The organism is Intestinimonas sp. UBA1698, from assembly GCF_002320075.1.
Taxonomy (GTDB): domain Bacteria; phylum Bacillota; class Clostridia; order Oscillospirales; family Oscillospiraceae; genus Intestinimonas; species Intestinimonas massiliensis.
In genome coordinates, this window is record NZ_DCJO01000031.1 from 1 (window position 1) to 55,541 (window position 55,541).

A 55,541-nucleotide genomic window follows, 5' to 3' on the forward strand; every position below is an offset into this window, starting at 1 on the left:
CCTACCCGCTGTTCCCCATGGGATGGACATCCCACGGGGGCCCCGTATTTTATCTGCGTCCGGCGAAAATCAATTCCGCCGGGCTGCGCCGCTTGCGCGGCGGCGTGCTTTGCACGCTGGTCATCGGGTCCGCCTCAGCTCAGAAACAGATCCACATCCTCGATTGTCAAGCCAGGCTGAAGCGCCAGGTTGATCCCGTACCCGATGACCTTGACCAGGTCGGCCACCCGCTGATCGATGTCTCTGGGCGTGACCATCAGCCCTTCGCCGGCCCCGGCCAGGGCCTCCGGGTCCAGCCCCTCTTGCCCGGCCTCCGCCAGAATATCGGCGGCCAGCGTCCCGGCGTCCACTACCGTTGGTACTCCCACGGCAATGACGGGGACGCCTAAGGTCTCCCGGTTGAGGGCGGCCCGGTGGTTGCCCACGCCGGAGCCTGGGACAATGCCGGTGTTGGCCAACTGTACGGTGGTGCACACCCGGTCCATGGATCGGGAGGCCAGGGCGTCCACCGCGATGATGCAGCCCGGTCGGATCTTTTCCGCTACCGCCTTTACCAGTTCGCCGCTCTCCACGCCGGTGGTGCCCAGCACTCCGGCGGCCAAGGCCGCTACCGGCCGGAAGGAACCGAAGTGCTCCGGTGCCTGCTCCACCAGATGGCGGGTGACCATGGTGTGGTCGGCCACCCCGGGCCCGATGGCGTCGGGGGTAATGGCCCGGTTGCCCAGCCCCACCACCAGGCATGTGGCCTCCTCGGGCAGCTTGAGCAGCCCATTCAGCTCGGCGGCAATGGCCCGGGCGGCCCGGCCGAAGGCGTCCTCCTCCCGGCGGGCCAGGGCGTCCAGTTGTACCGTCACATAGGAGCCCACCGGCTTGCCCAAAGAGCTGGCGCCCTGCTCGTCCAGGATATCCACCGTAGTGACCTGATACCCCTCCCGCAGGCTGTCCCGGGCCCGGACGCCCTCCAGCTTGGTCTCCTTCTCCGCCGACTCGGTCCACAGCTCCTTGGCCTCCAGCGCCAGATCCGTCCGTCTTTTCAGCATTGTTTTTTGCCTCCACACATCAATATCTTGTGCCGTATTCATACTCCATCCGCTATTTTTAGCGGCAACGGCTGTGATATACAAAAAAATGTGAAAAAACCGAAAAAATCAGTTGCATTTTTCCCGCCCGGCTGTTAAAATAAGTATCTGCACGGGCAGAATATACCCCAATAGATCGCATCGGAGGAGGTGTTTGGTTTGCCGAATATTAAGTCTGCCAAGAAGCGCGTGCTGGTCAACGAGACCAAGGCTGCGCGGAACAAGGCTGCCAAGTCTGCGCTGAAGACCCAGATCAAGAAGTTTGAAGCCGTGGTGGCCGAAGGCAACCGCAGCGAGGCCGATAGCGCTTACAAGGCCACTGTCAAAGCCATTGACAAGGCTGCTGCCAAGGGTCTGCTGCACAAGAACAACGCGGCCAACAAGAAGAGCGCCATGACCATCAAGCTCAACAAGCTGGCCTGATTGGAAGAGCCGCTGGAAAACCGTCTGCTTCGGCAGGCGGTTTTTTTGCCGCTCAAAGTACTTTGAATTTCAAAATATCCTTGACAAAAAGGACCTTGCCGTATTATGCTTGGAACGCTTTGATTTTCAAACCAAATGAAAAGGATGACCCAGCATGGAAAACCGCGGCAAGGAACTGAATCTCTTTCTCGTCCGTGTGTTCAACGAAATCCTCCGGACGGAGGAGCGGGACCTGGCGGGCCGGTTTCCGGACCTGTCCCTGCGGGAGCTGCACCTGATTGAGGAGGTCTGCCGGGCGGAGGAGGAGGGCCGGGACAACCGGGCCACCGCCATTGCCGCCGCCCAGCGTGTGACGGCGGGGACGCTGACCACTGCGGTGACGCTGCTGGAGAAGAAGGGCTATCTGGAGCGCCGCCGGGACGAGAAGGACCGACGGGCGGTTCGCATCCTGCCCACAGCCGCGGCCCGGGCGGCCAACGCCGTCCATGCCCGTTTCCACCGGGAGATGGTGGACGGGCTTTTGGCGGTCCTTACGGAGGAGGAGACCGGGGTTCTGGTCCGGGCGCTGGGCCATCTGGCCGGCTTTTTTCAGGAAAAGGACCGGCAAAACAGACCAATAAGGGGGTAACCAGACATGGTTCGCATTTTGACCGACAGCACCAGTGAGCTCTCCGCCGCCCGTCAGGCGGAGCTGGGGGTGGAGGTGGCTCCGCTCACCGTCCACTTTGGGGAGGAGACCTTCCGGGATGGGGTGGACATCACCAACCATGCGTTTTATGACCGCCTGCGGCGTGCGGAGGCCTTGCCGGTCACCGCTCAGGTCAATCCGGAGGAGTTTGTCAACCGCTTCCGGACCCATGTGGAGGCCGGGGACGAGGTGGTGGGGATCTTTTTGTCCTCGCTGCTTTCTGGCACCTTTCAGTCGGCCTCAATTGCCCGTGACATTGTGGACGAGACCCATATTTTTGTGGTGGACTCGGGTGCGGTGACCTTTGGGCTGGGTCTTCTGGTGGAGTATGCTGTAATGCTCCGGGACCAGGGCAGATCGGCCGCCCAGATCGCGGAAGAGGTCCAGGCCATTTCCGGGCGGGTGCGGCTGCTGGCGGTGGTGGACACCCTGAAATACCTGAAGATGGGGGGCCGTATCTCGGGAGCCTCCGCGGTGCTGGGTGGGATGCTGGGTATCACTCCCATCCTCAAGGTGCAGCACGGGGTGGTGGAGGCCGCCGCCAAGGTGCGGGGTCGAAAGGCGGCCTTCCAGTGGATGGATCGGCGGATGGAGCAGGAACGGCCGGACCTGACGCTTCCCGTGGCCTTCGGCCACTCGGACGCCCCGGCGGTTCTGGCCGAGTGCCGGGCGCACTTTGTGGAAAAGCTGGGCCTGACGTCCTGGCTGGAGAGCGACATCGGCAGCGTGGTGGGCACCCACGCCGGGCCCGGCGCGGCGGGCATCGCCTATTTTGTAAAAGAGTAAGAGGAGCGCGTGCGATTCTTCGCACGCGCTCCTCTTTTACTGCTTATGGTTCCGGCTCTCGGCCACCGCCAACTCGTCGCAGCGGTTGTTATAGGGGTTGGCGGCATGTCCCTTGACCCAGTGGAGGTTGACCTTGTGGTAGTCGCACAGGTCCAGCAGCCGGGCCCACAGGTCGGGATTGAGGGCGGGCTTTTTGTCCCCCTTGACCCAGCCTCTGGCCCGCCAGCCCTTGGCCCAGCCCTTTTCCAGGGCGTCGATGACGTACTTCGAGTCGGAGTAGAGCTCCACGGCGCAGGGCTCCTTCAGGGCCTCCAGGGCGGTAATGACGCCGGTGAGCTCCATGCGGTTGTTGGTGGTGTGCGCCTCCCCGCCGGACAGCTCCTTTTGAAAGCCGCCGTACATGAGGATGGCGCCCCAGCCGCCCGGCCCCGGGTTGCCGGAGCAGGCGCCGTCGGTGTAGATGGTGACTGTTTTCATAAGCCTCCTGTCACAGGTCCTTTAGGATCTCCCTGCGCTTCTCCTCATACTCCTCCTGGGTGATAAGGCGCTGGTCGTAGAGGGCCCGCAGCTCGGTGAGCCGGTCCTGGGCGGATACGCCGCCCACGGGAGCGGGCGTCTCACACGTTCCTTCGTCATCCTCCTCGATGTGGATCTCGGGGCCCACATAGCCCTTGCCGAAGGCCTGGTAGAGGTTCATTCCAGTGATGGCCACGGCGAAGAGGGTCCACAGGATGCCGAAGGGTCCGAAGGTGGGAATGACCACAAACACGCCGATTAGGACGAAAATGACCCCTACCACGCCGCCGAACACGCCGCTGGACTTGCTGGGCCGATAGGTGACCCGCTGTTTCCGCTTTCGATCCATATCAGCCCTCCTTCGTCTCCGGGGCGGACGCGCCGGTCTCTTCCTCCTCGTGGTCGGTGCGGGCGATGGAGATCACCTTGACCCCTTCGTCCAGATTCATCAGCTTGACGCCCTGGGCGGAGCGGCTGTAGACGTTGATGTCCTTCACCGCCATGCGGATGATGACGCCGGCGTCGTTGATGACCAGGATATCGTCCTCGTCGCTGACCACCTTGACCCCCACCACAGGTCCGGTCTTTTCGGTGACCTGATAGCCCTTCAGACCGTAGCCGCCCCGCTTCTGGGGTCCGTCGGCGCGGAAATACTCGTCCATGGGGGTGCGCTTGCCGTAGCCGCGCTCGGTGACCATCAGCACCTGGTGATCGTACTTGGCCCGGGCGGCCCCCACCACGTAGTCGCCGTCCCGCAGCCGGATGCCCATGACGCCGCAGGCGTCCCGGCCCATGCACCGCACGTCGCTCTCCAGGAAAGAGATGGTCATGCCGTCGTGGGTGGCGATGAGAAGGGCCTGCTCGCCGTCGGTCTCCCGGACGCAGATGAGCTCGTCCCCCTCCTCCAGGGTGATGCAGCGGATGCCCGCCTTGCGGGCGGTGTTGATGGAGGAGAGCTGGATGCGCTTGACGGTGCCGTTGCGGGTCACCATGGTGAGGTAGCGGTCCTCGGGGAACTGGCGCAGGTGGATCATGGCGGTGACCTTCTCGTCGGACTCCACCGGCAGGACGTTGACGATGTTGGTGCCCTTGGCGGTGCGGCCGGCCTCGGGAATCTGATAGCCCTTTTTCCGGTGGACCCGGCCCTTGTTGGTGAAGAAGAGGATATAGTCGTGGGTGGAGGCGGTGAACACGGTCTCCACCACGTCCTCCTCTTTCAAGGTCTGGGCGGTGATGCCCTTACCGCCCCGGCGCTGGGCCCGGTAGGTGGAGGCGGGCAGCCGCTTGATGTAGCCCGCGGCGGTGAGGGTAAAGACGCACTCCTCCTCCTCGATGAGGTCCTCGATGTCGATCTCGTCCTCCACGTCCTGGATCTCGGTGACGCGCTCGTCGCCGTACTTGTCCCGGATGGCGGTCAGCTCATCCTTGAGGACCTGGCGGATCATGGTCTCGGAGCCCAGCAGCTCCTGATAGTAGGCGATGCGCTCCTCCAGCTCCTTGTACTCGTTTTCCAGCTTCTCCCGGTCCAGACCCTGGAGTGCCTTCAGCCGCATGTCCAGGATGGCCTGGGCCTGGATGTCGTCCAGGCCGAAGCGGTTCATCAAATTTTCCTTGGCGTTGTCGTAGCTGCTGCGGATGATCTTGATGACCTCGTCGATGTTGTCCTGGGCGATGAGCAGGCCCTCCAGCAGGTGGGCCCGCTCCTGGGCCTTCTTGAGGTCGTACTTGGTCCGCCGGACGATGATCTCCTCCTGGAAGGCGATGTATTCGTCCAGAATGTGGCGCAGGGAGAGAATCTTGGGCTGGGACTGGTTGTTGACCAGGGCCAGCATGTTGATGGCGAAGGAGGTCTGGAGCTGAGTCTGGGCAAACAGGCGGTTGAGCACGACCTGGGGATTGGCGTCCCGCTTGAGCTCGATGACGATGCGCATGCCGTTGCGGTCGGTCTCGTCCCGGATGTCGGAGATGCCCTCCAGCCGCTTATCCTCCACCTGATCGGCCATGTTTTTGATAAGCATGCGCTTGTTGACCTGATAGGGGATCTCGGTGACGATGATGCGGATGCGGTCCTTACCGAACTCCTCAAACTCGGTGCGGGCCCGGATGATGACGCGGCCCCGACCGGTTGCATAGGCGGCCCGGATGCCGGAGCGGCCCATGATGATGCCCCGGGTGGGGAAGTCGGGGCCGTGGACGTGCTCCATCAGGTCGGCCAGGGTGGCCTCCGGGTTGTCCAGCACGCAGATGGTGGCGTTGATGACCTCGGTGAGGTTGTGGGGCGGGATGTTGGTGGCCATGCCCACGGCGATGCCGGAGGAGCCGTTGACCAGCAGGTTGGGGAAGCGGGAGGGGAGCACCCGGGGCTCCCTGCGGGACTCATCGAAGTTGGGGTCCCAGTCCACGGTCTCCTTGTCGATGTCCCGGAGCATCTCCTGGGAGATCTTGTCCAGGCGGGCCTCGGTGTAACGGTAGGCGGCGGGGGGATCGCCATCCACGGAGCCGAAGTTGCCGTGGCCGTCCACCAGGGGGTAGCGCATGGAGAAGTCCTGGGCCAGACGGACCAGGGCGTCGTAGACGGACTGGTCGCCGTGGGGGTGGTAGCGGCCCAGCACGTCGCCCACGCAGGTGGCGGACTTTTTGAAGGGCCGGTCGTGGGTCAGGTTGTCCTCGTACATGGCGTATAGGATGCGCCGGTGGACGGGCTTGAGGCCGTCGCGGACGTCGGGCAGGGCCCGGCCCACGATGACGCTCATGGCGTATTCGATATAGGATTTCTCCATCTCGGGCACCAGGGGAGAGGTGACGATGACCTGGTCCGGGTAACGGATTTCCTCGGGATCGTACTGTGGTTTCTTACTCATTCAAAAACAGCCTTTCTTCTTCCAAAAAGCATTTCGCTTGTCACGGTCTGTCAGCCCGCCGTCTGGATCATCCGGATGTTCTCCGCCGTCAGCGGGCAATAGGGAAGGGCCAGCTCTTCGCCCTCTCCCAAATAGGGGTCCAGCCAGGCGTGGTACTCGGCGGCGTCCACCGGCTCGACCTTGTCCCATTCCGCCGCCAGATCCCCGTAGATATAGTAGACAAAGCCCGTTCCGCTCCGGTCCACCTGGTCGGGATAGCCCTCGATCCCCAGGGCCCTGTCCCAGGCATCCACCGCGCCCACCTGCTGGTAGCCGTCGGTCTCGGGCAGATACTGGTAGAGGAAATAGGGCCAGAAATCTCCGCCCTTGCCCTGGTTGTGGGACCAGCCCGCCATAACGGCGCCGTTTTCATAAAAGGTGAGCAGGGGAAATTCCTCCAACTGCGTCCGCAGCTCTCCCGACGCCTCGTCCCAATCGAACACGAAGCCTCGCTCCCCGGCCACTATAGTGGTGGTGTAGAGGAGGATCAGTTCTTCTCTTCCATCTCCGTCCACATCCCAGACGGCAAACTGGTTTTGCGCCATTCTCTCTCTATCCTCAATACTGCCAATATAGCCGTTGGAATAGTCGGTCCCGTCGGGCAGAATATTGTGATCCAGCAGTTCCATCAGAGCGGCGCCATAGGCTGCCCGTGCGGGGGCGTTCTCCTCGGTCAGCAGGGAGGTCTGCGGCGGTTCCGGCGTGGGCGACGGCTCCAGCGCGCCGGAAGGGCTGGACGCGGGAGTCTGTACGGCGGCGGTAGGGGACTGCTCCGGCGTCTCTGCGGCCGGGTTGCTCCCGCAGGCGGCCAGCGTGAGGCAGAAAAGGATACAGAGGACTACATATCTTGCTTTTTTCATGCTGTGACGGATACTCCTTTCTCAATAATCCAAGTTTACGGCATACTTGGCGTTTTTCTCGATAAATTCCTTCCGGGGCTCCACCTTTTCCCCCATGAGGATGGTGAAGGTCTCGTCGGCCTTGACGGCGTCGTCCAGCTCGATGCGCTTGAGGGTGCGCTTTTCCGGGTCCATGGTGGTCTCCCACAGCTCGTGGGGGTCCATCTCGCCCAGGCCCTTATAGCGGTTGATGTCCACCTTGGCGTTGGGGTTGTCGCCCCGCAGCTCGGCGGAGATCCGATCCCGCTCCTCGTCGGAGAAGGCCACCCGGGTGGCCTTGCCCCGGGTCAGCTTGTAGAGGGGGGGCACGGCGGCGTAGACGTAGCCCTGCTCGATGAGGGGCCGCATGAAGCGGAAGAAGAAGGTGAGCAGCAGGGTACGGATGTGGGCGCCGTCCACATCGGCATCGGCCATGATGATGACCTTGTGGTAGCGCAGCTTGCTCGGGTCGAACTCGTCCCCGATGCCGGCGCCCAGGGCGGTGATGACGGGCTGGAGCTTGTCGTTGCCGTAGACTTTGTCGGCCCGGGCCTTCTCCACGTTGAGCATCTTGCCCCACAGGGGGAGGATGGCCTGGAAGCGGGAGTCCCGGCCCTGGGTGGCGGAGCCGCCGGCGGAATCGCCCTCGACGATGTAGAGTTCGGTGAGCTCCGGGTTGACCTCATTGCAGTCCCGCAGCTTGTCTGGCATGGCGGCGCCGCCCAGGGCGGTCTTACGCCGGATGGACTCCCGGGCCTTGCGGGCGGCCTCCCGGGCCCGAGAGGCGGTGAGGGCCTTGTCCAGGATGGCCTTGCCCACGGCGGGGTTCTCCTCCAAAAACTCCTCCAGCTTCTCCGAAACGATGCTGCTGACCAGGGTGCGGATTTCGGAGTTGCCCAGCTTGGCCTTGGTCTGGCCTTCAAACTGGGCGTCGGTGAGCTTGACGGAGAGGACGCACGTCAGGCCCTCCCGGTAGTCCTCGCCCTTGATCTCGTCCCCGTCCTTGAGGAGGTTCATCTTTTTTCCATAGGCGTTGAGGGTGGAGGTGAGGGCCTGCTTGAAGCCGGTCTCGTGCATGCCCCCCTCGGGGGTGTGGACGTTGTTGGCGAAGGATAGGATGGTCTCGCTGTAGCTGTCGGTGTATTGGAAGGCCAACTCGGCCATGGAGTCCCCCCGCTGTCCGGACATATAGATGACGCCGGTGTGGATGGGGGTCTTGGCCCGGTTGAGCCAAGTGACGAATTCCCGGATGCCGCCGGCGTAGCACATGTCGTCGTGCTGCTCCCGGCCGGGTCGCTGGTCGATGGTGTGGATGCGCAGCCCGGCGTTGAGGAAGGCCTCCTCCCGCATGCGGGTGTGGAGGATGTCGTAGTCGTAGACGGTGGTGTCGGTGAACATCTCGGGGTCGGGCTTAAAGGTGACCATGGTGCCCCGCTTTTCGGTATCGCCGGTCACGGTCATCTCCTGGGTGACCTTGCCCCGGGCGAATTTCATCTCATAGATCTTGCCGTCCTTGTGGACCTGGACCTCCAGCCACTCGCTGAGGGCGTTGACCACGCTGGCGCCCACGCCGTGGAGGCCGCCGGACACCTTGTAGCCGCCGCCGCCGAACTTACCGCCGGCGTGGAGGATGGTATAGACGACCTCCAGGGCGGGCCGCCCGGTCTGGGGCTGGATGTCCACGGGGATACCGCGGCCGTTGTCGGTGACGGTGATGATGTCGCCCTCCCGGATGATGACGTTGATCTCGTCGCAGTAGCCGGCCAGGGCCTCGTCGATGGCGTTGTCCACGATCTCATAGACCAGATGGTGCAGGCCGGAGGAGGAAGTGGAGCCGATATACATACCGGGCCGCTTGCGGACGGCCTCCAGGCCCTCGAGGACCTGGATCTCCGAGCCGCCGTATTCGTGCTCGACCTGTTCCATCTGGCCGATCTCGTTGGTTTCCAGTTCTTCAGACATTCTAAAACCTCCTGGGTTTGATTGCGGAGCGCATCCACCCGTTCCCTTTTTGGAGGAAGAGAGCGGATGGATGTGCTCCGCATGGGCATTCATTCAAAGGTGTTGTTCTCCACCCGCTTGAGCAGAGTGGCGGAGGAGAGCTGGGACAGATAGACGGTAGGGGGACCCTTGCCGGTCCTGCATACGGTAAAGGACTTGGGCAGGTCCCCGGACACATCCACCACGCGGCCCTCCTTTTCCGCCCGCTCCAGGAATTTTCTGGTATAAATGGAGGAGGTGGTGTTATCCAGGTCGAATATGCCGACCACATCCCGAAAGGGGACCACCACCGACTGGCCTAAGTGCAGATACATAAAACGCTCCTAACGCTCTTTTACTCGGATTGTTTGTTCCTGACCACCCGGGGCAGCCACATGCGCCGCCATGCCAGCCACCCGGCCAGCAGGCCGAGAAAGCCCAGCAGGGCGGGCAGACCGGGCACGAAAAGGAGGGTGGGCAGGGGGGATTCCGCCGAGGCCCAGACCCGGTAGCGGCCCAGGGCCACCGCCCCGGTCAGCGCGGCGGCCAGGACGGGGGGCAGCAGCTTCCACAGTCTGCCGTGTCCCATGGACAGGCGGCATACCAGATATTCCAGCACAAAACCGGCCCCCAGGGGGGCCAGTACAAAGGCGATGAGAATGACCAAATGCAGTTCCTTTCCTGTTGGCGGCTAAATCAGCGCGCCGGCCCGGATGTGAAAGGTCTTTCCCTCCCGCAATCCCTCCAGCTTGTCGTCCTCGCAGCAGGTGATGAAGACCTGGCCGCCCTGGATGCGGTTGAGGACGAACTCCTGCCGGCGGGCGTCGAGCTCGGAGAGCACGTCGTCCAGCAGCAGCACCGGCCACTCCCCGGTGTCGTGGAAAAAGATCTCCCGGGCGGCCAGCTTGAGGGAGAGGGCGGCGGTGCGGGTCTGCCCCTGAGAGGCGAAGCTCTTGGCGCTCCGTCCGTCCAGCTCCACGTTCAGGTCGTCCTTGTGGGGCCCGGTGAGGCAGGAGCGGGCCTCCAGCTCGGCCTGCCGGTGGGCCTCCTGGTGCTCCAGGAGCCGGGGCAGGATGTCCCGGGGGCTGGCCTCCGGGTCGGTCACCGTCTTGACGGTCTCATACGTCAGCCCCAGCCGCTCCCGCCCGCCGGAGAAATCGGCGTGGATGGCGGGAGCCGTCTCCCGCAGCCGCTTGACGAAATGGGCCCGGTAGTGGATGAGGATGGCGCCAGTCTGGGCCATGCGCAGGGAGAACTCGTCCAGGGTATCCAGCAGGGAGGGCTTCTCCGGCCAGTCCCGGAGGATGCGGGTCTTGTGCTCGTGGAGCCGGTTGTACTCGGCCAGGGCGGCGGCGTAACGGGGCCGGAGCTGGCAGATGCACTCGTTGAGGAAGCGCCGCCTTGCGGCGGCCCCCTCCCGGATGAGGGAGAGGTCCTCGGGGCAGAACAGCACAGTATTCAGAATGCCGGACAGCTCCCCGGCGTTTTTCAGCCGCACCCCGTTGGAGAACAGGTGTTTCCGGCCCGTCCGGGACAGCCGGGCCTCCAAAGTGAAGTCCCTTTCCCGGGAAAAGAGCTCCCCCTTGATGAAGGCCGAGTCCACGCCGAACTGGATGAGCTCCCGGTCGTACCGGGCCCGGTGGGAGGAGGCGGTGGATAGATAGGCCAGCGCCTCCAGCAGATTGGTCTTGCCCTGGGCGTTCTCTCCGTAGATGACGTTGGTGACGGGGGAGAAGTCTGCCTCCAGATGGGGGTAGTTGCGGTAGAAGTCCAGCTCCAGCCGTCGGACGATCATTGCACGCTGATCTGCACGCCGGACAGGGTGACCACGTCGCCGGGGCGAATTTTTTTCCCCCGCATGGTGCACACCTCCCCGTTGACCGATACCGCGCCGGCCTGGACGGCCTCCTTGGCCTCTCCGCCGGTGCCGGCCACCCCGGCGAATTTGAGCAGGGCGTCCAGCTTGATGAACGCGGTGGTGATTTTCACGTCTTGTTTCTGCATACTCGCTCCTTACTGTTATAGCCGGTATTGCCGCGGTTCCATTCGCTATTCGGATGCCTTCAGCCGCACCGGCAGCACCATATAGAGAAAATTCTCCTCCCCCTCGGCGGGCAGGATGACGCAGGGGGCCACGCCGGAGGTGAGCTCCAGCCGCACCTTTTCGGCGGGTGCGGCCTTGAGGGCGTCCATCAGATAGCGGTTGTTGAAGCCGATCTCCAGTCCGCCGCCGTCCCCCTCGATGGGGCACTGATCGGCGGCGTCACCGATGCCGGTCTTGGTGGTGATACTCAGCACGTTGTCGCCGAAGACGCAGCGCAGGGGGGATTTGAGCTTGTCACTGATGATGAGGGAGACCCGGTCGATGGAGGCGAGCAGCTTGCGGGTCTCGCCTACCACCTGGATGGCGTTGTTGCGGGGGATGGCGTTGCGGTAGGCCAAAAACTCGCCCTCCAGCCGGCGGGACACCAGCATGGTGTCTCCGATGCGGAACAGCACGTGCCGCTCGCCTTGGGTGACGGTGGCGGGGTCGTCCACGTCGGAGCAGATCTTCTCCACCTCGTTGAGGGCAGCGCCGGGCACCACAAAGGAGTAGGAGGGCAATCCGCCGCTCTCCTCAATGGACTCATGGCGCAGGGCCAGCCGGTAGCCGTCTACTGACACCACAGTGACGCCGGTAGAGTCCACCTCAAAGAGGGAGCCGGTGTGGATGGGTCGGGACTCGTTGTCGCTGACGGCGAAGAGGGTCTGGCGGATCATGGAGCCCAGGGCGCTTTGTTTGATGGTGAAGCCGTTTTTATCCTCCACACTGGGCAGCTCGGGGAAGTCCTCCGGGTCGGTGGCCAGGATATTGAAGTGGCTCATGCCGCAGGAGATGTGGACCATATAGCCGTCGGCAGAAAAGACCACCACGTCGTCGGGCAGTTTTCGGATGATCTCGCCGAACAGCCGGGCGGAGAGGACCAGACTGCCGCCCTGTTCGATCTGGGCGGGGACGGTGGTGCGGATTCCGGTCTCCAGGTTGTAGCCGGTCAGGCGCAGGTCGTTTCCGGCCTCCAGGAGGATGCCCTCCAGAGCGGGAATGGAGCTTTTGGGGGAGACAGCCCGGGCGGCGGTGCCGATGGCGGACTGCAGAAGAGCTTTTTCGCAGGAAAACTTCATGGACAGGTTCCTTCCTTTCTCTCTGCCGTCTCCGCTTTTGGAGGAGAGGACAGGATATTTGTAGAAACAGTATGCCGTAGGGCAAATTTTTGTGGATAACCGTCTCCACCCGTTGGGGCCCTAACCCTTTTCCGCCCACAGGGGGTGTGGAAGTTTTTTTACGCTCTTCCACAGCGGGGAAAGATCGGCCAGGCTTATCCACAGACCCCTTTCCACATTTCCACAAAATCGGTGGAAAGGAGTCGAAACGGGCTATAATATTATGTCAACCAAAAAAACGACGGAACTCATTCATACCGGGCGTTGATGTTGGCCCGGATGTCCTTGATGACCTCGGCGATGTCGGGGTTGGATTTTTTCAGCTTTTCGATGCGGTCGGTGGAGTGGAGGACGGTGGTGTGGTCCCGGTTGTCGAACTCGCGGCCGATCTCCTTCAGGGACATGTTGGTCATCTCCCGGATGAGGAACATGGCGATCTGACGGGCCAGGGCGGTGTCTTTGGTCCGGCCCTGTCCCCGGAGCACGTCGTTTTCGATGCTGTAATATTTGCAGACCTCGTCGATGATGACGTCGGAGGTGGGCAGAATGTCCGTGGGGTCCTTGAACATGTCCCGGACGGCCCGGGTGACGGTGGCGGCGTCGATGTCGCTGCCCTCCAGGTCCCGCAGGGCCATGATTTTATTCACGGTGCCCTCGATCTGCCGCACGTTTGCGGTGATGTTCTCCGCGATATACTGGAGCACCGGCTCGGGCAGCTCCACCCCCATGCGGATGGCCTTGTTTTTGATAATGGCCATCCGGGTCTCATAGTCGGGCGGCTGGATGTCGGCGATGAGTCCCCACTCGAACCGGGTCTTGAGCCGGTCCTCCAGCTTGAGCATCTCCTTTGGGGGTCGGTCGGCGGTAAAGACGATCTGCTTTTTGGTCTCATAGAGGGTGTTGAAGGTATGGAACATCTCCTCCATGGTGGAATCCTTTCCGGCGATGAACTGTACGTCGTCCATGAGGAACACGTCGGCGGCCCGGAACTTTTCCCGGAATTCCTGGTTGCGTCCCTCCCGGATGGCCTGGATGAGCTCGTTGGTGAAGGCGTCGCCCTTGATGTAAACGATGCGGTAATCGGGGTGGTTGTTGTGGATGGTGTGGGCGATGGCGTAGAGCAGGTGGGTCTTGCCCAACCCGGATTCCCCGTAGATGAACAGGGGGTTGTAGTTCTGGGCTGGGTGGTCGGCCACGGCCCGGGCGGCGGCGTGGGCAAACTTGTTGGAAGAGCCCACCACAAAGCGCTCAAAGGTATATTCCTCGGTGCCGGGCAGGAAATTGTCGTCTTTTTTCTGACGGGCCCTGCGCTGCTCCATTTCGCCGGGGCCCAGCACCAGCACGTCGAATTCGGCGGAGAACAGCTCGTGCAGGGCCTTTTTCACCGCGCCCAGATAGCGGGCGGCGATGATGTCCTTTTTGAAGTCGGAGGGGGTATAGAGCACAAAGCGGTCCTCCTCCAGAGCGACCGCTTCGGTGTCGTCAAACCAGGTGTGGATGGTGGTGGCGGTCATATCCGCCTCCATCAGGGAGAGCACACGTGCCCAGATGTCTGCGGGGGAATTCATCGCAGGACCTCCCATTCTAGCGTATTTCGTATCAACTTAGTATATCAAAAAAAGGACGAGAACGCAATAAAAACGGGCGGATACATTATAAAATAAATAGGATTTTTGTGTCCGTCCCGCGAAAGACCACAAGATATGGTGTAGGGGCGGGAAGGCGGAAAACTTCCCGGCGAAAAGGGACAAAAATGTGGTTGACAGTGGATAAAAACATGAAGTATAATAACAATCGCGTCCTGTAAGATGGGGGCGTATCCTTTGACGACCGCGGCCGGAAACCGGCCGTTGTGGTGGACGGGCACGACCCGTCGATACCTTGCATGGGAGGTGTACAGCATGAAGCGTACCTATCAGCCCAAGAAGCTCCAGCGCAGCAAGGAGCACGGCTTCCGCAAGCGGATGGCGACTGCCAACGGCAGAAAGGTTCTGGCCCGCCGCCGCGCCAAGGGCCGCGCCCGTCTGACCTACTGATCGTGCGGCTGGAATCGAAATAAGGCTCATGAAGGGGCGGGGGAGCATTCCCACCGCCCCTGCAGTGCATACGCAGCATTTGCTTTATGGGCGCGACGGGGGAGAAGCCGGGTTGAAATTCACAAGTAGCCTGAAAGAAAACTATGCCTTCCGGCGGCTTTACGCCAAGGGGAAGAGCGCGGCCTCGCCCTGCCTGGCGGTCTACTGCCGGAAAAACCGGACCGGCGGAAACCGTCTGGGCCTCACCGTGGGCAAAAAGGTGGGAAAGGCCGTGGTGCGCAATAAGGTGCGCCGCCGTATCCGGGAGATCTACCGCACCAACGAGGGCCGGATCAGATCCGGCTATGACATCGTGTTGGTGGCGCGGGTCCGTGCGGTCTTTACCCCCTATGCCAAGCTGGAGGACTCCTTTCTCAAGCTGATGGACAAGCTGGGCTTGCTCCGCGGGGAGGAGGAGGCCTCGTGAAGCGCGTGCTTCTGAGCCTGATCCGATTTTACCGCAGGTATGTGTCACCTGGGCGGCCGCCCTGCTGCCGTTTTATTCCCACCTGCTCGGCCTACGCTTTGGAGGCGGTGGAAAAATACGGCGCGTGCAAGGGCGGCTGGCTGGCTCTCCGGCGTATCCTGAAGTGTCAGCCCTTTCACCGGCAGAAGTCCATCGAATACGACCCTGTACCCTAAGCGCTACTACAAAAAATGGAGGCCAGTCAATGGATATCTGGTACTACGTACTCACGCCCTTTACCTGGCTGCTGACGCTGTTTTACAACGTCTTCGGCAACTACGGCGCGGCCCTGATCGTCTTCGCCCTGATCGTCAAGCTGATCCTCTTCCCCTTCTCTCTGAAGGGCAAGCGGGGCATGATCCAGATGAACATGCTCAACGGCAAGATCCAGGCCATCCAGAAGAAGTATGCCAACGACCGGGAGCGGCAGAATCTGGAGGTGCAGAAGCTCTACGAACGGGAAAACGTCAACCCTATGAGCGGCTGCCTGTGGACGATGGTCCCGCTGTTCATTCTGTTCCCCCTGTATGCCATCATCCGTCAGCCCATGAAATATGCCATGGGCCTGAACCCCACCCAGATCGGGACCCTGATGGAGGTGCTGGGCTCCTACATGACCTCGGCGGGCAACGCCGCCTACCAGCAGCTTCAGGGGGCCGACGTGCTGGCCAAGAATTTCCAGGAGATCGTCTCCAATCCCGCCGTGGCGGAGTTTGCCGATCAGCTACAGGCCCTGAACTTCCAGTTCCTGGGTCTGAACCTGGCCGACATCCCCACCTTGAAGTTCTGGGCCAACGGCATCAACTGGAACAGCATCGGCCTGTTCCTCATCCCGATCATCTCGGCTGTCACCGGCTTTGTGTTCTCTCTGATCTCCATGAAGACCAACTCGGTGAACAACCAGTCGGCGCAGCAGAATTCCACCAGCAAGAGCATGCTGATTATGTCCCCGTTGATGTCCCTGTGGATCGGCTTTATGATGCCGGGCTGCCTGGGTGTGTACTGGGTGGCCAACAACCTGCTGTCCATGCTCCAGGAGTTTGTGGCGGGCAAGATGCTGAAGAAGGACTACGAGGCCGCCGCCGCCGCCCGCGAGGAGCAGGAGCGGCTGGAGAAGGAGGAGGAAAAGCGCCGCCGCCGGGAGGCGGCCGAGCGCAAGGCCCAGGCTCTGGCCGACGCCAAAGCCAACAAGGGTAAGAAGAAGCTCCCCGTGGAGAAAAAGAAGTCCGACGCGTCCGTGATCTCGGTCAGCGGCGTGGGCGTGCGCGCTTATGCCCGGGGCCGGGCCTACGATCCCTACCGCTACCGTCCCGAGGGTCCCACGGCCTACCGCGACCCCGGCGAGCCGGTGGACGAGGCCGCCGTGGAGGAGGCGCTGGAGAAGAAGCGCCGCTTTTTCGGCAAAAAGAAGCAGGAGGAGCCCGAGGCGTCCAAAAAGCTGGCTGAGGAGGCCCTGGAGTGCCAGGCCGACGAGGCCGTCGTAGAGGAGCTCCTGGAGGAGCGGGCCGCCGAACAGCCGGAGCAGACCCCTGCCGTGCCGGAGGAGTCCACCCTGGATGTGGACGACCCCTGGAAGGCGCTGGACCAGGAAGTCAAGGACATAACCGCCGATCCGGAGCAGGACGGCGAGACCAAACAGTAAGTCTGTCCCAGTAAGGAGAAGATACCAAATGATGAAATGGATCGAAACCACCGGGAAGAATGAAGAGGAGGCCATCCAGAAGGCCCTGCGGGAGCTGGGCCTGGACCGGGATGAGGTCTCTGTGGAAATTTTGGAGCGGGCCAAGTCGGGCTTTTTGGGCATCGGCAGCACTCCCGCCAAAATCAAGGTGACGTACGAAGCGGCGGACGAGGCGCCCGCCCCCGCGCCTGCGGCGCAGCCCGCCAAGAAGGAGGCCGCGCCGAAAAAGGCGCCTGCGGCGGCCCAGCCCGCCCCCGCCGCCCCGAAAGCGGAGGTTCCCGCGGCCGCGCCTGTGGCCGCTCCCCCCGCCGGGGATGACGAGAGGGCCGCTCAGATCCGTGAATTCCTCACCGGCCTGCTGGAGCGCATGGAGGTAAAGGCCGAGCCCAGGATTCTGGTCACCGAAGAGGGCAACTACAAGGTAGAACTGTTGGGCGAGGGCCTGGGCGCCCTCATCGGCCGCCGGGGAGAGACTCTGGACGCCATTCAGCAGCTCACCAGCTATGCGGTGAACAAGGGGCAGAGCCGGCGGGTGCGCATCCATGTGGATGCGGAGAACTATCGGGCTAAGCGGGAGGAATCCCTGCAGCGGCTGGCCCGGAAGGTGGCGGGCAAGGTGGTCAAATACCGCCGGAACGTCACGCTGGAGCCCATGAACGCCTACGAGCGCCATGTCATCCACACCGCTCTGCAGGATTACCCCGACGTGACCACCTACTCCACCGGCGCCGAGCCCAATCGCCGTACGGTGGTGGCCTACTCCCGGGGAGAGCACAGAAATTAAATCCAGAGGAAGAGCGGCGGGACGATTGCGTCCCGCCGCTTTTTTACACAGGAGGTCTTTCGGATGTCCCATACCCCGCTCTATGACGCGCTGCGCGCCTTTGCCGATACCGGTCCCCTCCGCTTCCATATGCCCGGCCACCATGGAAAGCCCCTGCCCGCGCCGGAATTGTCCCGCCTGTCGGAGCTGGACTTCACCGAGCTGCCCCCAACGGGAGACCTGTTCTCCCCCGGCGGCCCCATTGAGGCGGCGGAGAAGCTCTGGGCGGCGGCCTTCGGGATGTCGGCCTGTCTGTTTCTCACCGGCGGCTCCACCCAGGGCCTGCACACCGCCCTGACGCTGGCCTGCTCCGTGGGGGGCGGCGTGCTGGTGGACCGGGGCTGTCACCGCTCGGTCTATCACTCCATGGCCCTGCTGGACCTGCAGCCGGTGTACCTGCCCCGCCCTTGGCTGACCGAGGGAGTGACCGGACCAATTTCTCCACAGCTTGTGGACAATGAGCTGAAAAATCACCCGGATATAAAAACAGTTTGTATTACATCACCGACCTATTACGGGGTGTTGTCGGATATTTCCGCCATTGCCCAGGTCGTCCATGCCCACGGTGGAACGCTGGTGGTGGATGGGGCTCACGGAGCCCATCTGCCCTTCCTGGGGCTGGAGGCCTATGGGGGGGCCGACCTGGTGGTCTGCTCGGCCCATAAGACCCTCCCGGCCCCGGGCCAGACGGCTCTGCTGTTCTCCTCCGGGACCTATAGCCTGGATGACCTGCGCCGGGTGGGCTCCATCTATGGCTCCTCCAGTCCTTCCTATCCCATGATGGCGGCTCTGGACCTGTGCCGGGCTGCGCTGGAGGATGGGGGCGCGGCGGCGTATGGGGCTGTGGCGGAGGAGGTAGCGGCTCTGCGGGCGGAGCTCCCGGCCCTCCGGCCCCGGCCTGACCTGGCGCTGGACCCCTGCCGTCTGGTGCTGAGCGTCCGCGACGGATTTGGTGTGAAGGGTGCGCTGGAGGGGCAGGGTGTCTATCCAGAGATGGCCGACGTCGGCCATGTGGTGTTCATCGCCACCTGTGCCGATGGGGCGGCGGAGTTTGCCCGGCTGCGCGCGGCGCTGGAGGGGTTGTCTCTGCCCCCCGTCCCCACCCGCTCCTGTCCCGGCCTGCCCGGTATTCCGCCGCTGGTGGTCCGCCCCCGGCAGGCCCTGTTCGCGCCCCGGCGGTACCTCCCTCTGCGGCAGACGGAGGGGGAGGTCTGCGGGGTGCAGGTGGCCCCCTATCCCCCCGGCGTGCCGGTCATCGCCCCCGGGGAGCGTATCGAAAAAAAACACCTTTCCTATTTGACGGAAATAGGATATAATACCGATAATACGATAGGCGTAATCACTTCGCCGTGCGCCTTGTAATGGGAGGGACAACCATGAAACTGGTCCTTGCGATCATTAACTATGACGATGCCAACGCCGTCACCCATGCGCTGACGAAGAAGGGCTTCTCCTCCACCAAGCTGGCCACCACCGGCGGTTTTTTGATGGCGGGCAACGTGACCATCCTCATCGGTGTGGACGAGGAGAAGGTGCAGACCGTGATTGATATCATCAAAGAGCACTCCCACAGCCGCAAGCAGATGATTCCCACCACCACCGAGATGAGCTACGGCTATTACCCCAGTATGCCGGTGGAGGTCACGGTGGGCGGGGCCACCATCTTTGTGGTGGACATTGAGCGCTTTGAACGGGCCTGAGCCGGCAGCCTCCCGCCTGTCCCACGCCTATATCCTCAGTGGGCCGGCGGGAGCCGCGCGGCGGGCGGCGGCGGACCGGCTGGCCATGTCCTATGTGTGTACGGGGGAGAATCCCCCCTGCGGCGTCTGCTCGGGCTGCCGGAAGGCGGCGGCGGGCATCCACCCGGACATCGTGCGGGTGGGGGAGGACGGGAAGGACGTGAACGTGGCCGCCGTCCGGGCCCTGCGGTCAGACGCCTATATTTTGCCCAACGAGGCGCCGCGGAAGGTCTATCAGATCGAGAATGCGGGCAGCATGAACGCCAGCGCCCAAAACGCCATGCTCAAGCTGCTGGAGGACGGCCCGCCTTACGCGGCCTTCCTGCTGCTGGCGGAGAGCGACGGGGACCTGCTGCCCACAGTGCGCTCCCGATGCGAGACGCTGCGGCTGGACCGGCTGGCGGGGGAGGCGCCTGACCCGGCCCTGGTGGAGCAATCCCGTACGCTGGCGGGACTGCTGCTCACCGGCGGCGAGCTGGAGCGGATGGAATACTGCGTGGGCCTGGAGAAGCTGGACCGGGAGGGCCTGGCCGCCCTGCTGGATCAGACGGTGGAGCGCCTAAGAGAGGGGCTGCTGGCCAGCCCGGACCGCAAGCGGGCGCTGGCGCTGACGGAGCATGTAAAGGCCCTGCGCTCCGCCCTGGACTTCAACGTGGGCCCGGGCCATATCGCGGGCTGGCTGTGCGCGGGCAGTATGCCCGGGAATCCAAACAAAACGAGGTAACCCCATGACAGAGATTATCGGCGTCCGCTTTAAGAGCGGCGGCAAGCAGTATTATTTTGACCCCCGGGGCGTCCGGGTGGAGCCCGGCCAGGGGGTCATCATCGAGACGGCCCGGGGCGTGGAGTACGGCGAGTGCGTCAAGGAGAACACCCTGGTGGAGGATTCCGCCGTGGTGCAGCCTCTGCGCCCCATGATTCGGCTGGCCACCGAGGAGGACAAGAAGACCCTCCAGCGCAACCGGGAGAAGGAGGAGCGGGCCTTCCGCATCTGCCAGGAGAAGATCGCCGAGCACAAGCTGGAGATGAAGCTGGTGGAGGTGGAATACAACTTCGAGGGCAATAAGATCCTGTTCTTCTTCACCGCCGAGGGCCGGGTGGATTTCCGGGCCCTGGTGAAGGATCTGGCCTCGGTGTTCCACACCCGCATCGAGCTGCGGCAGATCGGCGTCCGGGACGAGGCCAAGATGCTGGGCGGCCTGGGCATCTGCGGCAAGCCCTTCTGCTGCGCCACGTTTTTGGACGAGTTCCAGCCGGTGTCCATCAAGATGGCCAAGACCCAGAACCTGTCCTTGAACCCCACCAAGATCTCCGGCACCTGCGGGCGGCTGATGTGCTGCCTGAAGTATGAGCAGGAGGCCTATGAGGACGCGGTGAAGCGCTGTCCCAAGCAGGAGTCCTTTGTGGAGACGCCGGACGGCGTAGGGACGGTGAGCGGGGTGAATCTGCTCCGGGAGCAGGTAAAGGTGCGTCTGGAGGACAGCCAGGAGCCCCCCAAGTGCTATCGCAACTGCGAGGTCTGTGTGGTCCGCAGCGGCAAGGGCAAGCGGCCGGAGGGCTATGTGGCCCCGCCGCCGGAGGAGCTGGCCAAGCTGCGCTATGTGGACCCGGAGGAGGAAGCCAAGCCTTGGGCGGCGGCGGAACGGTCCTCTCTGGCCGCGGCGCTGGAGGCGGTGTTCAGCGCCTCCGATGCCCCGGCGGAGCCGGACCATGGAGAGCCGCCCCGGCCGGAGAAGCAGGGGGAGGGAAAGGGCCACAGCCGGTCCCGCCGCCGCCGCAAGCCGGCGGGGGAGGGAGGCGCGCAGGCCCCGGCCCAGCCCCAGGCGGGCCAGCCCAGGAGCCAGGAGCAGCCGCCCCGGCCGAATAAGCCGCGGCCTCCGAAGGGGCCCCAGGACGAGCAGGGCGACAAGCCCCAGCCGCAGCCGGGAAAAGAGGGGGAGGAGAAAAGACCCTCCAGCCGCCCTCGCCGCCGCCGCCATCGGAGCGGAGGGGGCCCGAAGCCCCCTGCGGCCCCCACGGGTGACTAGACACAAAAAGGCCCCCGGCTGTCGAAAAAACCTCCTGGAGAAAAGCCTCGCAGAGTTCCGTCGTCCGCAGACGGCGGAAAGAAAGGAAGCTCCGTCATTTCCGGCGACATGCGCGTCGGAAATGACACCTCTCATGACGGACAGGGCGACTTTTCTGCAAGAATCGAGCCCTGTCTGTCATGCATCCCCCTGTCGAAAAAGGCCAAAGGCCTTTTTCGACAAGTTGAGGCCCCCGGCCCTACCAGGTAGGGCCGAGGGCCTTTTTTACCCTCCTGCGGGCCGCCGCCTCAGCTTCCGCAGTGTCCGCCGCAGTGGTGGTCGTGGTGTCCGCCGTGGTGCTCTCCGCAGTCATGGCCATGATGCTCCCCGTGGTGGCTGCACATCACGTCGGGGTTGAAGGTGAGCTTGCCCGCCAGCAGGTCGGCCACGGCCTGGTCGGCGCTGCCCGATACCCCGCCGTAGAGGGTGACTCCGGCCTGGGCCAGGGCGGTTTTGGCTCCCCCGCCAATGCCGCCGCAGATGAGGGCGTCCACGCCCTGGCTCCGGAGCAGGCTGGCCAAAGCCCCGTGGCCGCTGCCGCTGCTGTCCAGTATCGCGCTGGAGGCCACCTTGCCGTCCTCCACCTGATAGACCTTGAAGGTCTCGGTGTGGCCGAAGTGCTGAAAGATTTGTCCGTTGTTGTAGGTAACTGCGATTTTCATGGCTGATCCTCCTTGTGATGCCCGCGCTTTTTGTGACAGTGTCCGCAGCCACAGCCCTGGCCCTCGCCGGTGCAGAGGACAAAGTCCCCTCCGCCGATGACCAGCTCCCGGCCCTGGACCAGCGCCTGGGCCAGCTTGTGCCGGGCGCTGCCGTAGATGGCCTGGACCGTGGCCCGGGACACCTCCATCTGACCGGCGCAGGCCTCCTGGGTCAGCCCCTCGAGATCAATGAGCCGGATGGTCTCAAATTCGTCCACCGTCATGGGTACGCTTTGTCGGACGGGGCCTGCGCCCACGGGACCGAAGTTGGGCCGTTCCGGTAGGGCACATACCCGTCTTCTCTTGCAGGGCCTGGGCATCTGCGGACCTCCTCTCTAGTTTCTGACATATGCCGATAAACAGAGGATACACTATTTATCGGCATATGTCAAGAATAAAGAAAAAAGACTCGGCGGACAACGCAAAAGTCCGCCGAGCCGTGATCAGATTTCCTCCGGCCTGACCAGCGCAATATGCAGCTCGTCGAGCTGCTTTTGGCTGGCCCCGCAAAATCAAAATTTTGCGGGGACCCCAATTTTTTTGGTGCGGAGGCAAGTCAATTGCCCCCGCACCAAGGTTTTGCTTCACAAAACGCTTGTACGGCGCGTTTCGCGCCGCCCCGCTTTGCGGGGCCCCGGTCAGCCCAAAGCAGAGGCAGGCTCCTGCTTGTGAAGGGGCTTACTCCTCCGGCCTGACCAGCGCAATATGCAGCTCGTCGAGCTGCTTTTGGCTGACTTCGGAGGGCGCGCCCATCATCAGATCCTGGGCGTTCTTGTTCATGGGGAAGGGGATGATCTCCCGGATGGAGTCCTCGCCGGCCAGCAGCATGACCATCCGGTCCACGCCGGGAGCGATGCCGGCGTGGGGGGGCGCGCCGTAGCAGAAGGCGTTGTACATGGCGGGGAACTTGGCCTTCACGTCGTCCTCGCCCAGGCGGACCAGCTCAAAGGCCTTGATCATGATCTCCGGGTCGTGGTTCCGCACCGCGCCGGAGGAGAGCTCCACGCCGTTGCATACCAGGTCGTACTGGTCGGCGGTGATGGTGAGGGGATCGATCTCGCCCCGCTCTGCCCGGAGCAGTACCTCCAGTTGGCCCTTGGGCATGGAGAAGGGATTGTGGCAGAACTCCAACTGGCCGGACTCCTCGCCGATCTCGTACATGGGGAAGTCAGTAATCCAGCAGAACTCGTAGCGGGCCTGGTCCATGTGGTGGGGGGCCAGGGTGGGCAGCAGCTTGATGAGGGCGCCGGCAGTCTTTTGGGCGGCCAGCGTTTTCCCGGCGGTGAGGCCCACGAAGGTATTGGGCTTCAGGCCCAGAGTGGAGATCACCTGGTCCCGGATGGGCTGGACAAACTTGGCGATTCCGCCTACGATCTCCCCCTTTTCGTCCAGCCGGAACCAGTAGCACTTGTTGCCGGTCTGGACCTCCACGTCGGCGCAGAGCTTGTCGATCTGCTTCCGGGTGGCGGTAAAGTCGGTGACGGGCACGGCCTTGACCACATTGCCCTCAAAAGGCCCGAAGCCGCAGCCGCCCAGCAGCGCGGTGGCGTCCACGGCGGTCAGGTCGATGCGTAGGTCGGGCTTGTCGGAGCCGTAGGTCTCCATGGCCTCGGAAAAGGGGATCCGCCGGAAGGGGGCGGAGGAGGCGACGCCGTACTTGCCGTATTTGGCGAAGATGGGGGGCAACACGTCCTCCAGCACGGCGAACACGTCCTCCTGGGAGGCAAAGGCCATCTCCATATCGAGCTGGTAAAACTCGCCGGGGGAGCGGTCGGCCCGGGCGTCCTCGTCCCGGAAGCAGGGGGCGATCTGGAAGTAGCGGTCGAAGCCGGAGGCCATCAGAAGCTGCTTGAACTGCTGGGGGGCCTGGGGCAGGGCGTAGAACTTGCCGGGATGGTTCCGGGCGGGCACCAGGTAGTCCCGGGCCCCCTCGGGGGAGGAGGCGGTGAGGATGGGGGTGGTGATCTCCAAAAAGCCGTGCTCGGTCATGGCCTGACGCAGGGCGGCCACCACCTGGCAGCGCAGGATGATGTTGGCCTTGACCTCAGGGTTGCGCAGGTCCAGGTAGCGGTACTTGAGGCGGGCGGCCTCGTCGGCCTCCCGGCTGCGGTTGATGGGGAAGGGGAGCTCGTTGTAGCGGCAGCGGCCCAAGACCTCGATCTGGGAGGGGACCACCTCGATGTCGCCGGTGGGGAGCTTGGGATTCTTGGAATCCCGCTCCCGTACCACGCCCTCCACCGAGAGGGTGGACTCCTTGTTGACGGATTTGACCCGCTTCATCATATCCTCGGTCTCGATCACCACCTGGGTGGTGCCGTAGAAGTCCCGGAGGATGACGAAGGCCAGGTTTCCTCCTACCTCCCGGATGTTTTCCATCCAGCCGACGATCTTCACCTGCTGTCCCACGTGCTCCATGCGGAGCTCGTTGCAGGTATGGGTGCGGGATTGCATCATAAAATCAACTCCAAATTGTAATATATAATGTGAAAAGTACAAACTGTATCATAAGAGGGTCTTTCGTTGGAAGACTGCGCGTCATGCGGGTTTCGTTCTCCACAGGGCGGAGAGGAAGAGGGCTTATTCCCGGTCCCGGATGGGGGTCCCCACGCCCAGCCCGGCCACCTTCTCGACCAGCCAGCCGGGGGCTGCGGTCAGGGCCACCGATTCCTGGACGCCGGAGGCCATGTCCTTGAGGGAGACCACGCCGTTTTTCACCTCGTCCTCCCCCAGGAAGGCCACGAAGGGAACCTTGAGCTTGTCGGCGTAGTTCATTTTGGCCTTAAACTTCTTGTTCTCGGTGTAGAGCTGGACGCGTATCCCCTGTTCCCGCAGGGCCGTGGCCAGAGAGACGGCGGGGCCCAGGTCCTCGGTCATGGGGAGGACCAGCACGTCGGCGGGGGCGGTGAGCACCTCCTGGTTCAGGTACCCCTGATCCTCCAGCACGAAGAACAGGCGGGTCAAGCCGATGGAAATACCCACGCCGGGGAGTTGTTTATCGGTATAATATTCCGCTAAGTTATCATATCTGCCGCCGGAACAGATGGAACCGATCTCCGGGTGGTCCAGCATGACGGTCTCGTAGACGGTGCCGGTGTAATAATCCAGGCCCCGGGCGATGGTCAGGTCCACCATGAAGTGGTCCTGAGGCACGCCGAAGGCGGCCATATACCGGACCACGGTGGACAGCTCGTCGATGCCGGTATCCAGCAGCTCGTTGTGTCCCCGGTAGGCCTCCAGGGCCCCCATGGGGTCGTCGGTGCGCAGCAGGTCCAGCAGCTTGTCGGCCGCCGAGGCCTCCACGCCGAAGTCGTCCACCAGGATGGCCTTGACCTTGTCCGGGCCGATCTTCTCCAGCTTGTCCACCGTCCGCATGACGTCCCCGGCCTTTTCCTCCAGCCCCAGCAGGGCGAACAGGCCGTTGAGCACCTTGCGGTTGTTGACGCGGATCTTGAACCGGCGCAGGCCCAGGGCGGTGAAGGTCTTGTAGATGATAGAGGGGATCTCGGCCTCGTTGGCGATGTCCAGGGAGCCGTCCCCGATGATGTCGATATCGGCCTGATAGAACTCCCGGAACCGGCCTCGCTGGGCCCGCTCTCCCCGGTAGACCTTGCCGATCTGGAAGCGGCGGAAGGGGAAGGAGAGTTCGTTCTGGTGCAGGGCCACGTACTTGGCCAGGGGGACGGTCAGGTCGAAGCGGAGGGACAGGTCGGTGTCCCCCTTGGTGAAGCGGTAGATCTGCTTCTCGGTCTCACCGCCGCCCTTGGCCAGCAGCACCTCGCTGGCCTCGATGAGGGGGGTGTCCAGGGGGGTGAAGCCGTAGAGGGAGTAGGTACGCCGCAGCTCGGCTACCATCCGGTCGAAGAACACCTGCTTTTCCGGCAGTAATTCCATGAAGCCGGAGAGGGTGCGGGGTTTGAGTTTGGCCATTTTCGTTCTCCTTTCAAGCAAAAAAATGCTCTCATCCCGTATATGGGACGAGAGCATCCAAAGATACTTCGTGGTGCCACCCAATTTCAGCGGAGAAGCTCCGCCCTTGCGCCTTCTGTTGCGGGAAGGGGACCGCGCCCGTCTCCGGGCCCGCTGCTGGGGCCGTCTTTCGCCCGCTCCTTGCCGTTCAGCGCTCTCAGCCAAAGGCGCCGTTCTCTGTCCGGGGGTGCTGCGGGGTACTCATGCTCCGTCTTCGCGGTGCTGCTGCACAGCATATTATATTACTTTGGCAGAAAAGTCAACCATCAATCCCAGGCGGGGCGTAGGGTTTCCATGCCGCTGCTGGTGCCGGCGGTGTTTCCGGACTGGGAAAAGCCGCCCACGCTGTTGGGCCCGGTGAGCAGCAGTCCGCCGGAGGTGGTGAGCTCGGCCCACACCTCATAGTGCCCCTCCCGGTCCCGCCAGTCGCCCAGGTCGGCGGCGTAGAAGGTATAGCTTTCCCCAAAGTGCTCGGTGGGGAAATCGGCCGCAGCCGTCATGGGGAACCGGGCCAGCTCCGCGTTGCTGCCGCTCTCCCGGAGGACCACCTCCAGGGACTCCACCTGTTTCGGGTCCAGATCCAGCCCCAGATAGAATTGGGAGCGGTCGGGCAGGTTGTAGAGGTCCCCGCCCCAGCAGGAGGCGGTCTCCACACTCAGCAGCTCGTAGGTGGAGAGGGGGTCCAGGGTCTGGATGCGCCGCCCGCTGTCGGAGAGGAAGCTGACCACGGGGGTATAGCTCTCCTGTAGGGGCAGTTCGGCCGATGCGGTCCAGCGGGTGCCGGTCTCGTCGGGGCGGAAGTCCGCCGTCCGGGCCCCGTCCACCGTCAGCAGCAGGGTCTCGTCCTGTCGGAGCTCCCTGGGGACCACCGTCACCGTCAGGGTGACGGTCCCGCCCACGTAATCCAGCGCGGCGCTCTGGCTGGAGAAGAGGCTGCCCTGCTGCTCCAGCCGCTCCAGCAGGCGGCTGTGCTGGTTGTCCACGTGGTCCCGGAAGAAGGCGATGCGGTTGTCGGTCTCGGTGCTGCGCAGCTCAAGCTGTTCCCGGAGCCCGCGCACCTGGATCACCAGCCATACGTCCATCGCCAGCAGAGCGGCAAATACCAGCAGGGCAACGGCGGCGCAGAGGGTATGGGCCTTGCGCTTATCCACGGTCAGACCTTGAAGGGGGTCGTCTTGGGGGAGACGATGTCGCGCCAGTCCAGGTCGCCCCGCTCCAGACCGTGGATCAGCATCTCGGCGGTGGCCACGTTGGTGGCGAAGGGGATGTTGTACTGGTCGCACAGATTGGTGATATATTTCAGGTCGGCGTCCAGGTCATTGGATTGGGGGTCGGAGAAGAAGAGGACCATGTCGATCTCGTTGTAGGCGATCCGGGCCCCGATCTGCTGGCTGCCGCCGTGTTCGTGGGAGAGGAAGAGGTACACCGGCAGTCCGGTGGCCTCGGCCACCAGCTTGCCCGTGGTGTTGGTGGCGCAGACGGTGTGCTTGGAGAGGATGCCGCAGTAGGCGATGCAGAACTGCACCATCAGCTCCTTTTTTCGGTCGTGACTCATTAGTGCGATATTCATCTCAAAACCCCTTCTCAGCGGATTTTCATCAGAGGGACCCGCTCCCCCATGATGCGCTTTGCGATATTCAGATAGGCAATGGCCGCGCCTTTGCGGGAGAACAGGATCAGCGGCTTGGAGGTATTGGCGGCCAGGATGACCTGGGGATCTTCGGGGATGACGCCCAGCAGGGGGAGCCCCGCCTCGTCCATGGCGTCGTCGATGGTGGTGCGCAGCCGGCGCATCAGCTTGGGCTGGATACGGTTCATCACCAGGTGGATGGTGTCCAGGCGCTTGCCCAGCTCGGCCACCGTGCGCTGGGCGTCCCGGAGGGCGGAGGAATCGTTGGTGGAGACCACCACAGCCCGGTCGGCCCCGCAGACCGCCAGCCGAAAGCCGGAGCCGAGCCCGGCGGGGGAGTCGATGAGGACGTAATCAAACTGAGACCGGGCCTGGTCCAGCAGCGTCCGCATGGCCGCCTCCGGCAGTCCCTCCCGGGGAGGGGAGAGGGGTGCGGTCAGCAGGTGCAGCCCCTGGATGACGGGATGGGGGACGGCAGCCCGCTCCAGCGAGCACCGGCCGGACAGCACGTCGGTAAAATCCATCAGGGCCCGGTCGGTCATACCCAGGGAGATATCCAAATTCCGCAGGCCGATGTCCAGGTCAATGCACAGCACCCGCCGGCCCAGCGCCGCTAGACAGGAGGCTGCGCCGCCGGTAAGGGAGGTCTTTCCAGTGCCGCCCTTGCCCGACGTGATTACAATTACGGTACCCATACGGTTCCCCCTGTCCGATGTAACATTATAGCATTATAGAACAATGATTGTAAACCATTTTTGTGGAAAACAGAAAAAAGTTCTGAAAGGGGTAAAATTGGCACGACCAATGCTGGCAGGAGGTCTGCTAAAGTGGGGCCTTTTGAATCTTGGCCCAGCGCCTGGGGTAGGGTTTGGGGGTGGGGGCCGTCTTTTCGATGACGGCCACCCGCCGGATGACGTCGGTGCCGGGGATGGTGTAGGTGTAGTCCTCCAGCCGCCGTCCGCCCAGAGTCTGGATGGCCGTTCGGGCGGCGTCCAGCTCTTCCTGGCTGTCGGCGGCCTTCATGGCCAGGAACCGGCCGCCCACCCGCACGAAGGGGAGGCACAGCTCGCACAGCACCCGCAGGTCGGCCACCGCCCGGGCGGTGGCAAAGTCGAAGTGATCCCGGAAGCCGGGCTTCAGCCCCTGCTCCTCGGCCCGGGCGTGGACGATCTCCACGTCCTCCAGGCCCAGGCGGGAACAGACCGCGGCCAACCAGTCCAGCCGCTTGGCCAGACTGTCCAGCAGTGTGAGCTTGAGCTCTGGGCAGAGCAGCTTGAGGGCCATGCCGGGAAAGCCCGCCCCGGTGCCCACGTCGATCAGGGTCCTGCCGGACAGGTCTCCGGCGCAGCCCAGCAGGGCGGCGGAGTCCAGAAAGTGGAGCCGGGCCACCTGCTCGGGGTCGGTGATGGCGGTGAGGTTCATGACCTTGTTTTGTTCCAGCAGCAGCCCGGCGTAGGTCTCCATCTGTTCGGCCGCAGCGGGGGGCGGGGTGAGGCCCAGCCGGGCCAGGCCCTGGGCGAGGAGCTCTTTCATGGTTTCAGCCTCCGAAGTTTGCGGCCAGCCGGTAGAGCCCGGCGGCCAGGTTGCACAGGGCCAGCAGAATGCAGGCCGCGGTGATGAGGATGCAGGCGGGCAGGCCGCCCTTGCCCTGGCCCTGGCGGAAGCGGAGCACGGCGGTGGCGACCAGGCCCAGCAGGGCGGGGACCAGCAGGACGGGGCCGATGCCGTTCAGGATGCGGGCGGTGGCCAGATAGTAGGTGAAGGTGAGGGTGAAGATCACCATATAGGCGATGCCCACCCAGGCCCAGGCCCGCTTGACCGGGGTGGCGTAGACCACCGGCGGCCGGGGTTCCTGTTCGGGGGAGCCGGGGTCGAAGCGGGGGGCATCAGACATGCTTGTCGTTCTCCTTCAGCAGGTCGCGGATCTCCATCAGCAGGGCTTCCTCATGGGAGGGCTCGGGCGGCGCAGGGGGCTCGGCCAGGGCCTCCTCCTTCTTGCGGTGGAAGGAGTTGATGCCCTTGATTAGGCAGAATACCACAAAAGCCATAATGAGGAAGTTCAGAATGGCCTGGATAAAATTGCCATATGTAATCACCGCGGAGCCCACGGTGACGCTGAGGTCTGCAAAGGAGTTTTCACGGACAAAGATGCCGATGATGGGCATGATGATGTCGGCGGTGAGGGAGTCGGCAATGGCCTTGAAGGCGCCGCCGACGATGACGCCGACCGCCATATCCATTACATTGCCGCGGGCGATAAACTGTTTGAATTCTGCGACAAATCCGCTTTTTTTCTCTGCCATAAAATCTGCCTTCTTTCTAATGTGATTTGGATGGGCGGTTTCGACCGGGGCTGCTTACTTTCGGGGGATCAGGACCTCTTTGCCGCCCATATAGGGCTGGAGCACCTTGGGGATCTTGACGCTGCCGTCGGCCTGGAGGTTGTTTTCCAGCAGGGCGATGAGCATCCGGGGAGGGGCCACGCAGGTGTTGTTGAGGGTGTGGGCCAGATAGGTCTTGCCGTCCTCGCCGCGGTAGCGGATCTTCAGCCGCCTGGCCTGGGCGTCGCCCAGGTTGGAGCAGGAGCAGACCTCAAAGTACTTCTGCTGGCGGGGGGACCAGGCCTCGATGTCGCAGGACTTGACCTTCAGGTCGGCCAGATCGCCGGAGCAGCATTCCAACTGCCGCACGGGGATGTCGAAGTTGCGGAAGAGCTCCACGGAGAAGCGCCACAGCTTTTCGTACCAGTCCCTGGAGTCCTCCGGCTTGCAGACCACAATCATCTCCTGCTTTTCAAACTGGTGGATGCGGTAGATGCCCCGCTCCTCAATGCCGTGGGAGCCCTTTTCCTTGCGGAAGCAGGGGGAGTAGGAGGTGAGGGTCTGGGGGAGCTTGTCCTCGGGGATGATCTGGTCGATGAACCGGCCGATCATGGAGTGCTCAGAGGTGCCGATGAGGTAGAGGTCCTCGCCCTCAATCTTATACATCATGCCGTCCATGTCGGTCTGGCTCATGACGCCCTCCACCACGTTGCCGTGGATCATGAAGGGGGGGATGCAGTAGGTAAAGCCCTTGTCGATCATGAAGTCCCGGCCGTAGGCCAGCACCGCCTCGTGGAGGCGGGCGATGTCGCCCAGCAGATAATAGAAGCCGGAGCCGGACACCCGCCCGGCGGCGTCCATGTCGATGCCGTCGAAGGACTCCATGATGTCGGTGTGATAGGGGACCTCAAAGTCGGGCACCAGGGGCTCACCGAAGCGCTCCACCTCTACGTTGGCGGAGTCGTCGGGCCCGATGGGCACGGTGGGGTCGATGATCTGGGGGATGACCAGCAGGATCTTGCGGATCTCCGCTGCCAGCTCGGCCTCCCGGCCCTCCAGCCAGGCCAGCCGGTCGGCGTCCGCCTTGACCTCGGCCTTGAGCGCCTCGGCCTCCGCCAGCTTGGAAGGGTCCTTCTTGGACTGGCCCATCAGCATGCCCACCTGTTTGGACTTGGCGTTGCGGGCGGTGCGCAGGGCCTGGGCCTCCTGAATGGTGTCCCGGTTCTCCTGGTCCAGAGCGATCACCTGATCCACCAGGGGAAGCTTTGCCTCCTGAAACTTCTTTTTGATGTTTTCTTTGACCGCCTCGGGGTTTTCCCGGATGAATCGAATGTCGAGCATGTTGGTTCAACCTTTCTTATTTTGTTCCACGTGAAACATTCACATTATTCTAACCAGTCCACAAGCTGGCGATAAGCCTCCAGAGGGTCGTAAATTTCCAGCTCCTCCTCGGTCATGGCGGAGCGGATGCCTTCCAACGCCTTCTCCGTGGAGGCCGCCCCGGCCTCGCCCCATTCCTCCAGCAGGGCCCGGGCCTCCCGGTAGCGCCCCTGGTTATAGAGGGCCCGGAGCTGATTCAGCCGCATCAGGGCCAAGTTGGCCTCGGTTGCCGTCGACTGCTGCTCCTGGTTTTCCTGTGCGGCGCGGACGGCGTCGTTCAATTCGGACTGAAGCTCATCCAAGCGTGTTTGGAGTTCCTCATTCTGCCGCTTCAGCCCATCCCGCTCCGCAATCAGGTTGTCCAGGGACTGGACGGCGGAGTTGGAGGTCTGCTGCAGGTCGGCGATGGCCTCCTGATTGGCCCGCTGCTGCATAAAATAGGACAGGAGCAGTAACAGAAAAGCGGCGGCGATCAGGATGACCAGATAGGTCATCACCGAGAGCTTTTTGTGGGGCTTTTCGTGTTCCGCCGCGTGCTGGAGGGAGACCTGTTCTTCCTTGTCGCTTCCCGTGCTCACCGCGCGCCCCCTCCTTTGCCGCTTGCGAGGCGCGTTTCCAACTGGTCCAGCAGAAGGGTCAGGTCCTCGTCGTTGTAAAATTCAAATTCCAGCCTGCCCTTCTTGGGACCCATGGTGATGGAGACCTTGCGGCCCCAGTGGGTGGACAGCTCCTTGGCGGCGGCGTCCCGGTACAGCTTCATGGGGTCCACCGGCTTTTCGCCGCCGCACTCGTCCAGCTCCTGCTGCTCCCTGGACAGCCGTTTGGCCAGGGCCTCGGTCTGCCGGACGGAGAGGCCCTCCTCCACCACCTTGCGGGCCAGCCGCTTTTGCAGCTCCCCGGCCGGGGCGGCCAGAATGGCCCGGGCGTGCCCGGCGGAGAGCTTGCCCTCCTCCAAGAGCTGGCACACCGCGTCGGGCAGAGCCAGCAGGCGCAGGGCGTTGGCCACGGCGGGACGGGATTTGCCTACCCGCTGGGCGGTCTCCTCCTGGGTGAGGCCGTAGTCCTCCATCAGAGATCTGTAGCCCTGGGCCTCCTCCATGGGGTTCAGGTCCTCCCGCTGGAGGTTTTCGATGAGGCCCAGCTCCATGACCTTGCGGTCGTCGGCCTCGATGATGACCGCCGGGACCTCGGCCAGCCCGGCCAGCTTGGCCGCCCGCCAGCGCCGCTCCCCGGCGATGATCTGATAATAACCGGAGGCCAGCCGCCGGACGGTGAGGGGCTGGATGATGCCGTGCAGCCGGATGGAATCGGCCAGATCGGCCAGGGATTCCTCGTCAAAGCGTTTCCGGGGCTGCTTGAGGCCGGGCTCCACCTGGGCGATGGGGAGGGAGACCGAGCCGCCCTCCTGGCTTTGCAAGGCGGCGTCGCCCAGCAGAGCGCCCAGGCCCTTTCCAAGCCCCTTGCCCAGGCCGCGTTCGGATGCCATGTGATCAGTCCTTTCTGGTGAGAATGGATGCGGGGTCATAGCCGGGCGGCAAGGCAGCGGTTTTTCTCCAGCAGCTCCTCCGCCAGGGACCGATAGGCCTCGGCGCCCCGGGAGAGGCTGTCGTAGGCCGTTACCGGCTTGCCGTGGCTGGGGGCCTCGGACAGCCGGACATTCCGGGGGATGACCGAGGCGTAGACCTTGCCGGGGAAGTGGCGCTTGACCTCCTCCGCCACCTGCATGGATAGATTGGTCCGGCCGTCGTACATGGTGAGGACCACACCCTCCAGGTCGATGGAGGGGTTCAGGGACCGCTTGACGATCCGGATGGTGGACAGCAGGTCGCTGAGGCCCTCCAGGGCGTAATACTCACACTGGACGGGCACCAGAATGGTGTCCGCCGCGCACAGGGCGTTGAGGGTGAGCAGCTCCAGGGAGGGGGGGCAGTCCACAAAGATGTAGTCGTAATCCTCCTGGAAGGAGGACAGGGCCTGCTTCAGCAGGTATTCCCGCCGGTCCATGCCGATCATCTCCACCGTGGCGCCGGCCAGCGCCTTGTTGGAGGGGATCACGTCGGCCCAGGGGGTGGGGACCACCGCTTTGCGGCAGTCGGCGCCGTCGATGAGCACGTCGTAGATGGAGGGGGAGGCGGCAGTCTTGTCCACGCCCAGACCGGAGGTGGTGTTGGCCTGGGGGTCGAAATCGCAGACCAGCACACGGATCCCCAGCAGCTTCAGGGCCGCGGCCAGGTTCACACAGGTGGTGGTCTTTCCCACGCCCCCTTTTTGGTTGACTATCGCAATGGTTTTCGCCATAGGGCACCCGCTCTCTTTCTATCATTTGCAGAACTTCTACCATTATAATGCGTAATATGGTTTTATTCAACTGAGAAAAGCGAAAAAGAGCGCCAATGTTTCACGTGAAACATTGGCGCTCTTTTGATACCCGGTCTGCCCGGCCCGTTACGAGGCCGCCTTGGGAATCTTGATGGTCAACAGGATGGCGTCCTCCGTCTCCTGCCGGCCATACTCCGCGTTCACCCCGGCATCCTTCATCATGGACAGCCCCTTGGTCACGGTGTTGAGAAAGAGCCGCACGTCCTTAAGAATAAAGGTGGGCTTTTTCTTCCGGGGGGGAGGGGGAGTCAGCCGGGCCTCGATATAGGCCTCGGTCTGGGCCACGGTCAGATGGTGGTCGATGACGTACTCGAGCACCTCCCACTGCTGCTCCTCGGTCTCCAGGCGCAGCAGGGCCCGGGCGTGGCGCTCGGTGAGCCCGTTCTGGCGCAGCCGGTCCAGCAGCCGGGGAGAGAGCTTCAGCAGCCGCAGCTTATTGGCCACCGCCGACTGGGATTTGCCGATGCGCCGGGCGGCCTCATCCTGGGACAGGTCATAGGTGTGGATCAGCCGGTCCAGCGCCATGGCCTCCTCCAGAAAATCCAGGTCCCGGCGCTGGAGGTTCTCCACCAGGGCCAGCAGAGAGGAGCACACGCCGTCCACGTCGATGACAATGCAGGGAACCTCGCTGAGCCCGGCCATCCGGGCTGCCCGCAGACGGCGCTCGCCGGAGACCAGCTCAAAGCTCCCGTCCACCTTCCGGACGGTCAGAGGTTGGAGGACGCCGTGCTCCCGGATGCTGGCCGCCAGTTCCTCCAGGCCGTCGGGGGAAAAGCGCTTCCGCGGCTGGTTGGGATTGGGGTGCAGAACGTCCGGGTGAAGGTAGATGACACGGCCCGTCTCATACAGGCCCTTTCGACGTAAAAGTGGCATATGGGCGGCCTCCCTTTTTGTTGGATACCCATATTTTACCATAAATTCCTGTAAAAGCAGTCGAACCGCGTCGAGTGGGAAATCTTTTGCGGACAGACCATTTCCCGGGGAAGAGCGCAGGGTCTGCCCGCAAAAAAAGAGCCCGGCGGGGATGCCGCCGGGCTCTGGAGGGATCAGCGCTTGTTGGAGCGCTTCCAGATCTTCATCTGCTCCGCCTGGGCGATCAGCTCGTCCCGGAAGTCGGGATGGGCCACGGAGATGATCTTCTCCGCCCGCTGCCAGGTGGCGGTGCCCTTCAGGTCCACCATGCCGTACTCGGTGACCAGGTACTGGATGGTGGAGCGGGGGTCGGTGACGATGGACCCGTTGGCCAGGGTCGGGATGATCCGGCTCTTCAGCGTCCCGTCCTTGCCCGCCACAGTGGAGGACATGCAGATAAAGCTCTTCCCGCCGTTGGACAGGTAGGCCCCCATCACGAAATCCAACTGTCCGCCCGTGCCCGAGATGTGCTTGAGACCGGCGCTTTCGGCGTTCACCTGGCCGAACAGGTCCAGGTCGATGGCGTTGTTGATGGAGATGAAGTTGTCCAACTGGGACAGGACCCGCACGTCGTTGGTATAATCCACCGGCGCGGCCTGCACGTGGGGGTTGCGGTTGACGTACTCATACAGCTTTTTGGTGCCGGCGGCAAAGGCGTACACCTGACGGCCCTTGTCCAGGTTCTTCCGGGCGCCGGTGATCTTGCCCGCCCGGGCGATATCCACGAAGGCGTCCACGTACATCTCGGTATGTACGCCCAGATCCCGCAGGTCGGACTGGGCGATCATCATGCCCACGGCGTTGGGCATGCCGCCGATGCCAAGCTGGAGGCAGGCGCCGTTGGGAATGGCGGGCACGATCAGCTCCGCCACGGCCTGGTCCACCTCCGAGGGCGGGCCGCCGGCGCCCAGCTCGGCCACCGGGGGATTGTCCCCCTCTACGATCTTGTCCACGTCCATGATGTTGATCTCGCTGCCCGTCAGGCCGTTCACCCAGGGCATGTTCTGGTTGACCTCCACGATGATATGCTTGGCAACGGACAGCATGTCGGACAGATGGGAGGCGGCCAGGCCGTAATTAAAGTTGCCGTGCTCGTCCATGGGGCTGACCTGGATCATGGCCACGTCCACCGTGACGTTCTCACGGTAGAAGCGGGGCAGCTCGGAATAGCGCATCGGGCAGAAGTACCCCATCCCCTTGGCCGCGATCTTCCGGTCCACGCCGCTCATATGCCAGGCGTTCCAGGTAAAATGCTCGCCGGCGTCGTCTGCCTTGCAGATCTCCGGCATCCACATCGTCACGCCGCCGCGGACGTTTACGTCGGTCAGCTCGTCCTTTCGGGCCGCCAGCGCCCGGTCCAGGGCCACGGGGTGATTGGTGCACCAACCATAGTCCACCCAGTCGCCGGACTGGATGATCTTGACGGCCTCGGCAGCGGTGGTCCGCTTTTTCTGATATTCGGCTTGATAATCCACTCGATCCACTCCTTTTTTATTTCTTCCACATACAAGAGACCCGTATGATGAAATACAAATCGAAAGCTGAAATATTTTCATTGGAAAGCGCAAAAAAGTACATAAAAACAGAGCAATCCGCACAAAAACGGGAGCATAGGACCATATTACCTGAGAAAAGCAAAGCTGTCAAGAAAAAGAAAAGAGGCCCCGGTCCGGAACGCCGCTCTGGACCGGGGCCGAAGCCGGGCTCAGGCCCGCAGGAAGCCTTTGCCGAAAATCTCGCTGGAATTGGTGACGATCATGAAGGAATGGGGATCGTGCTCCTTCAAATAGCGGCGCAGCAGCACCGCCTGCCCCCGGGTCAGCACCGTCAGCACCACCCAGTGCTCCTCCAAGGTGTAGGCCCCCTGGGCACGCCAGATGGTAGCGCCCCGGGCCAGGTCGTGGGTGATGAACCCGGAGACCATCCGGGGATCGGAGGTGATGATGATAAAGGCCTTGCGGCGGTTGAGGGACTCGATGACGCTGTCCACCAGCACCGACTTGAGCACCAGGCCCAGCAGGGAGCAAAGGCCTGCGGTGATACCGAAGAGGAACAGGGCCGCGGCGGCGATGACGATGTCAGTGTAGAGCAGGGCGTGTCCCACGTCGGTGCCACTGTACTTCTTCAGGATCATGGCCGCGATGTCGGTGCCGCCGGTGGAGGCGTCCAGGTTGAACAGGATGGCCGAGCCTAGGGCGGGCAGGAGGACGGCGAAAAAGAGCTCTAGCATGAGCTCGCCGGTGAGGGGGCCGTCCAGGGGGCACAGCCACTCAAACACCTGCACCAGGCCGGAGTACAGCAGGGAGCAGTACACCGTCCGCAGGCCGAAGCCCTTGTCCAGCAGCAGAAAGCCTAGAATCAGAAACAGGATATTGATGATGGTATTGAACGCGGATGGGGTGAGCCAGGGCACGTGGATGACCGCGCCCAGCAGAATGGACAGGCCCGACACCCCGCCCATGGAGAAGTGGTTGGGAAACTTGAAGAAGTAGACTCCCACCGACACCAGCGTGGTGCCGAGGGTCATCAGCAGAAATTCCTGGACAAGCTTTTTGGGGCGCATGCCAATCGTCTCCCGTCCGTGGTGAGGATAAATCAGGGCCGCTGGGCTAAAATGGCGGGCCACACGTCGTAGTACAGCGCGGCGTCCTCCGCATAGCTGGGAATGTTGCCGACACGCCACAGCGAGACGCCGTTGACGCCGAACATCCGGGCCAGCTCGATTTTGTCGGTGACGCTGCGGGCGTCCTCGTACCAGAGCTGATAGCGGACGGTCCCGTCGTCCCCGGTGTAGACGGCGCAGGGGTTGCGGTCACCGGCGTCGTAGGTGATGACGGTGTCCGGCTGGGCCAGGCGCCGGGCGATGGTGGCTTGAGCCGGGTGATAGATGGTCTGGCTGGCCAGCAGACCGTTGCCGTCCACCTGGAACCCGGCGGTGCCGAAGGAGATGGCCAGGGCGATCTTGCTCCGGTCCTGTACGCCGGTGGCGGCGTCGGTGATGGAGGAGAGGGCCCGGAAGATGCTGGGGAAGGGGGTCACCGGGGAGTCGGGAGCCCGGACGCCCACATAGCCGTCGGGCACGGAGGTCCACTGGTAGTCGTGGGCCATCAGGATGACCTTGTCGCAGACCTCGCCGATACCCCGGTAGTCGTAGCCCTTGTACCAGTCGTCGGGGGGCACGCAGACGTAGAGAGTCTTGTCCGCCGGCAGGGCGGCCCGGAGCCGGGTGAGAAAGGCCACGAAGGGAGCGCGCCAGTCGGCGGACTTCATACCCTCGAAGTCGATGGTGATGCCGGCATAGTCGGCCGCGGCGGCGGCCAGGGCCGACACCGCCTGCTCCCGGCCGGCCTCGGTATTCAGAACCTGGTCCAGGGCGCTGGTCTCGCCCCCCCCGGACAGGGTGAGCTTGGCGGTGTCGGCGTAGACGTTCAGGTTATACGGCGTGCCATTCCCCTGGAAATAAGAGGTGGCGGCGGAGGCGTCGTTGGGCTTCACCCAGTCGTTGCCTCCGGCGCTGGTGGAGTTGAGCCACGCGCCGTTGGTCTCGTCCCAGCTCATACGGGCCCAGCCCACACTGACGGCGTCCATGTCGGCGGTATAGGCGATCTGGGCGTAGGAGGAGAAGGCGTAAAACCCATGGAGCCAGTTTACCCGGGCGGTATAGCGGTCATACACCCGCACCAGCATGGCCGCCGCCTGCCCCCGGGTGGCGAAGGAGGCGGGCTGGAACAGGGTCTGACCCGTCCGCTCATCCACGATGCCGTTGGTCATGCCGATGGCGGCGGCCACGGTGATGTGGCCGGCGTTCTCCGTCACGTCGGGGAAGGGAGCCCCCGCGGCGGCCAGGCTGTCGGCCAGCGTGTCATAGCCCAGGGCCCGCACCAGCATCACCGCCATGTCCGAGCGGGTGATGTAGCCCATGGGGTGGAAGGCCGTGTCCGCGTCCAGCACCCCGTGGGCACGGGCGGTCTCCACGGCGGCGTAGTACCACGCGTCGGCCGGGACGTCGGTGAAGGAGGGGACGGCGGGGGTCACCGTTTCCCAGCCGAACATGCGCTGGAGGATGGTCACAAAGGACGCCCGGTTCAGCGTCTCCTCGGGGCGGAAGGTGCCGTCCTCCAGACCCTGGACCAGACCGCAGTCCGACGCCTTGACCACGTCGTCATGGGCCCAGTGCTCCAGAGAGACGTCGGGGAACTCCACCGCCAGAGCCGAGGCGGACAGCAAGCAGAGCAGAACGGCGCAGATCATCAGCGCGGGAATTTGACGCTTGAGCATGATAAGAAAAACCTCCAAACGGAACACACAAAGGGGCGGATTCTGTCGCAGCCCCTATTGTAATGCTTATGGGGCAAAGCCGCAAGCCCTAAAAAACGGCTGCGGGCGCTGCGGCTTGGAAACATTCCGTGAAAAGCCCGGATATGACCGCCGCTTTTTGTGCAATTTGCTTGATTGAAGGGCGCGGCGTTTTCCTGTAAAATGAAGATAGTTTTTTCCATTACGAAAGATAGAGACAGGAGAAGGGGCCATGGAGCTTTTGGAGGAGCGCATCCGCAGGGACGGAAAGATTCGGGGCGGCGACGTGCTCAAGGTGGACAGCTTCCTGAACCACCAGATGGATGTGAGCCTCTTTGCCGAGATCGGCAAGGAGTTCCGGCGCCTGTTCGGCGACTGCGGGGTCACCAAGATTTTGACCATCGAGGCATCGGGGATCGGGATCGCGTGCGTGACTGCGCAGTTTTTTGGTTGCCCGGTCATCTTCGCCAAGAAGAACAAGACCAAGAACATCGCCGGGGACGTGTATACCTCCAAGGTGGAGTCCTTCACCCACGGCAAGGTCTACGACATCATCGTGGCCAGGGAGTTCCTGCGCCCGGAGGACCGGGTGCTGCTCATCGACGATTTCCTGGCCAACGGCAGCGCCCTGCAGGGGCTTATCAAGCTGGTGGAGGACGCCGGGGCCACCCTGGTGGGCGCCGGTATCTGCGTGGAGAAGGCCTTCCAGCCCGGCGGAGACCGCATCCGCTCCATGGGCGTGCGGGTGGAGTCCCTGGCCCGGATCAAGTCCATGAGCGAGGAGACCGGCGTGGAGTTCTGCTGAACAAGGGAACGAAACGGATGCCCGGCGTCAGACGGGCGGAGTGGAACGAACTTTGTTCCGACGACATAGGTTCTACGTATGCTGCCGCAGCCAAGAAGGGACGCCTTCTTGGGATGAGCGGATGGAAGCCAGACGGCTGCCAGTCGGCGATATGCGGTATCAGGATATCCCGGCTATGGCAGCCGTTTTTACATAGCGCATACGGGTATCACGTTCCATAAACCAACCAGAAATAAGGAGGAACCAGAAATGAAAAAGCGCATTCTCGCCCTGCTCCTGGGCGGCGTCATGGTCCTGGGCCTGGCCGCCTGCTCCAGCTCCGGCAGCCAGAGTCCCTCTCCCAGCGCCTCTGCCCCCGCCGCCTCCGCTCCCGCAGGGTCCACCCCCGCCGAGCCCGCCTCCGCCGTCAAGGTGGGCGGCATCATGCTCCACGACGAGAACTCCGGCTACGACATGGCCCACATCGAGGGCCTGACCACCGCCTGCAAGAACCTGGGCCTGGACCTGGACACCCAGCTCATCATCAAGTACAACGTGCCCGAGGATGAAAACTGCTACGACGCCGCCGTGGATCTGGCCGAGCAGGGCTGTACCATCATCTTCTCCGACTCCTACGGCCATCAGAGCTACATGCAGCAGGCCGCCTCCGAGTTCGAGGACGTGATCTTCGTCTCCTGCACCGGCGACAACGCCGCCGCCTCCGGCCTGGCCAACCTGAAGAACATCTTCCCCTACACCTACGAGTCCCGCTATGTCTCCGGCGTGGTGGCCGGCATGAAGCTCAAGGAGCTCCTGGACGCCGGTACCGTCACCGATCCCTACGTGGGCTATGTGGGCGCTTACCCCTATGCCGAGGTGGTCTCCGGCTACACCGCCTTCTTCCTGGGCATCCGGTCCATCGTCCCCGAGGCCCACATGGACGTGCAGTACACCCAGTCCTGGTACGACCCCGCCAAGGAGTCTGAGGCCGCCAACGCCCTGATGGCCCGCGGCTGCGTCATCATCGGCCAGCACGCCGACTCCACCGGTGCTCCCTCCGCCGTCCAGGCCGCCCTCGACGGCGGCAAGACCGCCTACTCCGTGGGCTACAACGTGGATATGCTCTCCGTGGCCCCCGCCGCCGCCCTGACCTCCGCCCAGAACGTCTGGTCCGTCCTGTACCAGACCACCCTGGACAAATTCCTCAAGGGAGAGGAGATCCCCGCCGACTTTGCCACCGGCATCAAGGACGGCGCCGTGTCCATCTCCGCGCTGGGCCAGTCCTGCGCCGAGGGCACCGCCGAGAAGGTGGAAGAGGTCTGGGCCGGCCTGAAGGACGGCAGCCTCAACATCTTTGACTGCGCCAACTTCACCGTGGGCGGCGAGCACCTGACCTCCTACACCGAGTCCTACGGCATGAACGGCGCCGAGACCATCACCGACGGCGTGTTCTACGAGTCCGTCATCCGCTCCGCCCCCTACTTCGACCTGCGCATCGACGGTATTACCGAGCTCACCGCCGAATAAATTTCATAAAGTACACCACAAACCGCAATGGAGGGCTTGGCAGCAAGCCCTCCATTTTGGTACAATAGAATGGTACATGAAACCATGGCCCCGCCTGGATTCCGGGAAGGCCAGGGAGAAAGGGTGAATTGCTTGGCAACCGTAAATGTAGTCCAGATGCGGGGCATCACCAAAACCTTCGGCGCCGTTGTGGCCAACCACAAGGTGGATCTGGACATCCGCCAGGGGGAGATCCTCTCCCTGCTGGGAGAGAACGGCAGCGGCAAGACCACGCTGATGAACATGCTCTCGGGCATCTATTTCCCGGACGAGGGCGAGATCGCGGTGAACGGGCACCCCGTCACCATCCGCTCCCCCAAGGACGCCTTCGACCTGGGCATCGGCATGGTCCACCAGCACTTCAAGCTGGTGGACGTGTTCACCGCCGCCGAAAACGTGGCCCTCGGGCTGAAAAACGAGGGGCGGCTGGATCTCAAGGCGGTCTCCGGACGCATCCGGGAGATCTGCGCCAAGTATGGCTTCCAGGTGGACCCGGACCAGAAGATCTACGACATGTCGGTATCCCAGAAGCAGACGGTGGAGATCATCAAGGTCCTCTACCGCGGGGCCGACATCCTCATCCTGGATGAGCCCACCGCCGTCCTCACCCCCCAGGAGACCGACCGCCTCTTCGATGTGCTGCGCAACATGAAGGCGGACGGCAAGTCCGTGGTCATCATCACCCACAAGCTCCACGAGGTCATGGCCATCTCCGACCGGGTGGCGGTGCTGCGCAAGGGGGAGTACATCGGCGATGTGGCCACCCAGGACACCGATCCCCAGAAGCTCACCGACATGATGGTGGGCCGGGCGGTCACCCTGAACATCGAGCGGCCGGTAGTGGAGAAGCGGAACCTCCGCCTGGAGGTCCGGCACGTCACCGTCCTGTCCGACGAGGGGGTCAAGGCCCTGGACGATGTGTCCTTTGAGGCTTACGGCGGGGAGATTTTGGGCATTGCCGGCATCTCCGGCAGCGGGCAGAAGGAGCTGCTGGAGGCCATCGCCGGGCTCCAGAGCGTCCAGAGCGGCGGCCACATTCTCTACCACCCCCCCGCCCCCGATGAGGCCATCGCCGGGCAGCACGTGCCCGTGGATCGGGCGGGAGAGGAGCTCATCGGCAAGGACCCGTTGCAGATCAGAAAGATCGGCGTCTCCCTGGCCTTCGTCCCCGAGGACCGGCTGGGCATGGGCCTGGTGGGGGACATGGACATGCCGGACAATATGATGCTCAAAAGCTACCGGGCCGGCCGGGGACCCATGCTGGACCGCCGGGCCCCCAAGACCCTGGCCCAGCAGGTCAAGGATGAGCTGGAGGTCATGACCCCCAGCCTGTCCACCCCGGTACGTCGCCTGTCCGGCGGAAACGTGCAGAAGGTGCTGGTGGGCCGGGAGATCGCCTCCAGCCCCACCCTGCTCATGACCGCCTACGCCGTTCGGGGCCTGGACATCAACACCTCCTACACCATCTACCACCTGCTCAACGAGCAGAAAAAGAAGGGCGTGGCGGTGGTCTATGTGGGCGAGGACCTGGACGTGCTGCTGGAGCTGTGCGACCGCATCCTGGTCCTCTGCGCCGGGCACGTCAACGGCATCGTGGACGGCCGCTCCGCCACCAAGGAGGAGGTCGGCCTCCTCATGACCAATCTGAAAAAGGAGGATGAGCGCGCATGAGTACCCCGGCTGTCCACAAAGAGCCCGTCCTCCGCATCGCCAAGCGGGACGGCCTGCCCCACTGGAAGGGCTGGCTGATCCGCGTCGCCGCCGTGGTCCTGGCCCTGATCCTCAGCGGCGCCTTTATCTACGCCATCACCAGGCTCAACCCGGTACAGGTCTACGAGGCCATGTTCGAAGGGGCCTTCGGCTCCTCGCGCCGGAGCTGGGTCACCATTCGGGACGCCATGATGCTGCTGTGCATCGGCATCGGCCTGGCCCCCGCCTTCAAAATGAAGTTCTGGAACATCGGCGCCGAGGGGCAGATCCTGGTGGGCGGGTGCATGACCGCCGGGCTCATGCTCGCCCTGGGCGGCACCGTGCCCACTCCGGTGCTGCTGGTCATCATGGCCATCGCCAGTCTGTGCGCCGGGGCGGTGTGGGGCATGATCCCCGCCGTGTTCAAGGCCCGCTGGGGCACCAACGAGACCCTGTTCACCCTCATGATGAACTACGTGGCCATCCAGATCACCTCCTACTGCGTGGCCCTGTGGGAGAACCCCTACGGCTCCAACGTGGTGGGCATCATCAACCAGAGCACCAAGGACGGATGGTTCCCCGAGCTCTTCGGCCAGGCCTACGGCCTCAACGTCCTCATTGTGGTCGTCCTCACCGTGGGGATGTACATCTATCTGAAGAGCTCCAAGCAGGGCTATGAGATCGCCGTGGTGGGCGAAAGCCAGAACACCGCCCGCTACGCCGGCATCCGGCTGTCCAAGGTCTTTATCCGCACCATGGCCATCTCCGGCGCCATCTGCGGCCTGGCCGGCTTCATCGCCGTGGCCGGAGCCAGCCACACCATCTCTACCTCCACCGCCGGGGGCCGGGGCTTTACCGCCATCATCGTGGCCTGGCTGGCCCAGTTCAACACCTTCGTCATGGTGCTCATCTCCTTCCTGCTGGTCTTCCTCCAGAAGGGCGCCAGCCAGATCGCCTCCCAGTTCAAGCTCAACGAATTCGCCTCCAACGTCATCACCGGCATCATCCTGTTCTGCATCATCGGCAGCGAGTTCTTTATCCAGTACAAGCTGATCTTCCGCGGGAGAAAGGAGGCCCACCACTCATGATCGACATCCTGTCGCTGCTTCAGGCCTCCATCGTCTTCGGCACCGTGATCCTCTACGGCGCCCTGGGGGAGATCATCACCGAGAAGTCCGGCAACCTGAACCTGGGCGTGCCCGGCATCATGTACCTGGGCGGCATCGCCGGTCTGGCCAGCGCCTTCGGCTACGAGCTGTCCACCCCCACCCCCAACCCCGCCGTCTGTCTGGCGCTCTCCTTCGTCTGCGCCTTCCTGGCCGCCGCCGCCGGAGGACTGCTCTACTCCTTCCTCACCATCACCCTGCGGGCCAACCAGAACGTCACCGGCCTGACCCTCACCATCTTCGGCGGAGGCGTGGCCAACTTCTTCGGCGGCGCCCTCAACACCATGGCCGGCGGCGTGGGCCAGATCTCGGTGGCCACCACCTCCGCCGCCTACCGGGCCAACATCCCCGCCCTGGCCAACCTGGGCGCGCCCGGCCGGCTGCTGTTTAGCTACGGCTTTATGGTCTATCTGGCCATCCTGCTGGCCGTGCTGCTGCGCTGGTTCCTCAACCGCACCCGCATGGGCCTCAACCTCCGCTCGGTGGGCGAAAACCCCGCCACCGCCGACGCCGCCGGCGTCAACGTCATCCGCTACAAGTACCTGGCCACCTGCATCGGCGCGGGGATCTCCGGCCTGGGCGGGCTGTACTACACCATGGACTACATCAAGGGCACCTGGGCCAGCGAGGGCACCATCGAGGCCCTGGGCTGGCTGGCCGTGGCCCTGGTCATCTTTGCCGTGTGGCGGTCCCTCAACGCCATCTGGGGCGCCTACCTGTTCGGCTTCCTCACCTGGCTGTACCTGTATATCCCGGGCCTGAGCCGCTCCAGCCAGGAGCTGTTCAAGATGCTGCCCTATCTGGCCACCATCCTGGTGCTGGTGGTGGTGAGCCTGCGGAAAAAGCGGGAGAATCAGCCGCCGGCACATCTGGGGCTGTCCTACTTCCGAGAGGAAAGATAAGCGAACAAAACGCCGCCCGCCGCAGCCGATGGAAACGGCTGCGGCGGGCGGCGTTTTTTCCGGACAGCAAAAGCCGGACGCCTGCTCCTGACGTCCGGCTCTGCCAAAGGAAAGAGGATACAATGAAATGAAAAGAAACTGTCTCTTGCAAGTGTTATGATACCCAAGAGTTGTTAACAATCAAATCTTAAGTTGTTACAAGAGCATTAAATCTCGGGGGTTTTTCGTAAAGTTGACGTAATGCAGCCAAACTGCCCCTCCGGGCGTGAAAAAGCAGCGGTCAGGCCGCTGCTTTTTCACAGGATCGGAGGATAGAATGAAAAGAAGTAATGTCTCTTGCAACACGAAGCATACAGAGGTATTGTTAAAAAAAGTAGCTGGAGTTGTTACAATTGTTTTAATTCTGGGGAAAATTCGGGGAATTTTTGCGCAGATCATGGAAAAAATCCTGGAGCAGAGCGGCGCACTCCTCTTTCAAGACCCCGCCGTATACCCGGGGGCGGTGGTTGAAGCGCTCGGCAAACAGGTCCAGCACCGAGCCGCAGGCCCCCGCCTTCTCGTCCCGGGCCCCGTAGCACACCGTGCCCACCCGGGCGTTGATGATGGCCCCGGCGCACATGGGGCAGGGCTCCAGCGTCACGTAGAGGGCGCAGTCGTGCAGATTCCAGCCCCCCACCGCCCGGCAGGCCTGCCGGATGGCCTCCACCTCCGCGTGGGCCACCGCGTCCCCCCGTTCCTCCCGGCGGTTGCAGCCCCGGCCGATCACCGCCCCGTCCTTTACCACCACGCAGCCCACCGGCACGTCGCCGTGCCCGGCGGCCTCCTCCGCCAGGGCCAGGGCCTGACGCATATACTCCTCCCGCTCCATAGGGGACCCACCTGCCTTTCTCTCCCCGCTATTGTACCCGGTTTTGGCATGGGGCGCAAGGCTCTGGCATAATGTGTACAGGTGTGCTATGATATCAAACAGGAAAACAGGTGATCGCGTGGAACAGGCCGTCTTTCTCCTCCTCATCGCCCTCAGCCTGGCGCTGGACGCCTTTGCCGTGTCGGTATCCAGCGGGGTGGCCGTCCCCGGCTTTGGGCCGGCCCAGGCACTCAAGCTGGGCGTGTGGTTCGGGGCCTTCCAGTTTGCCATGCCCCTGGCGGGCTGGCTGCTGGGCACCGGGGTCAGCGCCTATGTGGAGGCGGCGGACCACTGGATCGCCTTTGCCCTGCTGGCCCTCATCGGCGGACGGATGGCGGCAGGGGCCCTGGTTCAGGGCTGCGGGACCCAGGCGCGGCCCGAGCCGGCCGCCCTCACGCCGGGGCGGCTGACGGCCCTGGCGGTGGCCACCAGCATCGACGCCCTGGCGGTGGGCGTCTCCCTGACGTGCATGGAGGTGGACATCCTGACCGCCGCCGGGGTCATCGGGGCGGTGGCCTTCTGCCTGTCGGTGCTGGGGGGATTGCTGGGCCGGCGGCTGGGCTGCCTCTTCCAGCGGCGGGCCGAGCTGGCGGGCGGAATCGTCCTCATTCTGATCGGGGTCCGAATTTTGATCGAGCATCTGACGGGAGGGTAAGGACATGGAGCTTTGGCGCAGGCTGGCCCTGGACCCGGCGGCCCACCGGCTGGTGACCCTGGTGGGGGGCGGCGGCAAGACTACCCTGCTCTATGCCCTGGCGCGGCAGGCGGTGGACGCGGGCTACACCGTGGCCGTCACCACCACCACCCACATCCTGCCCCATCCCGGGCTCCCGCGGTCCGAACGGCCCACCCGGGCCCTGCTGGAGGCCCGGCGGGCGGTGACCGTGGGGACGGTGGGGGAGAAGGGCAAGCTGACCGGCCTGGAGAACCCGGCGGCCCTGCTGGACCTGGCCGGCGTGGTGCTGGTGGAGGGGGACGGGGCCAACCGCCTGCCCCTCAAAGCTCCGGAGGAGTGGGAGCCGGTGATCCCGCCGGAGAGCCGGGCGGTGCTGGCCGTGGCGGGGCTGGACGCGGTGGGCCGCCCCATCGGGGAGACCTGCCACCGGCCGGACCGGGCGGCGGCCCTGGTGGACAAGCCCCCGGACGCCCTCGTGACGGCGGCGGACGCGGCCCGGCTGCTGACCCACCCCCTGGGGGGGCGCAAGGGGGTCCCGGTCGGTGCGGCCTTCCGGTGCGTGCTCAACAAGGCGGACACGCCGGCCCGCCGGGCCGCCGGGGAGGTATGCGCGGCCCAGATTCGGGCCATGGGCCTTCAAGCCGTGCTGACGGCATTTCGGGAAGAGGAGCGTGACGGAAAATGCTGGTTTTGATCAAAGGGGCCGGGGACTTGGCCACCGGCACGGCGGTGCGGCTGCACCGGGCGGGGTTCCGGGTGGTGATGACCGACATCGCCCGGCCCACGGCGGTGCGGCGGACCGTGGCCTTCTGCCAGTGCATGTATGACGGGACGGCCCAGGTGGAAGGCATCGCCGCCCGCCGGGTGGAGACGGCGGAGGAGGCCGCGGCCTGCCTGACGGCGGGAGAGGTCCCCGTGCTGGCCGACCCGGAGGCGCGCATTCGGACCGAACTGCCCTTCGATGCCCTGGTGGACGCCATCCTGGCCAAGCGGAACCTGGGCACGGCCCTCACCGACGCCCCCATCGTCCTGGCCCTGGGGCCGGGTTTTACGGCGGGGGTGGACTGCCATGGGGTGGTGGAGACCAAGCGGGGCCACTACCTGGGGCGGCTCATCCTGGCCGGGAGCGCCATCCCCAACACCGGCGTGCCCGGCGACATCGGCGGCTATTCCGCCCAGCGGATCATCCGGGCCACGGCAGACGGAATCTTTGAGCCGGAGGTGGAGATCGGCCAGAGGGTGGAGACCGGAGCGCTGGTGGCCCGGGTGGATGGCACGCCGGTGTACGCCGCCATGCCGGGCATGGTGCGGGGAATGCTCCCCGCGGGCCTGCGGGTCACCCAGGGCATGAAGGCGGGGGACATCGACCCCCGGTGTGAATACGAGCACTGCTTCACCGTCTCGGACAAGGCCCGGGCAGTGGGCGGCGGCGTGCTGGAGGGGCTGCTGTACTTCCAGAGCCGCCGGGGCTGATACCCTTTGTAACCCAATGTAGCCGGAAACGGGGGATTTTTGGAGAAAGACCTGATAGGATAGGGGAGAAAAACGGTCCTGGAGGTCAAAACCATGAAAAAGCTGTCCCTTATGTTGATACTCCTCGCGCTGCTGGGCGCCTGTGCTCCGGCGGGCGGGGAGGCAGACCCCGCGCCGGAGCCCGAGCCCGAACACGCCGCCCTGTATCGCCAACTGGCCCTGTATATCCGCCAGGGGCTGACGGACTACCGGCTGCCGGGGAAATACACCCTGTCCTTCGGGCCCCTGGAGGAGGAACGAGACTACTTCCGAGCGCTGGAGGGGGAGAGCCTGTGCGCCGTGGTGGTGGAGGGGGGCGACGGTCTCCGCGGCGGGGGCTACTACAGCGTGGGCTGGGACGAGGAGGCCGACTGGTATGGCTTTCACAGCCGGTCGGAGCCCTTTTTGTCCGGAGACGAGGGGTACTGCCCCGAGGTGGACCCGGTCTGGACCCTGGAGATCGACACCGAGGCCCCGGCGGCGGAGGTCCCCCGATTCGACACTCCGCCGGTGCCGGTGGAGACGGTGACGGACCATCAGGACCCCTTCCGCACCGGAGGGGACTTCCACCGGGAGACCTACCACTACGTGGACCAGCGGCGAGGGCTGGACGTGATGGCGGACTACCCCCAGATCGGCTGGGTGCGGGGCTGGGACACCGAGGGCGTGGAAAAGTCGGTGGACGACCTGCTGCGGCAGGCGGCGGTGGAGGCGCCCTTCGACTTCGGCGGGGATTACGACATCCGGAAGGACGAAAACGGCGCGACGGAGGGAACCTATCAGATCACCCGGGAGGATGAGAAGTACCTCTCCGTGCGGTTTTACAGCTACTACGACTTCCGCTGGGCCGCCCACCCGAGCTGGGGGGAGCGGGGGGTCACCGTGGACCGGGCGACCGGGCGGCGGCTGGCCCTCACCGACGTGGTGGATTTCGACGGGGACGGCGGGGCCCTGATCCGCCGGTACGACTGGACGCCCCAGTGGACCTGCCCCGGGGGCGAGATGGAGTTCCTGGCCGGGGCGTTTGTGGACTGGGGCGAGAACGGCTATCTGGAGGACTTCTATCTGACGGAGGACAAGCTGGGGCTGATCGTACACTTTGGCCGGTATTACACCTGCATCGAAGCCAGCCTGGACAGCCTGCCCCTCAAGCTGGAGCTGTGAATGGAAAGCAGGGCGGAGGGGCAAGCTGGGAGATACAAAGATACAAAGGAGAATTCATACTATGAAAGAAATGTTGCTGTTTGTGCTCAAGGGCTGCCCCCACTGCCGGCTGGCCCTGCAATGCCAGGAGGAGCTGCTCCAGGCGCACCCGGAGTGGCGGGACATCCCCCTGCGCGTGATCGACGAGCGGGAGGAGGCCGACCTGGCTGACTCCTACGATTATTTCTATGTGCCCACCTATTACGTCGGCGGGGAGAAGGTCCACGAGGGCCACGCCGAGCGGGAGGACGTGGAAAAGGTGCTCCGGCTGGCGGCGGAGGAATAAAAAAGAGGCCCGGACAGTCCGGGCCTCTTTTTTACAGATCGTTGAGGGTATCCACATCCCGGAGCTCCCGGGGGTCGGCCGCCTCCACCAGGACCAGCCGGTCGGGATGGGCCTGGATCACCGCTCCGCCGCCGGCGTCGCCGGTGAGGGCAAAGAGCTCCGGGTAAAATTCCCTGGGAAAGAGCGCCGGGTTGCCCCGCTTTCCACCCCAGGACAGGGCGCAGATGCAGTCGGGCGATTCCTGAAAGGAATTTAGCAGACGTTTGATACTCTCCGTAGTCAGCCAGGGCTGGTCACAGACGGCGAACAGAGCCCCGTCCAGATCCTCCACCGCCGCCAGGCCCAGGGTGACGGACCTGGACTGGCCCAGGTCGGCAAAGGGATTTTCAAAGGCGTGGTAGCCCGCCTGGGCGGCCAGGGACAGGATCTCCGGGTAGCGGCTCACCACCACGGCCCGGTCAAAGAGGGCGGCGGGCAGGGCGGCGAAGGCCCGCTGGATCAGCGGCCTCCCCTCCACCGGGTGGAGCAGCTTGTTGGAGCCAAACCGGCTCCCTGCGCCGGAGGCCATCAGCACCGCCCCCACCGTCGCGGCGGCCCTCATCGCCAGAAGCCCGCCGGGCCCCGGCGGACGTAGCGGCCCTGCCGCTCCAGGACCACCCGGCCGCCCTCCACCGCCACCTGGCCGGACAGAAGCACCGTGTCGGCCCGGCCCCGGAGAGCCCAGCCCTCATAGGGGGTGTAGTCCACGTTCTGATATTGAGTTGCACTTGTAATACGACCGGTATAATTTTGATCAAATATTACAATATCTGCATCGCTGCCCACCGCCAGGACCCCCTTTTGGGGGTACATGCCGAAGAGCCGGGCGGGATTTTCCGCCAGCAACCGGGCCATGTCTGCGGCCGTGATGCGCCCCGAGGCCACAGCGTGGGTATAGAGCAGGGCGGGGCGATGCTCCACCCCGGGCAGGCCGTTGGGAATCTTGGAAAAGTCGTCCTTTCCCAGCTCCTTCACCCCGTGGAAGTCAAAGGAGCAGTGGTCGGTGCCCAGGGTGTCGATGTCCCCCCGCTCCAGAGCCTGCCACAGGGCCTGCTGGTCTTCCAGGGGCCGGGCGGGAGGGGAAAAGACGTACTTGGCCGACTCAAAGCCGGGCAGGCTGTAGCAGCTCTCGTCCAGCAGAAGATACTGGGGGCAGGTCTCCAGATAGACCTTCTGCCCCCGCTCACGGGCGGCCAGCGCGTGCTCCAGCCCCCGCCGGGTGGACAGGTGGACCACGTTTACCGGATACCCCGCGCACTCGGCGATGGCCAGCCAGCGGTTCACCGCCTCGGCCTCCACCGCCGGGGGGCGGGACCGGGGATGGGCGGAGGGGCCCAGGCGTCCGGCGGCCTTCTGCGCCCGGATGCCCGCGTTGACCAGGTCGCCGTTTTCACAGTGGCAGCCCAGCACGCCCCCTTCCCGGCCCACCGCCTGGATCACCTGGTAGGCTGCGGCGTCGCTCAGGCGCAGGTTGTCATAGGCCAGATAGACCTTGTAGGAGGTCACCCCCGCGGCGGTCATGTCCCGGAGCTCGGAGCGGATGCGGGGGTCCCAGTCCTTGATGGTCATGTGGAAGCCGTAGTGACAGCAGGCATTTCCGTCCGCCCGGCCGTGCCAGGTCTCCAGCGCGGAGGCCAGCGAGCAGCCCCGCTCCGGCTCGGCAAAGTCCAGCACGGTGGTGGTGCCCCCCGCCAGAGCCGCCCGGGTGCCGGTGAACCAGTCGTCCGCCGTCTCGTTGGCCAGGCCCTTGTTCATCTCGAAGTGGGTGTGGGTGTCGATCAAGCCGGGAAACACCAGCTTCCCGGCGGCGTCCAGCACCCGGCTGTCCCCCGCGGGCAGGGAGGGGCCGAGCTGGACGATCTTGTCCCCGTCCACCCGCAGATCGGCCCTCTGCGGGCCGTCCGGCAGGACCAGGACGCCGTTTTGAATCAGAATCGACATAGGGGCCTCCTTTACACCAGGTAGAGCAGAATGGGCACCAGGAGCTTGCCCGCCGCCGTCACCAGAGTGATGGTCCAGAAGCTGCTCAGGGCGGAGGAGGGGCTGCCGGTGCGGCCCTCCCAGGTCTTCAGCATGGTTTGAAAGTTGGTCTCACGGGCCCGGCGGCCGGAGGCCAGGTCGGCCAGGGTTTTTACCGACGAATAGGCGCCCAGGGCCAGCCAGGCCAGAAACAGCACCAGCCGGAAGGTCCCCATGGGCCCCTTCCACAAAAACAGGATCAGGGTCAGGGCCGTGCCCCCCAGCGTGGTGGCGCGGTAGAGAAGATTGCCGGTCCGGGCGGCTTTTTCATACATGTGACGCTCCCCCTTTCCCCCGTTTAGGGGGTAATGCTGCGCTGGGCAAAGGCCGAGAGGAGGCAGTCCATGTCGGGGCGCACCAGCATGGGCTCCCCGGCGGCCTGGATGCCGTTGGCCACGTCCTTCAGGCCGTTGCCCGTGACCACGCTGACCACGGTGGAGGCCGGGTCGATGAGCCCCAGCTCCAGAGCCTTTTTCACCCCGGCGGCGCCGGTAACCCCTGCGGGCTCCCCAAAGACCCCGCAGGTGCGGCCCAGCAGCCGCATGGCGGCCAGGATCTCCCCGTCGGAGACGTTCACGGCCACGCCCTGGGACTCCCGAATGGCCATCAGAGCCTTGTCGGCGTTGCGGGGCACCCCCACGGCGATGGAGTCGGCCAGGGTGTTCTCCTCCATGGGGGACCAGGGCTCCCCGGTCTGGATGGCCCGGTTCAGGGGGCAGCAGCCCTCCGCCTGGACCGAGATGAGCCGGGGCAGGCGGTCGATGAGCCCGGCGGCGTACAGGTCCTTGAGCCCCTTCCAGGCCCCGGCGATGGTGCAGCCGTCCCCCACCGACAGGGCGATGTAGTCCGGGACCTGCCAGCCGAGCTGCTCCAGGATCTCCAGCGTCACCGTCTTTTTCCCCTCCAGCAGGTAGGGGTTGATGGCGGCGTTGCGGTTATACCAGCCCCACTTGTCGATGGCGGCCTTACTGAGCTCGAAGGTGTCCTCATAGGAGCCGTCTACGGTGATGACGGTGGCACCGAAGATCATGAGCTGGGCCACCTTGCCCTTGGGCGCCCGGGCGGGCACGAAGATATAGGTGTGGAGCCCCGCCGCCGCCGCGTTGCCCGCCAGGGAGGAGGCGGCGTTGCCGGTGGAGGAGCAGGCGATGGTGTCCGCCCCGGCCTCCCGGGCCTTGACCACCGCCATGGCGGAGGCCCGGTCCTTCAGAGAGGAAGTGGGATTCTGGCCGTCGTCCTTGATGTAGAGGGCCTTGAGCCCCAGGACCTGGGCCAGACGCGGGGCGGGGTACAGCGGGGACCAGCCCACCCGCAGAGGGGTGGGAGGGGAGTCGGGCTCCACCGGCAGGAAGGGCCGGTAGCGCCACATGGAGTAGTCCCGACAGCCGGAGAGCGTTTCACGGGAAACGAGGGTGCGGATGTAGCCGTAGTCGTACTGTATGTCCAGCATCCCGCCGCAGGTACAGATGGTGAGGCCGGGGACGGCCTCGTACTCCGCGCCGCAGCGGACGCACTTGGCATGGGTGACGTTTTTCAGCATAGCGTCTCCTTTATAGGCTCTTGAGCACGCCGGCGGCCTCGTTGAAGGCGTCGATCCGCTCATCCAGCGCCTCCGCCTGGCCGTGGACGCCCTTCCAGGTCTTGTCCTCGTCGTACCACAGGTCGTTGAGCTCGGCCATGGTACGGCCCTGCTGCTCCACCCAGGTGTAGTATTTCAGATTGTGGATGCGCTTGCGGTCCCGGTAGCCCAGCTCGGCCATGGAGTCGGTCCGCAGGCCCAGCAGGTGCAGGTGGTGGTCCACCGCCGCCGCCTTGGCGTCGTAGGGGCCGTACTGGTCGGCCAGCTCCCGGATGCGGCTGCCGTACATGGCGGCCGAGTCGGTGAGGACGGTGCACACCACGTCCCGCTCCGTCATCTCGTAATACTTGGCCATCTTGATGCAGCACAGCACGTTGGCGATGCCGGAGATGCCCAGCCAGGACAGCTTGGACAGGGTCTCGCCGTCCACGCCGGCCTCCTCCTTCAGGTATTGCAGGCCCGCCGGGTCGTTGAACAGACGCAGCAGCCGCTGGGAGTCCTCGTCGTCGATGTCGATGACCATGTCGGTGTTTTTCACGTTGTGAATCCAGGGGATGTGCTTGTCGCCGATACCCTCGATGCGGTGGTCGCCAAAGCCGTTGCACAGGATGGTGGGGCACTGGAGAGCCTCGCCCACCGCCAGCTTCATGGTGGGGTAGACCTCCTTCAGGTAGTCGCCGCAGCCGATGGTGCCCGCCGAGCCGGAGGTGAAGCAGGCCCCCGCCATCCGGTCGCCGGGGCGCTTGATGGCCTCGAACACAGTCGCGATGGCGTCACCGGTGACCTGATAGTGCCACAGGTGGTTGCCCATCTCCTCAAACTGGTTGAAGATCATATACTGGGGGTCGCCCTTGAGCTCGTTGGTCTTGTCAAAGATCTCCTTCACGTTGGACTCGCAGCCCGGGGTGGCGATGACCTCCGCCCCGATGGAGTGGAGCCAGTCAAACCGCTCCCGGCTCATCTCGGCGGGCAGGATGGCCACGCCGTGGACCCCCAGCAGCTTGGAGTTGAACGCCCCGCCCCGGCAGTAGTTGCCCGTGGAGGGCCATACCGCCTTGTGATACCCGGCGTCGAACTGGCCGGTGACCAGCCGGGGGACCAGACAGCCGTAAGAGGCCCCCACCTTGTGACAGCCGGTGGGGAACCACTTGCCCACCAGAGCCACGATGCGGGCGTTCACGCCCGTGAGCTCCGGGGGCAGCTCCACATAGTTGGGCACCGCCTGGTACAGCCCGCCGCTCTCCCGGGCCTCGTTCTTCCAGGTGATGCGGAACAGGTTCACCGGGTCCACGTCCCACAGCCCCGTCTTGGCCAGCTTGTCCTTGATCTTGCCGGGGATGGTCTCCGGGTCCTTCATCTGCCGGTAGGTGGGGATGACGATCCGGTTTTCCCGGGCCTTTTGAATGTTGCGCTCCAGCGCTTCCTTGTTTACGGTCAGGTCGATCATGGCGACGCCTCCTTATAATACGCGGTCTATGATATGCTCTTACGTCCATGATAGCACATGGTGAGGAGAAATCAAGTCATATTACACAAAATGTTAGGCAGACAAAATAATTTTTAGATTCCAGGGCCCGCGCACCCGAAAATTTGGGGGAGGGGGCGCGGTGCTTCCCCCTTCCCTTCTCCCGCGGAATCGGGTATAATAGGCTCAACAAGGAGGTGCGCATTGTGGAAGTTGGAAGAAGCATCAACCGGGTGGACGCCGCCGACAAGGTGACGGGCCGGGCCCGGTATACCGACGATTTTCACGAGGGTCCCATGCTGGTGGCGAAGATTCTCCACAGCACCATCGCCAACGGCGTCGTAAAGTCCATGGATATCTCCGCCGCCCAAGCCCTGCCCGGCGTCGTTAAGGTGGTCACCTGCTTCGACGTGCCCGACATCCAGTTCCCCACCCCCGGCCACCCCTGGTCGGTGGAGAAGGCCCACCAGGATATCTCCGACCGGAAGCTGCTCGCCTCACGGGTGCGCTACTACGGAGACGACATCGCCGCCGTGGTGGCTGAGGACACCGTCACCGCCGACCGGGCCCTTAAGCTCATCCGGGTGGAGTACGAGGAGTACCCCGTCTGCCTGGACCCGGAGGAGTCCATGCGGGGCGGCGGCATACCCATCCACCAGGAGTACCCCAACAATGTGCTGGCCCACATGGATCTGCGCACGCCCATGCCGCCGTCCGATTTCCAGTCCGTGGAGGACGTGCTGGCCTGCCCCGCCTACCACCACTTCCGGGGCCGCTATGAGACCCAGCAGGTCCAGCACTGCCACATCGAGCCCCCCATCTCCTACGCCTACATGGAGGCCGGCCGCATCACCGTGGTTAC

At 64.0% G+C, this 55,541-nt stretch carries 58 protein-coding genes and 1 pseudogene (1 of these 59 running past the window's edge); 23 read left to right on the forward strand and 36 right to left on the reverse strand.

All coding sequences use genetic code 11. The features are described 5' to 3' along the window. Nucleotides 1-134: 134 nt before the first annotated feature. Nucleotides 135-1,040 (reverse strand): GPR endopeptidase, encoded by a 906-nt coding sequence (gpr, locus tag B3H64_RS06365; RefSeq protein ID WP_050617487.1) that lies wholly within the window; start codon nt 1,038-1,040, stop codon nt 135-137. A gap of 198 nt (nt 1,041-1,238) precedes the next feature. Here gpr and rpsT point away from each other — a divergent pair, with 198 nt between their 5' ends. The 3 genes from rpsT (at nt 1,239) to B3H64_RS06380 (ending at nt 2,976) form a co-directional block, all read left to right on the forward strand. Next, nucleotides 1,239-1,502 (forward strand): 30S ribosomal protein S20, encoded by a 264-nt coding sequence (gene rpsT, locus B3H64_RS06370; protein WP_050617488.1) that lies wholly within the window; start codon nt 1,239-1,241, stop codon nt 1,500-1,502. 154 nt (nt 1,503-1,656) lie between these two features. Then, the gene (locus tag B3H64_RS06375) at nt 1,657-2,130 is read left to right on the forward strand and encodes a MarR family transcriptional regulator (protein ID WP_286733869.1); all 474 of its coding nucleotides are present in this window, start codon (nt 1,657-1,659) and stop codon (nt 2,128-2,130) included. Between the two features lie 6 nt (nt 2,131-2,136). After that, nucleotides 2,137-2,976 (forward strand): DegV family protein, encoded by an 840-nt coding sequence (locus B3H64_RS06380; protein WP_286733871.1) that lies wholly within the window; start codon nt 2,137-2,139, stop codon nt 2,974-2,976. Nucleotides 2,977-3,012: 36 nt separating this feature from the next. On the opposite strand, the gene rnhA is transcribed toward B3H64_RS06380, so the two are convergent. From rnhA to dnaA, 11 genes are all read right to left on the reverse strand, one after another. Then, nucleotides 3,013-3,453: a ribonuclease HI gene (gene rnhA / locus B3H64_RS06385; protein ID WP_050617491.1), complete on the reverse strand. Its 441-nt coding sequence runs from the start codon at nt 3,451-3,453 to the stop codon at nt 3,013-3,015. Between the two features lie 10 nt (nt 3,454-3,463). Next, nucleotides 3,464-3,841 (reverse strand): SHOCT domain-containing protein, encoded by a 378-nt coding sequence (locus tag B3H64_RS06390; RefSeq protein WP_238073060.1) that lies wholly within the window; start codon nt 3,839-3,841, stop codon nt 3,464-3,466. A gap of 1 nt (nt 3,842) precedes the next feature. Next, entirely contained in the window at nt 3,843-6,353 is a 2,511-nt protein-coding gene (gyrA, locus tag B3H64_RS06395) for a DNA gyrase subunit A (protein WP_286733875.1), read from the reverse strand. 50 nt (nt 6,354-6,403) lie between these two features. Continuing rightward, nucleotides 6,404-7,252 (reverse strand): lipoprotein, encoded by an 849-nt coding sequence (locus B3H64_RS06400; RefSeq protein WP_286733877.1) that lies wholly within the window; start codon nt 7,250-7,252, stop codon nt 6,404-6,406. Between the two features lie 21 nt (nt 7,253-7,273). Beyond that, nucleotides 7,274-9,232 (reverse strand): DNA topoisomerase (ATP-hydrolyzing) subunit B, encoded by a 1,959-nt coding sequence (gyrB, locus tag B3H64_RS06405; protein ID WP_286733880.1) that lies wholly within the window; start codon nt 9,230-9,232, stop codon nt 7,274-7,276. A gap of 89 nt (nt 9,233-9,321) precedes the next feature. Then, nucleotides 9,322-9,585, reverse strand: a complete 264-nt coding sequence (gene remB / locus B3H64_RS06410) for an extracellular matrix regulator RemB (RefSeq protein ID WP_050617496.1) — start codon at nt 9,583-9,585, stop codon at nt 9,322-9,324. Nucleotides 9,586-9,605: 20 nt separating this feature from the next. Continuing rightward, complete coding sequence (locus B3H64_RS06415) at nt 9,606-9,917, reverse strand: Tat pathway signal protein (protein ID WP_094762339.1); 312 nt, start codon at nt 9,915-9,917, stop codon at nt 9,606-9,608. Nucleotides 9,918-9,941: 24 nt separating this feature from the next. After that, entirely contained in the window at nt 9,942-11,045 is a 1,104-nt protein-coding gene (gene recF / locus B3H64_RS06420; protein ID WP_050617498.1) for a DNA replication/repair protein RecF, read from the reverse strand. Next, nucleotides 11,042-11,254 (reverse strand): RNA-binding S4 domain-containing protein, encoded by a 213-nt coding sequence (locus tag B3H64_RS06425; RefSeq protein WP_050617499.1) that lies wholly within the window; start codon nt 11,252-11,254, stop codon nt 11,042-11,044. Before B3H64_RS06425 ends, recF begins: the two co-directional genes overlap by 4 nt. Nucleotides 11,255-11,299: 45 nt before the next feature. Next, nucleotides 11,300-12,412 (reverse strand): DNA polymerase III subunit beta, encoded by a 1,113-nt coding sequence (gene dnaN / locus B3H64_RS06430; protein WP_050617500.1) that lies wholly within the window; start codon nt 12,410-12,412, stop codon nt 11,300-11,302. A 287-nt stretch (nt 12,413-12,699) separates the two neighbouring features. Then, nucleotides 12,700-14,019, reverse strand: coding sequence for a chromosomal replication initiator protein DnaA (gene dnaA / locus B3H64_RS06435; protein ID WP_050617501.1), 1,320 nt, complete (start codon nt 14,017-14,019; stop codon nt 12,700-12,702). A 333-nt stretch (nt 14,020-14,352) separates the two neighbouring features. Here dnaA and rpmH point away from each other — a divergent pair, with 333 nt between their 5' ends. From rpmH to B3H64_RS06480, 9 genes and pseudogenes are all read left to right on the forward strand, one after another. Beyond that, nucleotides 14,353-14,487, forward strand: a complete 135-nt coding sequence (gene rpmH, locus B3H64_RS06440) for a 50S ribosomal protein L34 (RefSeq protein ID WP_050617502.1) — start codon at nt 14,353-14,355, stop codon at nt 14,485-14,487. Nucleotides 14,488-14,599: 112 nt separating this feature from the next. Next, nucleotides 14,600-14,953, forward strand: a complete 354-nt coding sequence (rnpA, locus tag B3H64_RS06445; RefSeq protein WP_286733885.1) for a ribonuclease P protein component — start codon at nt 14,600-14,602, stop codon at nt 14,951-14,953. Further along, nucleotides 14,950-15,168, forward strand: coding sequence for a membrane protein insertion efficiency factor YidD (gene yidD, locus B3H64_RS06450; protein ID WP_050617504.1), 219 nt, complete (start codon nt 14,950-14,952; stop codon nt 15,166-15,168). Before rnpA ends, yidD begins: the two co-directional genes overlap by 4 nt. A gap of 29 nt (nt 15,169-15,197) precedes the next feature. Then, the gene (locus tag B3H64_RS06455) at nt 15,198-16,634 is read left to right on the forward strand and encodes a YidC/Oxa1 family membrane protein insertase (RefSeq protein ID WP_238073068.1); all 1,437 of its coding nucleotides are present in this window, start codon (nt 15,198-15,200) and stop codon (nt 16,632-16,634) included. Between the two features lie 28 nt (nt 16,635-16,662). Beyond that, nucleotides 16,663-17,457 (forward strand): RNA-binding cell elongation regulator Jag/EloR, encoded by a 795-nt coding sequence (gene jag / locus B3H64_RS06460; protein WP_238073069.1) that lies wholly within the window; start codon nt 16,663-16,665, stop codon nt 17,455-17,457. A gap of 63 nt (nt 17,458-17,520) precedes the next feature. Next, nucleotides 17,521-18,858 (forward strand): aminotransferase class I/II-fold pyridoxal phosphate-dependent enzyme, encoded by a 1,338-nt coding sequence (locus B3H64_RS06465; protein WP_286733887.1) that lies wholly within the window; start codon nt 17,521-17,523, stop codon nt 18,856-18,858. A 14-nt stretch (nt 18,859-18,872) separates the two neighbouring features. Next, entirely contained in the window at nt 18,873-19,196 is a 324-nt protein-coding gene (locus B3H64_RS06470; protein WP_050617508.1) for a cyclic-di-AMP receptor, read from the forward strand. Beyond that, entirely contained in the window at nt 19,183-19,959 is a 777-nt protein-coding gene (locus tag B3H64_RS06475) for a DNA polymerase III subunit delta (RefSeq protein WP_278894048.1), read from the forward strand. The genes B3H64_RS06470 and B3H64_RS06475 overlap by 14 nt, the downstream gene beginning before the upstream one ends. A 4-nt stretch (nt 19,960-19,963) precedes the next feature. Next, a pseudogene (locus B3H64_RS06480) lies at nt 19,964-20,782 on the forward strand (PSP1 domain-containing protein); the annotation flags it as partial. A 767-nt stretch (nt 20,783-21,549) separates the two neighbouring features. On the opposite strand, the gene B3H64_RS06485 reads toward B3H64_RS06480, so the two are convergent. The 18 genes from B3H64_RS06485 to B3H64_RS06570 form a co-directional block, all read right to left on the reverse strand. Next, nucleotides 21,550-21,963 (reverse strand): NifB/NifX family molybdenum-iron cluster-binding protein, encoded by a 414-nt coding sequence (locus tag B3H64_RS06485; protein ID WP_050617511.1) that lies wholly within the window; start codon nt 21,961-21,963, stop codon nt 21,550-21,552. Further along, a complete protein-coding gene (locus B3H64_RS06490; RefSeq protein WP_050617512.1) occupies nt 21,960-22,322 on the reverse strand; it encodes a DUF134 domain-containing protein in 363 nt (120 codons plus the stop codon). The genes B3H64_RS06485 and B3H64_RS06490 overlap by 4 nt, the downstream gene beginning before the upstream one ends. Nucleotides 22,323-22,680: 358 nt before the next feature. Further along, nucleotides 22,681-24,456, reverse strand: a complete 1,776-nt coding sequence (gene aspS / locus B3H64_RS06495; protein ID WP_050617513.1) for an aspartate--tRNA ligase — start codon at nt 24,454-24,456, stop codon at nt 22,681-22,683. A 123-nt stretch (nt 24,457-24,579) separates the two neighbouring features. After that, nucleotides 24,580-25,929, reverse strand: coding sequence for a histidine--tRNA ligase (gene hisS / locus B3H64_RS06500; protein WP_286733894.1), 1,350 nt, complete (start codon nt 25,927-25,929; stop codon nt 24,580-24,582). 305 nt (nt 25,930-26,234) lie between these two features. Beyond that, nucleotides 26,235-27,119, reverse strand: a complete 885-nt coding sequence (locus B3H64_RS06505; protein ID WP_286733896.1) for a hypothetical protein — start codon at nt 27,117-27,119, stop codon at nt 26,235-26,237. A gap of 2 nt (nt 27,120-27,121) precedes the next feature. Then, nucleotides 27,122-27,538: a methylglyoxal synthase gene (locus tag B3H64_RS06510; protein ID WP_050617516.1), complete on the reverse strand. Its 417-nt coding sequence runs from the start codon at nt 27,536-27,538 to the stop codon at nt 27,122-27,124. A 14-nt stretch (nt 27,539-27,552) separates the two neighbouring features. Continuing rightward, nucleotides 27,553-28,293, reverse strand: a complete 741-nt coding sequence (minD, locus tag B3H64_RS06515) for a septum site-determining protein MinD (protein ID WP_238073075.1) — start codon at nt 28,291-28,293, stop codon at nt 27,553-27,555. 127 nt (nt 28,294-28,420) lie between these two features. Next, entirely contained in the window at nt 28,421-29,131 is a 711-nt protein-coding gene (rsmG, locus tag B3H64_RS06520; RefSeq protein ID WP_050617518.1) for a 16S rRNA (guanine(527)-N(7))-methyltransferase RsmG, read from the reverse strand. Nucleotides 29,132-29,135: 4 nt separating this feature from the next. Continuing rightward, nucleotides 29,136-29,492: a hypothetical protein gene (locus B3H64_RS06525; protein WP_050617519.1), complete on the reverse strand. Its 357-nt coding sequence runs from the start codon at nt 29,490-29,492 to the stop codon at nt 29,136-29,138. Further along, nucleotides 29,485-29,901, reverse strand: a complete 417-nt coding sequence (mscL, locus tag B3H64_RS06530; protein ID WP_050617520.1) for a large-conductance mechanosensitive channel protein MscL — start codon at nt 29,899-29,901, stop codon at nt 29,485-29,487. The genes B3H64_RS06525 and mscL overlap by 8 nt, the downstream gene beginning before the upstream one ends. A gap of 54 nt (nt 29,902-29,955) precedes the next feature. Next, nucleotides 29,956-31,260: a serine--tRNA ligase gene (serS, locus tag B3H64_RS06535; protein ID WP_050617521.1), complete on the reverse strand. Its 1,305-nt coding sequence runs from the start codon at nt 31,258-31,260 to the stop codon at nt 29,956-29,958. A gap of 44 nt (nt 31,261-31,304) precedes the next feature. After that, nucleotides 31,305-31,877, reverse strand: a complete 573-nt coding sequence (locus B3H64_RS06540) for a hypothetical protein (protein WP_050617522.1) — start codon at nt 31,875-31,877, stop codon at nt 31,305-31,307. After that, a complete protein-coding gene (locus B3H64_RS06545) occupies nt 31,874-32,785 on the reverse strand; it encodes a ParB/RepB/Spo0J family partition protein (RefSeq protein ID WP_050617523.1) in 912 nt (303 codons plus the stop codon). Before B3H64_RS06545 ends, B3H64_RS06540 begins: the two co-directional genes overlap by 4 nt. Nucleotides 32,786-32,820: 35 nt before the next feature. Beyond that, nucleotides 32,821-33,597 (reverse strand): ParA family protein, encoded by a 777-nt coding sequence (locus B3H64_RS06550; RefSeq protein ID WP_050617524.1) that lies wholly within the window; start codon nt 33,595-33,597, stop codon nt 32,821-32,823. Between the two features lie 147 nt (nt 33,598-33,744). Then, nucleotides 33,745-34,551 carry a ParB/RepB/Spo0J family partition protein gene (locus B3H64_RS06555; RefSeq protein WP_050617525.1) on the reverse strand — a complete coding sequence of 269 codons (807 nt, stop codon included), beginning with the start codon at nt 34,549-34,551 and terminating at the stop codon, nt 33,745-33,747. A 173-nt stretch (nt 34,552-34,724) separates the two neighbouring features. Continuing rightward, on the reverse strand, nt 34,725-36,065 hold the full coding sequence (locus B3H64_RS06560; RefSeq protein ID WP_050617526.1) for a butyryl-CoA:acetate CoA-transferase: 1,341 nt from the start codon (nt 36,063-36,065) through the stop codon (nt 34,725-34,727). Nucleotides 36,066-36,295: 230 nt separating this feature from the next. Further along, nucleotides 36,296-37,153 (reverse strand): YitT family protein, encoded by an 858-nt coding sequence (locus B3H64_RS06565; protein ID WP_286733905.1) that lies wholly within the window; start codon nt 37,151-37,153, stop codon nt 36,296-36,298. Nucleotides 37,154-37,185: 32 nt separating this feature from the next. After that, a complete protein-coding gene (locus tag B3H64_RS06570; protein ID WP_286733908.1) occupies nt 37,186-38,868 on the reverse strand; it encodes an S-layer homology domain-containing protein in 1,683 nt (560 codons plus the stop codon). 250 nt (nt 38,869-39,118) lie between these two features. On the opposite strand from B3H64_RS06570, the gene B3H64_RS06575 reads away from it, so the two are divergent. The 5 genes from B3H64_RS06575 (at nt 39,119) to B3H64_RS06595 (ending at nt 44,993) form a co-directional block, all read left to right on the forward strand. Then, nucleotides 39,119-39,691 carry a xanthine phosphoribosyltransferase gene (locus tag B3H64_RS06575; protein WP_050617529.1) on the forward strand — a complete coding sequence of 191 codons (573 nt, stop codon included), beginning with the start codon at nt 39,119-39,121 and terminating at the stop codon, nt 39,689-39,691. A 249-nt stretch (nt 39,692-39,940) separates the two neighbouring features. Then, the gene (locus B3H64_RS06580; RefSeq protein WP_050617530.1) at nt 39,941-41,197 is read left to right on the forward strand and encodes a BMP family ABC transporter substrate-binding protein; all 1,257 of its coding nucleotides are present in this window, start codon (nt 39,941-39,943) and stop codon (nt 41,195-41,197) included. A 156-nt stretch (nt 41,198-41,353) separates the two neighbouring features. Then, entirely contained in the window at nt 41,354-42,907 is a 1,554-nt protein-coding gene (locus tag B3H64_RS06585) for an ABC transporter ATP-binding protein (protein ID WP_050617531.1), read from the forward strand. After that, nucleotides 42,904-44,013 carry an ABC transporter permease gene (locus B3H64_RS06590; protein ID WP_050617532.1) on the forward strand — a complete coding sequence of 370 codons (1,110 nt, stop codon included), beginning with the start codon at nt 42,904-42,906 and terminating at the stop codon, nt 44,011-44,013. Before B3H64_RS06585 ends, B3H64_RS06590 begins: the two co-directional genes overlap by 4 nt. After that, a complete protein-coding gene (locus tag B3H64_RS06595; protein ID WP_050617533.1) occupies nt 44,010-44,993 on the forward strand; it encodes an ABC transporter permease in 984 nt (327 codons plus the stop codon). Before B3H64_RS06590 ends, B3H64_RS06595 begins: the two co-directional genes overlap by 4 nt. A 397-nt stretch (nt 44,994-45,390) precedes the next feature. Here the strand turns inward: B3H64_RS06595 and tadA are convergent, their stop codons facing one another. Next, a complete protein-coding gene (gene tadA / locus B3H64_RS06600; RefSeq protein ID WP_050617534.1) occupies nt 45,391-45,861 on the reverse strand; it encodes a tRNA adenosine(34) deaminase TadA in 471 nt (156 codons plus the stop codon). A gap of 118 nt (nt 45,862-45,979) precedes the next feature. On the opposite strand from tadA, the gene B3H64_RS06605 reads away from it, so the two are divergent. The 5 genes from B3H64_RS06605 (at nt 45,980) to B3H64_RS06625 (ending at nt 49,577) form a co-directional block, all read left to right on the forward strand. Further along, the gene (locus tag B3H64_RS06605) at nt 45,980-46,555 is read left to right on the forward strand and encodes a manganese efflux pump MntP family protein (protein WP_242853678.1); all 576 of its coding nucleotides are present in this window, start codon (nt 45,980-45,982) and stop codon (nt 46,553-46,555) included. Nucleotides 46,556-46,559: 4 nt separating this feature from the next. Further along, nucleotides 46,560-47,270 carry a selenium cofactor biosynthesis protein YqeC gene (yqeC, locus tag B3H64_RS06610; protein ID WP_286733918.1) on the forward strand — a complete coding sequence of 237 codons (711 nt, stop codon included), beginning with the start codon at nt 46,560-46,562 and terminating at the stop codon, nt 47,268-47,270. Further along, a complete protein-coding gene (yqeB, locus tag B3H64_RS06615) occupies nt 47,258-48,049 on the forward strand; it encodes a selenium-dependent molybdenum cofactor biosynthesis protein YqeB (RefSeq protein WP_050617537.1) in 792 nt (263 codons plus the stop codon). The genes yqeC and yqeB overlap by 13 nt, the downstream gene beginning before the upstream one ends. Before the next feature lie 93 nt (nt 48,050-48,142). Continuing rightward, entirely contained in the window at nt 48,143-49,252 is a 1,110-nt protein-coding gene (locus tag B3H64_RS06620; RefSeq protein ID WP_286733921.1) for a hypothetical protein, read from the forward strand. Between the two features lie 61 nt (nt 49,253-49,313). Then, the gene (locus tag B3H64_RS06625) at nt 49,314-49,577 is read left to right on the forward strand and encodes a thioredoxin family protein (protein ID WP_286733922.1); all 264 of its coding nucleotides are present in this window, start codon (nt 49,314-49,316) and stop codon (nt 49,575-49,577) included. A gap of 31 nt (nt 49,578-49,608) precedes the next feature. Here the strand turns inward: B3H64_RS06625 and B3H64_RS06630 are convergent, their stop codons facing one another. The 5 genes from B3H64_RS06630 to B3H64_RS06650 are packed head-to-tail and all read right to left on the reverse strand — an operon-like array spanning nt 49,609 to nt 54,661. After that, nucleotides 49,609-50,178, reverse strand: coding sequence for a nucleotidyltransferase family protein (locus B3H64_RS06630; RefSeq protein WP_242853679.1), 570 nt, complete (start codon nt 50,176-50,178; stop codon nt 49,609-49,611). Beyond that, entirely contained in the window at nt 50,175-51,557 is a 1,383-nt protein-coding gene (hydA, locus tag B3H64_RS06635) for a dihydropyrimidinase (RefSeq protein ID WP_286733926.1), read from the reverse strand. The genes B3H64_RS06630 and hydA overlap by 4 nt, the downstream gene beginning before the upstream one ends. 11 nt (nt 51,558-51,568) lie before the next feature. Beyond that, entirely contained in the window at nt 51,569-51,910 is a 342-nt protein-coding gene (locus tag B3H64_RS06640) for a hypothetical protein (protein WP_050617541.1), read from the reverse strand. A gap of 23 nt (nt 51,911-51,933) precedes the next feature. Beyond that, a complete protein-coding gene (locus B3H64_RS06645; protein WP_286733978.1) occupies nt 51,934-53,172 on the reverse strand; it encodes a threonine synthase in 1,239 nt (412 codons plus the stop codon). A 13-nt stretch (nt 53,173-53,185) separates the two neighbouring features. Beyond that, entirely contained in the window at nt 53,186-54,661 is a 1,476-nt protein-coding gene (locus B3H64_RS06650; RefSeq protein ID WP_050617542.1) for a pyridoxal-phosphate dependent enzyme, read from the reverse strand. Between the two features lie 224 nt (nt 54,662-54,885). Between B3H64_RS06650 and xdhA the strand changes: the two genes are divergently transcribed. Further along, a protein-coding gene (gene xdhA / locus B3H64_RS06655; RefSeq protein ID WP_286733929.1) for a xanthine dehydrogenase subunit XdhA crosses the window boundary here: on the forward strand, nt 54,886-55,541 show its start. The gene runs 1,663 nt beyond the window's last position; only the first 656 of its 2,319 coding nucleotides appear in the window; it begins with the start codon at nt 54,886-54,888; its stop codon lies off the right edge, out of view.

Excerpts from the sequence above, each read along its gene's own strand:
- B3H64_RS06595 (WP_050617533.1), top strand. The coding sequence starts at position 44,010 with ATGATCGACATCCTGTCGCTGCTTCAGGCCTCCATCGTCTTCGGCACC.
- aspS (WP_050617513.1), bottom strand. The coding sequence starts at position 24,456 with ATGATGCAATCCCGCACCCATACCTGCAACGAGCTCCGCATGGAGCAC.
- hisS (WP_286733894.1), bottom strand. The coding sequence starts at position 25,929 with ATGGCCAAACTCAAACCCCGCACCCTCTCCGGCTTCATGGAATTACTG.
- B3H64_RS06585 (WP_050617531.1), top strand. The coding sequence starts at position 41,354 with ATGCGGGGCATCACCAAAACCTTCGGCGCCGTTGTGGCCAACCACAAG.
- B3H64_RS06650 (WP_050617542.1), bottom strand. The coding sequence starts at position 54,661 with ATGATCGACCTGACCGTAAACAAGGAAGCGCTGGAGCGCAACATTCAA.
- B3H64_RS06640 (WP_050617541.1), bottom strand. The coding sequence starts at position 51,910 with ATGTATGAAAAAGCCGCCCGGACCGGCAATCTTCTCTACCGCGCCACC.
- B3H64_RS06470 (WP_050617508.1), top strand. The coding sequence starts at position 18,873 with ATGAAACTGGTCCTTGCGATCATTAACTATGACGATGCCAACGCCGTC.
- dnaN (WP_050617500.1), bottom strand. The coding sequence starts at position 12,412 with ATGAAGTTTTCCTGCGAAAAAGCTCTTCTGCAGTCCGCCATCGGCACC.
- B3H64_RS06510 (WP_050617516.1), bottom strand. The coding sequence starts at position 27,538 with ATGAATATCGCACTAATGAGTCACGACCGAAAAAAGGAGCTGATGGTG.
- B3H64_RS06550 (WP_050617524.1), bottom strand. The coding sequence starts at position 33,597 with ATGGCGAAAACCATTGCGATAGTCAACCAAAAAGGGGGCGTGGGAAAG.
- B3H64_RS06580 (WP_050617530.1), top strand. The coding sequence starts at position 39,941 with ATGAAAAAGCGCATTCTCGCCCTGCTCCTGGGCGGCGTCATGGTCCTG.
- tadA (WP_050617534.1), bottom strand. The coding sequence starts at position 45,861 with ATGGAGCGGGAGGAGTATATGCGTCAGGCCCTGGCCCTGGCGGAGGAG.
- B3H64_RS06390 (WP_238073060.1), bottom strand. The coding sequence starts at position 3,841 with ATGGATCGAAAGCGGAAACAGCGGGTCACCTATCGGCCCAGCAAGTCC.
- B3H64_RS06555 (WP_050617525.1), bottom strand. The coding sequence starts at position 34,551 with ATGCCACTTTTACGTCGAAAGGGCCTGTATGAGACGGGCCGTGTCATC.
- B3H64_RS06630 (WP_242853679.1), bottom strand. The coding sequence starts at position 50,178 with ATGAGGGCCGCCGCGACGGTGGGGGCGGTGCTGATGGCCTCCGGCGCA.
- mscL (WP_050617520.1), bottom strand. The coding sequence starts at position 29,901 with ATGGCAGAGAAAAAAAGCGGATTTGTCGCAGAATTCAAACAGTTTATC.
- B3H64_RS06570 (WP_286733908.1), bottom strand. The coding sequence starts at position 38,868 with ATGCTCAAGCGTCAAATTCCCGCGCTGATGATCTGCGCCGTTCTGCTC.
- minD (WP_238073075.1), bottom strand. The coding sequence starts at position 28,293 with ATGGGTACCGTAATTGTAATCACGTCGGGCAAGGGCGGCACTGGAAAG.
- B3H64_RS06465 (WP_286733887.1), top strand. The coding sequence starts at position 17,521 with ATGTCCCATACCCCGCTCTATGACGCGCTGCGCGCCTTTGCCGATACC.
- B3H64_RS06625 (WP_286733922.1), top strand. The coding sequence starts at position 49,314 with ATGAAAGAAATGTTGCTGTTTGTGCTCAAGGGCTGCCCCCACTGCCGG.
- B3H64_RS06565 (WP_286733905.1), bottom strand. The coding sequence starts at position 37,153 with ATGCGCCCCAAAAAGCTTGTCCAGGAATTTCTGCTGATGACCCTCGGC.
- hydA (WP_286733926.1), bottom strand. The coding sequence starts at position 51,557 with ATGTCGATTCTGATTCAAAACGGCGTCCTGGTCCTGCCGGACGGCCCG.
- yqeC (WP_286733918.1), top strand. The coding sequence starts at position 46,560 with ATGGAGCTTTGGCGCAGGCTGGCCCTGGACCCGGCGGCCCACCGGCTG.
- B3H64_RS06490 (WP_050617512.1), bottom strand. The coding sequence starts at position 22,322 with ATGCCCAGGCCCTGCAAGAGAAGACGGGTATGTGCCCTACCGGAACGG.
- B3H64_RS06425 (WP_050617499.1), bottom strand. The coding sequence starts at position 11,254 with ATGCAGAAACAAGACGTGAAAATCACCACCGCGTTCATCAAGCTGGAC.
- gpr (WP_050617487.1), bottom strand. The coding sequence starts at position 1,040 with ATGCTGAAAAGACGGACGGATCTGGCGCTGGAGGCCAAGGAGCTGTGG.
- rpmH (WP_050617502.1), top strand. The coding sequence starts at position 14,353 with ATGAAGCGTACCTATCAGCCCAAGAAGCTCCAGCGCAGCAAGGAGCAC.
- serS (WP_050617521.1), bottom strand. The coding sequence starts at position 31,260 with ATGCTCGACATTCGATTCATCCGGGAAAACCCCGAGGCGGTCAAAGAA.
- B3H64_RS06575 (WP_050617529.1), top strand. The coding sequence starts at position 39,119 with ATGGAGCTTTTGGAGGAGCGCATCCGCAGGGACGGAAAGATTCGGGGC.
- dnaA (WP_050617501.1), bottom strand. The coding sequence starts at position 14,019 with ATGAATTCCCCCGCAGACATCTGGGCACGTGTGCTCTCCCTGATGGAG.
- gyrA (WP_286733875.1), bottom strand. The coding sequence starts at position 6,353 with ATGAGTAAGAAACCACAGTACGATCCCGAGGAAATCCGTTACCCGGAC.
- gyrB (WP_286733880.1), bottom strand. The coding sequence starts at position 9,232 with ATGTCTGAAGAACTGGAAACCAACGAGATCGGCCAGATGGAACAGGTC.
- B3H64_RS06525 (WP_050617519.1), bottom strand. The coding sequence starts at position 29,492 with ATGTCTGATGCCCCCCGCTTCGACCCCGGCTCCCCCGAACAGGAACCC.
- yqeB (WP_050617537.1), top strand. The coding sequence starts at position 47,258 with ATGCTGGTTTTGATCAAAGGGGCCGGGGACTTGGCCACCGGCACGGCG.
- B3H64_RS06455 (WP_238073068.1), top strand. The coding sequence starts at position 15,198 with ATGGATATCTGGTACTACGTACTCACGCCCTTTACCTGGCTGCTGACG.
- remB (WP_050617496.1), bottom strand. The coding sequence starts at position 9,585 with ATGTATCTGCACTTAGGCCAGTCGGTGGTGGTCCCCTTTCGGGATGTG.
- B3H64_RS06545 (WP_050617523.1), bottom strand. The coding sequence starts at position 32,785 with ATGGCATCCGAACGCGGCCTGGGCAAGGGGCTTGGAAAGGGCCTGGGC.
- B3H64_RS06380 (WP_286733871.1), top strand. The coding sequence starts at position 2,137 with ATGGTTCGCATTTTGACCGACAGCACCAGTGAGCTCTCCGCCGCCCGT.
- rnhA (WP_050617491.1), bottom strand. The coding sequence starts at position 3,453 with ATGAAAACAGTCACCATCTACACCGACGGCGCCTGCTCCGGCAACCCG.
- B3H64_RS06620 (WP_286733921.1), top strand. The coding sequence starts at position 48,143 with ATGAAAAAGCTGTCCCTTATGTTGATACTCCTCGCGCTGCTGGGCGCC.
- recF (WP_050617498.1), bottom strand. The coding sequence starts at position 11,045 with ATGATCGTCCGACGGCTGGAGCTGGACTTCTACCGCAACTACCCCCAT.
- B3H64_RS06400 (WP_286733877.1), bottom strand. The coding sequence starts at position 7,252 with ATGAAAAAAGCAAGATATGTAGTCCTCTGTATCCTTTTCTGCCTCACG.
- B3H64_RS06485 (WP_050617511.1), bottom strand. The coding sequence starts at position 21,963 with ATGAAAATCGCAGTTACCTACAACAACGGACAAATCTTTCAGCACTTC.
- rsmG (WP_050617518.1), bottom strand. The coding sequence starts at position 29,131 with ATGAAAGAGCTCCTCGCCCAGGGCCTGGCCCGGCTGGGCCTCACCCCG.
- jag (WP_238073069.1), top strand. The coding sequence starts at position 16,663 with ATGATGAAATGGATCGAAACCACCGGGAAGAATGAAGAGGAGGCCATC.
- B3H64_RS06590 (WP_050617532.1), top strand. The coding sequence starts at position 42,904 with ATGAGTACCCCGGCTGTCCACAAAGAGCCCGTCCTCCGCATCGCCAAG.
- B3H64_RS06375 (WP_286733869.1), top strand. The coding sequence starts at position 1,657 with ATGGAAAACCGCGGCAAGGAACTGAATCTCTTTCTCGTCCGTGTGTTC.